The sequence below is a fragment of the Mesorhizobium sp. IMUNJ 23232 genome (genome assembly GCF_044326205.1).
Classification (GTDB): domain Bacteria; phylum Pseudomonadota; class Alphaproteobacteria; order Rhizobiales; family Rhizobiaceae; genus Kumtagia.
Genome location: NZ_JBIRCY010000022.1, coordinates 1 through 57,671 on the forward strand (window position 1 = coordinate 1; position 57,671 = coordinate 57,671).

The window sequence follows — 57,671 nt, forward strand, 5'->3', positions numbered from 1 at the left end:
TCCTCCGGACAAGGTCGGCATTCAATATGGAACATATAGGGAACATATGCAATGGTCCTAAGAAAATAATCCTTGGCGATGACGGAAAAGCGAGGTTGTTGTCACGCTGTCAGCACAACACATTGAAAAGGCTTTGATTTTTCGGGAGGGCGGCAGCCTGCCTCAGGGCCTTCCCGGCCTGGGCGTAAGGCCGGCCGGAAACAAAGTCATGCTTGCAAAACCAAGCAGGAACAGATGGTTAGCTGCAACCCGCGTGGATTTTCGCGAAACAAGCATGACCAAGCGGGCTGACAAAAGCCGCGATCGGGACAACCCGTGGCGCCGGGCATCGTATGACAAGCGGCGGCTTCCGTCGCCTCTTACCATCCCTGCCCTTGCCCCGGTCATGTTCACGCATCCTGGATTTTGGCTGCGGCTCGCCGGTCAGTAGATTCCGCACCGGTTTTGTAGCTTCGAGTGCGAGGCATGGATTCCCGACACTCTCCGCTCGCTTCGCTCGCTCACGAGGTCGGGAATGACGACAGTCATGGTCTGCCTCAGCTAATCTCCAACGTTGGCGATTATCCGAAACCAGAGATCATTGTCGTCATTCCCGACCTCGTGAGCGAGCGCAGCGAGCGGAGAGTGTCGGGAATCCATGCCTCGACGGTGGTGATATCAAAGTGCCAGCAGAATTTATCGCGGGCAGGCGTTGAGTCTTGCTTCGATCACCATGCGCAGATGTGTGAATAGGACAGCCGTAGAAGTCGACGGCCGCGACGACTTCGCCAATCGCCACCGCTGAAGATTTTCTGCATCGGCTTTGGCTTCGCGACCGTCGTGGCATGGATTCCCGACACTCTCCCCTCGCTTCGCTCGCTCACGAGGTCGGGAATGACGACAGTTATGGGCCGTTTTCGCTAGTCGCCGACGTGGGCGATTGGCTGTGGCTTTGACGATGTCGTCATTCCCGACCTCGTGAGCGAGCGAAGCGAGGGGAGAGTGTCGGGAATCCATGCCTCAACAGCGGTGAAGTCAAAGTCGGTGCAGGAAATCTCCCACAAGCAAGCTAGGGGGAAGCCCCATGCAACGATATGTGAATCCGATAGGTCCTTCACGGGGAGAAGGTGCCCGAAGGGCGCATGAGGGGCGGCAGCCGCTGGTATAATAGAACTCACCTCGGTTTCCACGCGGCTTTGGCCGCTCACCCCGAGCGAGCCGGCCCAATCTGTTCTTGTTTCGGTCCTGCCCAAAGCGTGATGTTGCCTGATGGGTGGATTTCCACCCATGGCGATGGCGTGATGTTTCGATTTCCACCCGGAATTTTGATTGCCGGCGGATGGCGGTTGCGAAAATTCCTTCGCGACATTGCATTTCGGTCATATTGCGTCATTTGCAATAGGACATAGCCGCCGGCGTGGGTGAGGAGTGCTTCGCGATCCGGGCCGGTGCATGCTTGAAGACAGGGAGGACTTTTTCATGAAAAAACTGCTCGCGACTCTTGCCGTCGCCGCTTCGTTCACGCTGGCCGCTTATTCGGCCGATGCCCAGACCTATCCGGAACGGACGATCACCGTGGTTGTCCCCTTCGCGGCGGGCGGCCCGACCGATACGGTCACGCGCCTAGTCGCGGAGGCGATGTCGAAGGATCTCGGCCAGCAGATCGTGGTGGAAAATGTCGGCGGCGCCGGCGGCACGCTGGGTGCCGGCCGCGTCGCCAGCGCCGACCCGGACGGCTACACGCTGCTCCTCCACCATATCGGCATGTCGACTTCGGCGACACTCTACCGCAAACTCGCCTACGACACGCTGAATGCGTTCGAATATGTCGGCCTGGTCACCGAAGTGCCGATGACCATCGTGGCGCGCAAGGATCTCGAGCCGGCCGACCTGAAAAGCTTGGTCGAATACGCCAAGGCCAATAAGGACACGGTGACGGTCGCCAATGCCGGCATCGGCGCCGCCTCGCATCTGTGCGGCATGCTGTTCATGTCGGCGATCGACACGCCGCTGGTCACCGTGCCCTACAAGGGCACCGGCCCGGCGATGACCGACCTGCTCGGCGGCCAGGTCGACATCATGTGCGACCAGACCACCAACACCACCAAGCAGATCCTCGGCGGCACCATCAAGGCCTACGCCGTCACCACGCCGAAGCGCCTCGACGTGCTGCCCGACGTGCCGACCACCGACGAGGGCGGGCTTCCCGGCATGCAGGTCGCCATCTGGCACGGCCTCTACGCGCCGAAGGGCACGCCGACTGAAATCACCGAGCGGCTGTCGAAGTCGCTGCAAGTGGCGCTGAAGGACCCCAACGTCGTCGCCCGCTTCGCCGAGCTCGGCACCACGCCCTCGCCCGAAGCCGATGCGACGCCGGCGGCGCTGAAGGCCAAGCTGGAGAGCGAGATCACCCGCTGGCAGCCGATCATCGAGGCCGCCGGCCAGTACGCCGACTGAGTTTTTCCTGCTGTCTCCCCGTTCGCGGGGAGACACCGCCCGGCCATCCTTCGGCTCGGCCGAACCGGCAGGCCGGTGGCGGAGCCAGATACCGGCGGGGACATCGCGCACGTTCCGAACCGTGCTCCGCCCTCGATCCTCCGCCGACACCTTCTCCCGGCAACAAGGGAGAAGCTTGCTTGCCGCTCCAATCGACCGCAGCAGCTTGGCTTGCGGGGATGACGGCACAAACGCCATCGGGCACGATCGTCAAGCGCCCGGTTCGCAGCATCGACATGACAGGGGGAGAAACGATGAATTCGCTGACTTTCGACCGGCCCAACGCGCTGTGCGGCGGGTTCTTCATTCTCTCCGGGCTCCTCTTCGGCTACCAGTCGCTGACGGTCGACCTGGGATCATGGCTGCGCATCGGCCCCGGCGGACTGCCGCTGGCGCTTTCGGGCCTGCTGGTGCTGCTCGGCGCCATCATCCTCGTCCAGGCGGCACGCACGGAAGGTGAGCCGGCCGGCCGCATCGCCTGGCGGGGCATGCTGTTCATCCTGCTGTCGCCGTTGATCTTCGGCCTCACCGTGCGCGGCCTGGGCTTTATCGGCTCGGTGTTCGTCACCTCGCTGTTCGCTTCCTTCGCATCCTACCGCATGAAGCTTTGGATGGCATTCGCGCTGGCCGTCGCGCTCACCATCTTCTCGACGGCGGTGTTCAGCTACGGGCTTGGGCTGCCGTTCGAGCGCATCGGCCCCTGGCTGCGCTGGTAGGAGGCGGATCATGGACCTGTTCTCGAACCTCGCGCTTGGCTTCGCCACCGCCTCGACGATCGCCAATATCGGCTTCTGCCTGATCGGCGTGCTGCTCGGCACCCTGATCGGCGTGCTACCCGGTATCGGCGCCACCGCCACCATCGCCATGCTGTTGCCGATCACCTTCCAGATCGGCGATCCCGTCTCCTCGCTGATCATGCTCGCCGGCATCTACTACGGCGCGCAATATGGCGGCTCGACCACCGCGATCCTGATCAACATGCCGGGCGAATCCTCCTCCGCCGTCACCGCGATCGACGGCTACCAGATGGCGCGCAACGGCCGCGCCGGCGTGGCGCTCGCCACCGCCGCGATCGGCTCGTTCGTCGCCGGCACCATCGCCACGGTGCTGATCGCGCTGTTCGCCCCGCCGCTCACCGCGATGGCGCTGAAATTCGGCGCCGCCGAATACACTTCGCTGATGGTCGTCGGCCTGGTCATGTCGGTGGCGCTGGCGCACGGATCGGTGATCAAGGCAATCGCCATGGTCGTGCTCGGCCTGCTGCTCGGCCTGGTCGGTCAGGACGTGATCTCCGGCGTGCCGCGCCTGAACTTCGGCCTCACGCAACTCGGCGACCAGTTGAATTTCGTCGCCATCGCCGTCGGCCTGTTCGGCATCGCCGAGATTCTCCGCAATCTCGAGGAAGAACGCACCCGCGAGGTGCTGATGGCAAAAGTCACCGGCCTGATGCCGACGCGCGAGGATTTCAGGCGCATGACCGCCCCGATCCTGCGCGGCACCGCGCTCGGCTCCCTGCTCGGCATCCTGCCCGGCAACGGCGCGGTGCTCGCCGCCTTCGCCTCCTATACGATCGAGAAGCGCGCCTCGGACCGGCCGGAAGAATTCGGCAAGGGGGCGCTGGCCGGCGTCGCCGGGCCGGAATCGGCCAACAATGCCGGCGCCCAGACCTCGTTCATCCCGATGCTGACGCTGGGCATTCCCGCCAATCCGGTGATGGCGCTGATGATCGGCGCGATGATCATCCAGGGCATCGTGCCCGGACCCAACGTCGCTGTCGAAAACCCCGACCTGTTCTGGGGGCTGATCGCCTCGATGTGGATCGGCAACCTGCTGCTCATCATCCTCAACCTGCCGCTCATCGGGTTATGGGTAAAGCTGCTGAAAGTCCCCTACTACGTGCTGTTCCCGACGATCATGGCGTTCTGCTCCATCGGCGTCTATTCGGTGAACTCCAACGTCTGGGACCTCTATGTCGTCGCCTTCTTCGGCCTGCTCGGCTATTTCCTGCTGAAACTGCGCTGCGAGCCGGCGCCGCTGCTGTTGGGCTTCGTGCTCGGGCCGCTGCTGGAGGAGAATCTGCGCCGCGCCATGATTCTTTCGCGCGGCGACCCGTCGACCTTCGTCACCCGTCCGATCAGTGCGTTGCTGCTGGCAGCCGCGGTTGCGGTGCTGGTGATCGTGCTCTTGCCTTCGGTGCGCAAGAAGCGCGACGAGGTGTTCGTTGAGGAAGAGGGCTGACGCGGCTCCTTGCGCCGCAAACTTCGGAATTCCCATCGCAGAAAACCCGGTCGCGACACCGCGATCGGGTTTTTTTTGCCCTCAACGGCCAGTCCTACATTAACGCGGCTTCGCAGATGTCGGAATATTTGCGGTCGTAGGTGCCCTGGCAGGCCGTCTTCAGCTTGGCCTGGTTCTCCGGCGACATCTTTGCGAAAGCTGCCTGGGCTTCCGCCGAGGCTTTTACCGTGGTCATGCTCTCATCGGTGAAGAAGTCGCGCATCCACTCTCCGGTCCAGAATCCGGAACCCGAATCGGTGGTTGCGGCCTCGTTCGCCGTTCCGGTCGAGGATTGGGCGAAGGCCAGGGAGGGAACAGCCAGCGAGGCCGCCAATACGGCAATGACGATATGTCTCATGTTGAGGGCTCCTTTGGAGGATGCCCCCCGCTGGGTCTCAACCAATAGCGCCGGAAGATGTTCCCTGGTGCAGCCGTCGGTGGATCAGGCAGCCTGGCGATGCATGACCGAGCCCTCGGCCGCATGCGCGAGCCAGCGGTCGACGGCGCCATCGAAGCTGCGGTCCATGGAGGCGATCTCCCGATCGGCGAATTCACCGTAGGCCATCCAGACGTTGCCGTCGCGCTGTGACACGGTCACTTCGAACTGAAGTCCGGCAATCGCTACGGTAACCACGCGTCTCATTGGACACCTGCCAAAAGTCTGGACGGACAGACTGGATAAAACCCGCCCCAACGTTCCCTAGGGTCATTTATGTGGGGTTTTGCAACGGAATGCAAGACGAAAATTCTTTGCGGGCGGCAAATTCGGTCATTTTTTTGATTATAACGGGCAAAATGCAACATTGTGTGTAAAATGCCAACATGGTGCGGACGACGGGAATCGAACCCGTACGGGCAAGCCCGAGGGATTTTAAGTCAATTTCTTCCCGTCCACTCTTGGGTCCGCATTGCGATCGGTGGCAGCATGCGGGCGCCAGTGGATGGCGAGGAGGAAAGGTCAGTCCTGCATTAAGTGATCCGCCACGATCCCGCCGCGTGCAGGCAGGGGCCGCAGGCCTTGGGCGTTTGGGGCGGGGTAGAGGCCAGCGGCCGGAACGGCCGGTTCCTCCCAGACGTTCGCGCCGGACAAGTTACACAAAATATGTAGGCGCGAAACAAACCCAAGCCGCGTCCGGGCCGCCCCGATCGAAGGCTATGGAGCGGCGCACGACCGGGCGGCGCTGGCCAAGGCACAGAAGGCGTTCGCCGAGGCCGCGAAAGAGGCTGACATCCTGATTGAGTGAAACGCCGACAAATGCCGCATCGTTAATGCGAGAGCAGCACCGAAAGCCTAGGATTGCTGATAACGCCTTCCGTGGCTCCTCCCAGCACGAAGTCGCGCATGCGGGAGTGGCCATAGCCACCCATGACAAGTAAACTGCAACCCTTCTGCAACGCTGTTTGCTGGAGCGTCTCGGCGATCGGGCAATCTTCGGCGGTGACTCGCACGGCTTCGGCTGCGAGGCCGCAATCGCGCAGTCTGGTCGCGAGCCGCTCTCCGGCGTCGTTTTGCTTCAGCGGCTTTTCATCCAGAACGGTGATGACCGATATACGCGATGCCCGTTCCAGAAAGAACTTTGCGTCGGCAACGGCGCGCGCGGCGACCCGGCTGCCATCCCAGGCGACGGCAACGTGTTCGATCAAGGGGATATCTGGCATCGCCGGCAGCAGGATTGTTGGGCGACCCGAGCCGAAAATGACAGCTTCTGCCATCATGCGAACTGACGCGTTGCCGGCCTCCCACGCGATCAGGCTGAGATCGAAATAGCGGGCATGCATCGCCGCAGCGTCTCCAAGCGAGACAAGAGGTGCGGCAATCGTATCTGTGGTTGCATCAATGGCAGCGGATGTGGCCTTTTCCTTGACGATGTCGAGCAAGTGCTCGCCGCTCTTTCGGCTCGCGGTCTCGGCCTTTCGGATCATTCCGGGCGTGTCAAGCAACAGGCGTGACAAGGTATTGGAGACATCCGGAATGTCTACAGCAAGCGCGAGAGCGTGAAGGCTGGCGCCGATCCCGGCGGCGAACTCGACGGCAGTCGAGGCGGCGGCGTCCGTATTCGGCTCTGGATAGGTGGCGAGGGGAAGGAATGCCTCGATCTTCATCGTAATTGTCCTCTGTACCCGGAAGCGTGACCCTCGCTTTTGCCTAATCCAATTGCGTCTATTGATAATACAACTATCGCCCGGGCCACGAAAGAAGCGGAAATCCTGATTGAGTGAGCCCCTACCCTCCCCGAAATCCTGCTCCGCGTACCCTCATGCGTACCCTAGGGCAAAAACGCCAGGGTACGTGCTAAACATCGACACATCAAATAACGCGGTGAAATCAATCTGGTGCGGACGACGGGAATCGAACCCGTACGGGCAAGCCCGAGGGATTTTAAGTCCCTTGCGTCTACCGGTTCCGCCACGTCCGCTTGGCATGCAGCCTTAGCGGAGCGGCGGCGGATTGCAAGGGGCGGCGGGCTGCCCGGATCAGGCTTACTTCGCAGGGGTGTCGGCCTGGCCGTTCATGAGCACCGGCAGCGACGCACCGAGACGAAAACTTTGGCCGGATGCAAAAGCCCGCGCATGGCTCTCGATCTCGAAGTGCCGCTCGTCGACCGCGCCCTTTTCCGTCAGGCGGACGATCCAGGCCGGACCTTGGGTGAGCAGTTCGACTCTGTTCGCCTTGCTGCCCGCTTCTGCGGCTTCCAGGCAGTCAAACAGCATTGGTACCCCGAACTCCGTCGCAGCCTGCAACACCTCGCTTTCGAAGTCCTCGAGCGCCAGATTGCAGTGCTCGTTGCGCGATCGGATACACTCGGCAACACGCGAGACATCGACGATACCGTCGCGTACGAAGGACCGCTGCACCTCAAGTCTCAGGTCTGCAAGCAGCCATTTCGGGAAGTCGACCACGGCATTTTCCTCCTGGGAACTGCCCATGCCGAACATTGCGCCATACATCCTCGCAACGCAAGCGGAAAATAAAAAATATATAGTTTTTTCAATTAGTTAGCAAACTTAGTCGATGTTGTGAAGCCCGCCTCTCAATCACTTTGCACTACATTGGAAAAGTATGTCTTTGTGTTCATGCAATCCCTTGACGCCACATCCGCCTGCTACCTATATAACGGCAATTACTCATTCTACTTATTTGCCGCAGAGAGCATAATGGCAGACTTGGAAAGGGCCGAACGCCTGCAGATCATGCTCAGCGCCGAGGAGTTGGGGGCGCTGGAGAATTTCCGGTTCAAGAACCGCATGCCGAGCCGTGCGGCGGCCGTGCGCGAACTGCTGCGGCGAGGCCTCGCCGGAGAGGGTTTCCTGCAAGCCGAGAGCGGCCGAAAATCGCAGGATTTCGGCGTGCTTGACCAGCCTGAATAGAAGGCGGCAAGATCAAACAGACGTGGAACAGCAGCCTTCGCCGGCAGCAATCCTCGATTTTCCAGACTGACCGAGGCGGACAGTCAGCCCGTAAAACTCCTCATGTCGCCCTTGGCCGAGGAAGGATCGAAGCAACGCGCCGCCTCTTCCGCCGACGCCAGGCCGCTCGACATCTGTCCCTCGCGAATGCCGGAGGCGAGCAGCATCGAATTGCCGGTCGACTGCGGAATGCCGTCGGCATTGACCGCCAGCCCCAGCCCGTGGCCGAGGCCGGCCAGCGCCCGCACCACCTTGGCGGCGTCCTCCTCCTCCATCTTCTCGACGAAACGCCGGTCGATCTTGACCTTGTCGAAGCCGAACTCCTGGATGTGATAAAGGTTGGAGTAGCCCGTGCCGAAATTGTCGAGGGCGATTCGCACGCCGGCGGCGCGCAGCGGCCCAAGCACCGTCTTGGCCGCGTCGAAATCCTGGACGATCAGGCTTTCGGCCACGTCCATCTCGAGCCTAGACGGCGCAAAGCCCGAGGCGTCCAGCACCTGAAGAATGCCTGCGGCAAGCTCACGGTCGCGCAGTTGCGAGGAAAGCAGGTCTATGGACAGCGTGATGTCCTTCGGCCACTGCCGGGCGGCAGCACAAGACAGTTCGAGCATGCGCCGCGCCACGGTGTGTATCAGCCCGGTCTCCTCGGCGATCGGCACGAAACGTTCCGGCGGGATTTCGGTGCCGTCCGCCGCCCTCCAGCTCGGCACCGCCTCGAAACCCAGCACACGGCCGGAAATCAGATCGACAGACGGCCGGAAGCGCGGCCGGATCAAATCCTTCTCGACCGCCACGCGCAAATCCCTCTCCATCCGGTCGCGCTCACGTACGTAGCGGTCCATCTCCTCCTCAAAGAAGCGGAAGCTGGAGCGCCGTTCGGCCTTGGCCCTGTAGAGCGCGAGGTCGGCTTTGCGCAGTGCCTCGTCGCCGGTGTGGCCGTCAGCGGGGAGGAGCGCGATGCCGATGGCGGTGCCGACCTGATGCAGGACGCCGCCTGTCATGATGGTCTCGTCAAAGCTCTGGATGGCGCGTATCGCGATGTTGGCGGCGGCCTCCGGCCCGATCAGATGCTGGGCCAGCACCACGAACTCGTCGCCACCAAGCCGGGCGACGAGGTCGCCGTCACGCACCGCCCGCAACAGGCGATGCGCGACGATGGTCAGCACTTCGTCGCCGATGTTGTGGCCGTAATTGTCGTTGATCTTCTTGAAGCCGTTGAGGTCGAGAAGCAGCACCGCATGCGAAGAGCCGGCTGCCGGCGGCGAGGCCGCCGCCATTTTCAGCGCTTCGTCGAACTGGCGGCGGTTGGCCAGCCCCGTCAGCGGATCCTGATAGGCGAGTTCGCGCGCCTGGCGCTCCGCCGCGATACGGCGACCGATCTCGCGCTTCTGGTCGTAGTAACGGCGGATGGCAAAGATCAGCAGCCCGACGGCCAGCACCGTGCCCAGCAGCAGCATCTCGTTGAGATCGATCGTCGCCTCCTGAGGTGACACACCGCTCTCATTGGCGAAGATATCGACTTCCAGAGCGACATAGCCGAGCACAAGCAGGACCGCGGCGATGACGCCAAGATCCTGAATGCTGACCCGATGCCTCACGATGAAACTCCAAACCCGCGATCCAGAAAGCCGGAACCTGTTTCCGGAGGGTAAAGCATCGGCCGCCATCTCCAGCTCTGGAAGCAGCGGGACATCGTCGCCGGGCCTCGCGTCCTTGCCTGCCAGGCGCGCTTGCGTCGCATCTTCGGTCCGGTGTTGTTTCAACGGCGCCTTCCCCGCGAGCGCAAGGGCCTATACGAACGCCTTTTCGGCCATGCGGCGGATAAATGCCTCAACACGATCGGGCAAGGCGAATTGCGGCATATGGCCCACGCCTTCCAGCAATTCCAGTTCGAAATGCTTGATCCGCCCGGCAAGCGGCAGCGCATGATCCTCGTGGCGAATGACCTGATCCGCTGTTCCGAACAGCACGCCGACGGGCATATCAAGTTCCTCCAGCCGCGCCTCATAGCGCGCGACTTCATGTTCCAGCGCGACGAAATCCATCACCGTCGCCTCGAAATGGCTGGGCCTCAGCCCAAGGATGCCGCCGCCTTCGATGATGTAGTCCTGCGGCGCAGCCTGCGGGCCGAAGACGAAGGCCAGCGTCTGCGGCGCATGTTTCATCGCCATCGGGATTGCCGTGGTGTGGGCGAGCAGCCGGCGCTTCAGCGGCGAACGGATGGAGAGCGCCGCAAACTGCGGCGGCGCTGCGCTCTCCTGATGGGTCACCGGCGACAGCAGGGCGAGCCCGCCAACCTTGTCCGGATGATCGAGCGCCAGGGCCAGCGCAACAGCGCCACCAAGCGAATGCCCGACCACCAGCGGCCGCTCCAGTCCGATTTCGTCGATGAAGGCGGCGACGATCGCAGCCTGCTCGCCGATCCGGCCGGTGGCGCCGCCGGCGCGCACCGAATAGCCCGAGCCGGGCCGGTCGAGGGCGAACAGGTGGAAATCGCCGGCCAGCCGCGAAAACAGCGTGTGGCGGAAATGGTGCAACTGCCCGCCCAGCCCATGCAGGAACAGGATCGGCCGCCCCTGCCCCGCCTCGACATAATGCAGGCGGTTGCCGGCTACCGTGACGAACCGGCCCCTGGCTGGCACGCGCTTCTCGGCTTCCCGCGCCAGCCGGCGGGTGGCCAGTATGAAGAATCCGAGCACGAGGCAGGCCGTCAGGAACAATAGAGCCAGAAGCCAGCCGAGATATTGAGCCATGCGCTCTCCGCCTTGCCGTCATGGATCGAAGCCGCTCAGGCGATAGCACGAGCCGCCGCCCGAACCAAACGCGCGGCAGCCGGCACGCTCCGTCGCCGGATCGTACTGCGATAAGTTTCGGCCGATGAAAGCTACTTTGGCTAATCCAAAAAGAATGACGTTGATACCCAGGGTTGAAAGTGTATACTTTGTTCTTCAATAAAACCGGCGGGAGGAAAGAATGGCGACATTCGGCGTTTCGACGCTCGACACGACGTTTTCGATCGATATGCGCGATCTGGTCTACAGTCAGTTATTGCCTTCGAAGGTCGACCAATACGGTTACGGCAGCGATTATCTCGGTGTGGGGCCTCTCGGTTTCCCCTACGGTGAACCGCCACCCTTGTCTGGGCACTTCTATGTCGAAGATTCCCTGGATTTCGGCGGTTCATTCACCTTCGACGAAGACGGGTCCGGAAACCTCGTCGAAATCCATGGCACCGTCGCGAACTACTTCTATGAAATCCTGTCCGTCAGCGGCGCTTTGACGGGATTCCCGATCGTAGCCGTCTCCATCGACGATTTCGCGGTCGACGTTTCGCAATTCCGCACACTTACGAACGAGCAACTGTCGGATCTGATCTTCGCCGGGAACGACAGCATCTCCGGCGACAAGGGAGCGGATACGCTTCTCGGCTTCGCCGGCGACGACGTCATCACCGGCGAAGGCGGCGCCGATGTCCTCTATGGCGGCGACGGATCGGACACCGCCGACTACAGCACGAGCACGGCGGTGTCCGGCCTCTATGCCAGCCTCGCCAACCCCTCCATCAACACGGGTGACGCCGCCGGCGACGAGTACCACGACATCGAAAACCTCAGCGGCAGCGACTTCGCCGACGCGCTGAACGGCAACAATGGGGCAAACGTCATCAGCGGCGATGACGGCAACGATACGCTGAAAGGTTACGGCGGCGGCGACGAGCTTCGCGGCGGGACCGGCAACGACGTGCTGATCGGCGGCGCCGGCGGTGACAAGCTGTCCGGTGGACTGGGCAGCGACACCGCCTCCTATGCCGGCGCGACCGCGGGCGTTTATGCCAGCCTCGCCAATGCCGCGATCAACACCAAGGACGCCGCGGGCGACAGCTATCAATCGGTCGAAAACCTCACGGGATCGAGCTACGCCGACCGGCTGAACGGCAACGCGCTCGACAATTTCATCGATGGCGGCGCCGGTGACGACATTATAAAAGGTTACGCCGGCAACGACACGCTGATCGGTGGCGCGGGCAGCGATGCCTTCATCTTCAACACAGCTTTGGACGACGCCGGCAATGTCGACACCATCGCCGATTTCGACTTCACCGATGACACGATCCAGCTCGACGATGCCATTTTCACCCTGGTCGGCCCGGCCGGGACCCTGCAGTTCGGAACATTCCGCGCAAACACGAGCGGCGCGGCGCAATTGACAACCGACCGCATCATCTACGAGAGCGACACCGGAAAACTCGTCTACGACGCGGACGGGACAGGCAGCGGCGCGGCGGTCCACTTCGCTACGCTTGACCCGTATCTGTTCCTGCAGAACGTGGATTTCGTGGTGATCTGAACTTGCCGCGACGCAAGCCGAAGAGCGCGTCGACACGGAAAGCAGACAGGGCCGCGAGCGATTGTCGCTCGCGGCCCTCGTTTGTCGAACAAAGTACCCCGTTGCAAAAAAACGCCGCCCCCACCACCAGCAGCGCGACGATCCAAGTCGGCACGATCGACAAAGTTTCCCTCGACCACTCTCGGCGAGCCCTAACTTAGTGCCGCCGCACCAACTCGCAAGCACCATGGGCGGAGCGGAAAGAGCTCCCTGCCATCCGCCTCCGGCGTGCATTTTCGCAATCGTCGATCGCACCGGCAAAGACACTGGCACCGAGTTGTGAGAGAATTTCCGCGTGCGATTGGTCGACGGATCTGGAAAGGCACCAAATGGCAAACAACGACAATGAGTGGCTACCCTCCGGACGATACAGCCTGTCCGGCCACATGCTGCCTCTTGCCGGCATCGGGGTCATACTTCTTGTGGCGGTCGCCGGCTACGCATGGGCAGGCGGCTGGTTTATGCCGGGCCGTCTTGACCAGAACGCGGTGGTGGACACGTTTCAGCAAGTCAACGGCGTCTATCCGGGTTTCCGCCGCAACCACGCGAAAGGTGTCTGCGCAACAGGCTGGTTCGATGGCAATGGCAATGCAGCACGGCTTTCAAGGTCGCCGGTTTTCGAAGCGGGAAGATTGCCGGTCTTCGGCCGCGTGGCGCTGGCCGGCGGCATGCCCAGCATAGCCGACGGGCCAGGCGCGGTACGCAGCATCGCGATCAACTTCTCGCTGCCGGACGGCGAGGCCTGGCGCATCGGCACGATCAACATCCCCGTCTTCCCGATGAAGGACCCGCAAGCCTTCCACGAACAGCTGCTGGCCACCGCACCGGACCCGGCCACCGGCAAGCCTGATCCGGCGAAGGTCAAGGCATTCTTCGATGCGAATCCCGAGTCAGCCAAGGCGCTCGAGATCATAAAGGCCTACACGTTCTCTTCCGGCTTCGCGGACTCCACCTATTTCGGGCTCAATGCCTTCCGCCTGGTCGACAGTGCTGGTGTCTCGACCCCCGTGCGCTGGTCGCTGGTGCCGGTCGATGCGGTCGCGCCGGAAGCACAACCAACTCCCACCGACCCAAACTATCTGTTCGACGGCCTCAATGCCCGCATTGCCCAGGCACCGGTCGAATGGCATCTGGTGCTCACTGTCGGCCAGCCCGGCGACCCGACCAACGATGCGACCCTTCCCTGGCCGGCGGATCGCGAGCAGATCGATGTCGGAACGCTGACGCTGAATGCGATCGAACCCGAGGCGCCCGGCAACTGCCGTGATATAAATTTCGATCCGCTCGTGCTTCCAGACGGGATAGAGCCTTCCGACGATCCCCTGCTTTCGGCGCGCTCGGCTACCTATTCGGTATCTTTCACCCGCCGGGCGCGTGAACCGCACACGCCAAGCGCCGTCGAAAGCGGCGCGGCGTCACCAGCCGGGAAAGGATCCTGATCATGCCGACCAAATTCCCGCTGCTTTTGCGCCTTCTGCATTGGCTGATGGCGATCATGATCCTGGCCATGCTGGCGATCGGTATCGCCATGGTGTCTTCGCTGGCTTATTACCACGACCTTGTCTCGATACACCGGCCCCTCGGCATCCTCATCCTGGCCCTGGTCGCGATACGCCTGGTCGTAAGGTTGAGCCGGCCGGCTCCACCGCTTCCGCGGGACATGCCGCGCCTGATGCGCTTTGCTGCCCATGCGTCGCACTGGGTGCTCTATGGCTTGCTGTTCGCCCTGCCGCTGGCCGGATGGGCGATGCTGTCGGCCGCCGGCTACCCGATTGTGCTCTACGGATCGCTCCATCTGCCCGCGATCATGCCGCACAGCGATGGTCTCTACGCAATTTTGCGTCCGCTTCACACGCTGCTTGCCTTTGCGCTGTTCGCCGCTTTCCTGGCGCATTTCGGCGCGGCGCTCGCGCATGGGCTGATTTTCCGCGACGGCGTACTTCAGGCAATGACGTTCGGAAGGGCGCGCGCTCCATCCGCCGATCCCACACGCCAGATATAGCCTCTCCAGGAAGACCCGCTTGGACGGCGTCAAGACAGGGCGGCCACGGCCGCCCTGTCTCCTTCCGCCAAACTTCAGCCGTGCAGCTTGGCGGCGATCTCGGCGACGCGCTTGCCCTGGAATTTTGCGCCCTCCAGTTCCTGGGCGGAAGGCTGGCGCGAGCCGTCGCTGTCGCTGGTGGTGGTCATGCCGTAGGGCGCGCCGCCGCGCACCACGTCGTTGCCCATCTGACCCTGATAGGCGTAGGACAGCGGCACAATGATCATGCCTTGGTGCTGCATGAAGACCTGGGCGTTGATCAGCGCAAGCTCGGCGCCGCCATGCTGCGTGGCGGTCGAGACCATCACCGATCCGACCTTGTTGACCAGTGCGCCTTTCATCCACAGCGGCCCGGTCTGGTCGATGAAGTTCTTGAGCTGCGCGGCCATCGAGCCATAGCGGGTTGACGCGCCGAGGATGATGGCATCGTAGTCGCCGAGTTCCAGCGGGTCGGCAATCGGCGCTTCCTGGTCCAGCTTGTAATAGGCGGCCTTCGCCACCGCCTCCGGAACCAGTTCAGGAACCCGCTTGATCGTCACGTCGGCTCCGGCCTCGCGCGCGCCTTCCGCGGCAGACTTCGCCATCTGTTCCATGTGTCCCCAGCTCGAATAATAAAGCACCAGCACCTTGGTCATTGCTCTCTCCATCAAAAATTCGTTTTGCGACTGTTCGCCGGGACGAAGAATGGCGGTTCGACGCGTTCATTGAAAGCGGGCTGCCAGCCGACACATCGTTCACCGTTTTCGCACCATTGCTGCTTTCGCTGCGCCGCGCTATCTCCAGCAAGCAACATTTGGGGGCCTCCATGGCAGAAACCGTCAGCGCAGCGATGCTGGCCATCGGCGACGAGATTCTGTCCGGGCGCACCAAGGACCGCAACATCGGCCACCTCGCCGACATCCTGACGGCGGTCGGCATCGACCTCAAGGAAGTCCGCATCGTCGCCGACGACGAGGACGACATCGCCGACGCGGTGAATGCGCTACGCGGCCGCTACGACTATGTCTTCACCTCCGGGGGCATCGGCCCGACCCATGACGACATCACCGCCGATTCGATCGCCAAGGCGTTCGGCGTTCCCTGCGAGCATGACGCCAGGGCGATGAAATTGCTCGGCGAGCATTATGCCAAGCGTGAGATGGAATTCACGGAAGCGCGCCAGCGCATGGCGCGCATGCCGCGCGGCGCCGAGCACATCGACAATCCGGTATCGATGGCGCCCGGCTTCCGCATCGGCAACGTGCATGTCATGGCCGGCGTGCCTGCGATCTTCCAGGCCATGCTCGACAATGTCGTGCCGACGCTGCGTACAGGCCAGAAACTCATTTCCGCCACCGTCCACTGCCCGGTCGGCGAAGGGGTGATCGGCGGGCCGCTTGGCGATATCCAGAAGGCGCATCCCGACACGATCATCGGCTCCTATCCGAAATATCGCGACGGCTCGTTCTGGACCGAACTCGTGATACGATCACGTTCGGCCGACGCACTGGAATCAGCCCGCGCAGAGGTTGAGGCCATGGTCAGAAGGCTGGCCCCGGCGGGGTGACGCGGCCCGGACCGGAACCATGACGGCAGGCGCGAAGTTTCTTTTCAGGACCCGCGATGCGGGCCAAGCAGATCGAGGGAGCGTCTCATGAGCTACAAAACGATCGCCGTCATCCTCCAGAGCAAGGAAGACGCCCAGCGCGTGCTCGATTGCGCCGTTCCGCTGGCGCAGGCCTGGGGCGCGCATCTTGTCGGCATCCATGCCGAGCCGATACCCGTTGCCTACAGCGCCGCGGTCGGCTTTCCCGATGTCGGCGTCATCGAGACGGCGACGGAAGCCGCGGCCGAGCGCACCAAGGAAGTCGAGGCTCTTTTCACCGGCCGCACGAAGGCATCGGGCCAGAGTTTCGACTGGCACAGCGTGACGAGCTTTTCCGGCGACAGCGCCTATACCGGGGCGACTCTTGCCCGTGCCGCCGATCTGGTGATTGTCGCGCAACGCAATCCGGAGTGGGCGAGCGACGACGCCCCCAGCATCGAGGGCGTTCTCTATGAATCGGGGCGCCCGGTGCTGGTGGTTCCCTATGCCGGCCCCTTGACCCAATCCTTCAACCGCATCCTCGTCTCCTGGAACGGCAGCCGGGAAGCGGCCCGCGCCGTCTTCGACGCACTCCCCTTGATTGCGGAAGCAGGTTGGACCGAGATTTTCGTCGTCGATCCTCCCGAGGATGCGGACGAAGTGGGCGCCAGCGCATCGGCGCTGGCCGCAGCGCTTTCCCGTCATGGAGCAGAAGTCACCGTGGCGACTGAACAGTCCCGCGGGCGCGGCGTCGAGGAGGTGATCCGCGACCGCGTGGCCGCGACGGGCGCCGATCTTCTGGTGCTCGGTGCCTACAGCCACTCGTGGCTGCGGCAGTTGCTGTTCGGCGGCGTGACCCGGTCCGTCCTGCACACCATGCAGGTCCCCAGCTTCATGTCGCATTGACCGCGACTAAGGCTTGCCAAGGCGGGCGACTCACCGCTAATTCAAAACGCATTCCTCTTTCGTTTGGCGCGCGAACCGCGCGCACAGGAGTGCGTTTTCGATGTCTCTTCCGGAAAAAGCCTTTCCCGTCTCGTGGGACCAGTTTCACCGCGACGCGCGGGCGCTCGCCTGGCGGCTGGCCGGTGCCAACACGCAGTGGAAGGCGATTGTCTGCATCACGCGCGGCGGCCTTGTCCCGGCAGCGATCATTTCGCGCGAGCTTGGAATACGCGTCATCGAGACCGTCTCCGTCGCCTCCTACCACGACTATACCTCGCAGGGAGAACTGGCGATCCTCAAGGAGGTCACGCCGACCCTGCTGGAGAACGAGGGCCAGGGCGTGCTCATCGTCGACGATCTCACCGACACCGGAAAAACCGCGGCAATCGTCCGCGCGATGATGCCAAAGGCGCATTTCGCCACTATATACGCAAAGCCCAAGGGTCGGCCGCTGGTCGACACCTTCGTGACCGAGGTGTCGCAGGATACCTGGATCTATTTTCCGTGGGACATGGGTTTCACCTACCAGAAACCTATCGCGGACGATCACGCGGGCTGAAGCCGTGGAAATTGGCATGCCTTGTTTGCAACCGTTTGCCAGTTTCCACATTTTTTACTTTTCTTACGGATAATTAACCGTAATATTCGTGAGACGGCAAACGAATCCCGGGCGGGGTGGGCACTAGAAATGGACATCGGGCACAGTAGGCGGACTCGTTTCGCCGACAGGGTGAGGCGCCTTCTCGGCGGCGCGCCTTGTCGTGTGCAGGTGGCTGCCTTGCCGTGGCGCAAGGGACCCGACGGCGTCGAGATCATGCTGATCACCAGCCGCGATACCGGCCGCTGGGTGCTGCCCAAGGGCTGGCCCGAGGGCAACGAGGCGCTCTGGGACGCAGCGGCGCGCGAAGCCTCGGAGGAAGCCGGCATCGATGGCGCGATCGCCCGCTCCGAACTCGGACGCTACTATTATGCGAAGCTGCAGCCGTCCGGCGCTGAAAAGCGCTGCGAGGTGCATGTCTTCCCCATGGAGATCGACCAGGTGAAGGACAAATGGCCCGAGCGCAAGGAGCGCCGTCGCCAATGGTTTTCGCCGCTGGAAGCCGCCAGGAGTGTGCGCGAGCAGGACCTTGCAGATCTGATCTCCCGATTTTCCTTGAATCCGAGACGTTCCGCCGCCTGACCAGTCCGGAAACATTCTCCCGACATGGTTGTTCTCCCATTCTGATCGCCGACGCCGCCGCGGGCGGTTGATTCGACCATCGTGCAAGAACAGGCCGCAATGGCACGGACCGGCGCATCTCCGCGCAAAACAACGCTGGACAAGGATCTCGCCCGCCTCGGCGAGGTCGAGGAGGCGACCAACGTCGTCGCCAGGGGTCTCATCGCCCCTGGCCTGGCTTTGCTGTTCCTGGTCCTCGCCGCATTCCTCACGTCGGTAATGACCGGCGGCGAACCGCTGACAGTGGTCATCGTCGCTGCGGCCGCGATCGCGGCCTACATGGCGCTCAACATCGGCGCCAACGACGTCGCCAACAATGTCGGGCCGGCGGTCGGCGCCAAGGTTTTGACCATGGGCGGGGCGCTGGCAATGGCGGCGGTGTGCGAGACCGCCGGCGCGCTGATCGCCGGCAGCGACGTGGTCGACAGGATCTCCGGCGGCCTTGTCGTGCCGGCTTCGGTCGATGCCCCGGCGCTGATCCGGGTCATGCTCGCCGCCCTGCTGTCCGCGGCACTGTGGATCAACCTCGCGACCTGGATCGGGGCGCCGATCTCCACCACGCACTCGATCGTCGGCGCCGTCATCGGCGGCGGCGTGGCCGCCGCCGGTTTCGGCTCGATCAACTGGGCGACGATGGGCGCAATCGCCTTGAGCTGGATAGCGTCGCCGATCCTCGGCGGCATTATCGCCGCCGCCTTCCTGGCTTTTATCGAGTCGGCGATCATCTACCGCGAAGACAAGATCGCGGCGGCGCGCCTCTGGGTGCCGCTGTTGATCGCGCTGATGGCAGGATCGTTCTCAACCTATCTGGCGCTGAAGGGGCTGCAGAATTTCGTCACCTTTTCCGGCTTGACGCTGGCGATGATCGGCCTGGCCGGCTTTGTTTCCATCTGGGCCCTGGCTCACCTTCAGGTACGAAATGCCTCGCGGTGGATGGAAAACCGCAACCAGTCGCTGAAAAAACTGTTCCGGACGCCGCTGATCATTTCCGCCGCGCTGCTCTCCTTCGCTCACGGCGCCAACGACGTAGCCAACGCAGTCGGCCCGCTGGCGGCAATCGTGCGTGCCGCGGCGCCCGCAGATGCAGCGGCAGGCGCGGTCCCACAGTGGGTGATGGTGATCGGAGCACTCGGCATATCGGTCGGCCTGCTGCTCTACGGGCCGCGTCTCGTACGCATGGTCGGCGCGGAGATCACCAAACTCAATCCGATGCGCGCCTTTTGCGTGGCGCTGTCGACGGCGCTGACGGTGATCGTCGCCTCATGGTTCGGTCTGCCGGTTAGTTCCACCCACATCGCGGTCGGCTCGGTGTTCGGCATCGGCTTCTTCCGCGAGTGGTACATCGCCAATTCCACGCAGCGCCGCCGCTATCTCGAACGCCGCAGCGCGGAACGCCTTGTCCAGAAGGTCGCGTCCGGCAACGCCGAAACCGCGGACGATGACGAGGACGACGCCGCGACTGTATCGCGGGAGGAAATCGTCCACCGGCGGCTGGTCAGGCGCTCGCATGTCATCCGCATCGTCGCTGCATGGGTCACCACGGTGCCAATCTCCGCAATTCTGTCGGCAGTCCTGTTCCTGTTGCTGGATGCCTTCGCCTGACTATCCCGCCCGGGTTCCTGCGTTCACACCGCCGCTAGGATCGGCCTCCGATATCCTCTATCGTGACCGCCGTTCCGAACGGTCCATCGCATGCAGAAGCTGTTCCTCACCTCCGACGCGCTGCCCCCCGGTGCCGACAACCGCGCGAGGATCGCTTCGTGGCAGGACGCCTATGGCGATCGTTTCGGCTCGGTCGGCATGTCCTACCGCAAGGATGCGCCGTTTTCGGCGAACTGCCTGCTCGCGGCCTTCGGCGCTCTCGGTTTCATGAGTTTCAGCGGGACTCTCGAACGCGTCTCGCGCACCTCGCTGAATGTTGCTGCCGATCCGCGTGGAGACTTTCTGCTCGGCTTTCCCGCCGGCGGCGCCGATGCCATCGTGATCCAGCGCGGCAGGGAGATGCCTTGCGGCGCAGGTCAGGTGGTCATGACATCGAATGCCGAACCGATGGAAACCCGAGTAGGACCGGGAACCGCCATCTCCTGGCTCGGGTTGAGCGTGCCGCGCGCAAAGCTGCTCGACGTGATCGCCGGCGCTGACGATCTGGTGTCGAGGCCGCTCGATTCCGCCGCGCCGGCCATGCGCCACCTCATGCGTTACCTCACCATGCTTGCGGCGCCGGAGACGGCCGACGGCGATCCCGCCCTGGGGCTTCACGTCGAACGGACCTTGCTCGATCTCGCCGCCCTGGCGCTGGGCGTACGCGGCGACAACGCTCACAACGCGCGTGAGCGTGGTCTTGCCGCCGCCCGGCTTCAGGATATCCTGGTCCTGATCCGGGAAGGATTTGACGACCCGGGTTTCGCAGCGGCCGATGTCGCCCGCCAACTGCGGCTGACACCTCGCTACGTGAACGCGCTGGTATACGAAACCGGCCACAGCTTTGCCGAGCGCGTCATGGAACTGAGGCTGCACAAGGCACGGCGGATGCTGGCGGAGGCGCGTCACGACCGGCTGAAAGTCATCGACATCGCCTTCGCCTGCGGCTTCAACGAGGTATCCTATTTCAACCGCTGTTTCCGCCGCCGGTTCGGGGCCACGCCGTCCAGTTTTCGCGGCATGGACACCAGCAACGGTCCCGACGGTTCGGGAGCGACAGAGGCCACGTCCTGGCAAGGCTGAACATCGCCTGCCGGAAGCGAAGCGCCGAACCATCCATACCTCTAAACGACGTTGAAATCGGCCGCCGTCAACGCAGGCTGTCCGGTCAGCGTCGCGAAATGGACAGCGGCAACACCGCCTGCTCCGTCGGCGTCGTAGAACAGTTTTCCGGTATCGCTCTCATAGATGATGCGGTCGCTGGCGTCGTTGGCGATACCGCTCGTATTGATGCGGAACGCAGCACCGGCAAGCACGCCGCTCGGCAGAGCCGTGAACACCGCATCCGACAGCAGGATGCGGTCGTCGGCTGAATTGAAATCGGCGATCGTGTCGACGTTGCCGGCGCCGAGCGCGGTTGAGAAGGCGAACGAATCCTCGCCGCCGAGCCCGAACAGCGTGTCGGAGCCGGCCTTGCCGTCGATGCGGTTGTCACCGGCATTGCCGGTGACCTGCTGGCCGAGCGCATTGCCGGTGAGGTCCAACGATGCCGTGCCGGCGCTGTTCGTCGTCGCCAGATGCTCGATATGCGCCTTGGAATCGAGCACGTAGTCGACATTGGCGAGCACACGGTCGGCGGTGCCTTGGCCCGAGACCTCCACGACGGTGGTCGCGGCGCTGTAGACGAGATAGGTATCGTTGCCGCCGAGGCCCCGCAGCACGTCGCCAGCCCCGCCGCCGTCCTTCAGCACGTTGACGCCGGCATTGCCGACGATCTCCTGCGCCAGCGCGTTGCCCGTCAGGTTGATCGCGGTCGTGGCCGAGGCGCCGGTGGTGGTCAGAAGCTCGATGTCGTCATCTGCGGCGAGCGTGTAGCTCACGCGTGCCATCACCCGGTCGGCGGCGCCGTTCTCCACGATCTCGACCACCACGTCGCTCTGCGTGTCAACGATGTAGACGTCGTTGCCGAAACCGCCTTCCAGCCGGTCCGCGCCGCTGCCGCCGTCGAGCACGTCGTTGCCGTCGGCTGCCGAGATCGTGTCGTCGCCGGCGCCGCCATTCACCTTGATGGCGATCAACGCGCCGAGCACGCCGGTCATGGTGACCACGTCGTCGCCGTCGCCAGTGTTGAGCACGAGGGCTTCGCTGGTGCCGATATCGATTGTGAACAGTTCGGGATTGGTGCCCTGCACAAGCACCCGGCCGTCGCTGCCGGAGATCAGGAAGACCTCCGAGCCGCCATTGCCATTGACTTCGACCGTATCGGTCCCGTCGCCACCTTCGACCAGGTCGGTGCCGTCGCCAAAATTCCAGATGAAGCGGTCGTCGCCGTTTTCGCCGAACATCTGGTCGTTGCCGACGCCGCCGGCGATCACGTCGGCATCGTCGCCGCCGGCGAGGAAGTCGGCGCTGGCGCTGCCCTTCAGCGTGTCGTTGCCGGTGCCGCCATTGACGACCACCGCGTGCAAGGCGGCCGAAGTATCGACGCTGTCATTGCCGCCAAGTGCATTGATGGTAACACCGTCGGTCACTTCCAGCGCCGTGACCAGCACCTTCGCGGCAAGGCCCGAAACCGTGATGTTCGACGAGCCGCCTGTGACCTTGACGGAATCCCCGCCGTTGGTACCGTTGATGTTGACTTGGTCGATCGCGGCATCGCCGGCGGTTCCGCCCAGCGTGCCTGAGAGATCGACCACAACCTGCTTCACGTCGGTCCCCGATAGGTCGTTGACATTGATCGTGTCGGCACCGCCCAGCGCATGGTGATCGATCCGCTCGACATCGTCCAAATCCATGGCGATGTTGGCGATGTTGCGCGTGAACAGCACCCGCCCGCCATTGGCGGAAATGCCGATGATCTCGTTGATGTTCGAGCCGTTGAAGGTCATCGTGTCCAGGCCGTCCTGGCCTTCGACTATGTCGTTGCCGTCACCCGGATCCCACTGGAACCGGTCGTCGCCGGCGCCGAGCACCGCCAGATCGTTGCCCTGCTGGCCGTCGATGAAATCCTCGCCATCGCCGCCGATCAGGAGATCGATGCCATTGCTGCCAAGGATCGTGTCGTTGCCCTCGCCGCCATCGGCGGTGACGGTGATCAAGGCGGCGAGATTGCCGGTCATCGATATGGTGTCGTCACCGTCGCCCATGTTGACGATGAGGTGTTCCGTCGTTCCGATGTCGAGCGCGGAGGGCGTCGGATTGAGCCGATCGAGGCGCACGCGCGTGCCGTTGGCGGTGACCGTAAACTGTTCAGAGCCGCTGCTGCCATTCACTTCGGCCGTATCGGTGCCATCGCCGCCCTCCATCAGGTCGGTGCCGTCACCGGAATTCCAGATCATGCCGTCATTGCCGGCCTCGCCCAGCATCTGGTCGCCGCCGATGCCGCCGATCAGGATATCGTTGTCGTCGCCGCCCTGGAGGATGTCATTGCCGTTGCCGCCCTTCAGCGTGTCGTCGCCGGCCCCGCCATTCAACACGACCGCGTGCAGGGCCGCACCGGCATCGACGAGATCTTTACCGCCGAGCGCATTGATGCGGACGATGTCGTTGGCTTCCAGCGTGGTGATCTTCACAGCGGCCGCGACGCCGGCGACATTGATGTTGGAAGCGCCGCCAGTGACCTTGATCGTTTCGGCACCATTGGTGCCGGCCACCGAGACATCATCCACCGCGGCATCGCCGGTGGTGCCGCCGATGGCGCCGGAAAGGTTGACCTCGACTTGGCTGACGTCGGTGCCGCTGAGATCGTTGACATTGATCACGTCGGCGCCTCCGAGCGCCTGGTGCTTGATGCTCTCGACGTCGTCCAGGTCCATGACGATGTTGGCGATGTTGCGCGTGAACAGCGCCCGCCCGCCATTGGCCGATATGCCGATGATCTCGTTGATGTTGGAACCGTTGAAGGAGAGCGTGTCGAAACCGCCCTGCCCTTCGACAATGTCGTTGCCGTCGCCGGGATCCCACTGGAAAACATCGTCGCCTTCGCCCAGCAAAGCCACGTCGTTGCCCTGCTGACCGTCGACGAAGTCGTTGCCGACGCCGCCCAGCAATTGGTCGGCTCCATTGCTGCCCAGGATCGTGTCGTTGCCGGCGCCGCCGTCAACGGTGATGCTGATCAGCGCGGCAAGGTTGCCGGTCATGGAGATCTTGTCGTTGCCGCCGCCCATGTTGACGACGAGCGATTCCGTCGTGCCGATGTCGAGGAACGACGGATCGGGATCGATGCGGTCGAAGCGCACGCGCGTGCCGTTGGCGGTCACGGCAAACGTTTCGTCGCCGCTGCCGCCATTGGCTTCGGCGGTGTCGATGTCGTCGCCGCCCTCCATCAGGTCGGTGCCGTCGCCGGAATTCCAGATCATGCGGTCGTTGCCGGCGCCGCCTAACATCTGGTCGCTGCCGCCACCGCCCGCCAGCGTGTCGTTGCCGCCATTGCCGTTCAGAACGTCATCACCGGCACCGGGGCGCGCGCCGCCGTCAGCGGCGACAGTCGGGGAAACGAAATCGGGAGTGATGGTCTCGTTGGCGTCGCCGCCGGTGAAGATAGCCATGGGTTCAGTCCTCGATCAGCGGCGCAACATATGGCGCCGGATGCGAACCGCCGATCGGCTTGCGGGCTCGTCCCACGCGCGCCGGGTATCGGTTCAGGAATGGTCAGACGGATAGGAGTCCGCCCGCTCTGCAACGGCTATATGTCGCGACGCGGCTGTTAACGATACTGGGTTGTTACTACTGGCACATATTTTCGTGACAGTTGCAACAAAGTGTCCGGGAATAAAGGGCAGAAGCCCGATTTCTCCGGGCCTGAAATCTCAGCAAATTCATAGTTGGAACGGAGCACGGCCTGCGCCCCGGCGCCTTACACGGTTCTAAAAACAGCCGTCGCTTTCGATTGCCCGGGTCGATTTTTGCGTGTCTCTAGGCCACCGAAAAATCCGTATTGGTCAGCGCCAGCCCAACGGTCACCGTGGCAAAATGGATGCCGCCGCCGGACCCGGTCCCATTCGCATCATAGAACAATTTGCCGGTATCGCTCTGATAGATGATGCGGTCGTCGGCGTCTTCCGTCAGGCCGGTGGTGTTGGCGCGAAACGCGTCGGCCGAAAGCACGCCGGCCGAAAGCGCCTTGAAGACCGCGTCCGACAGCAGGAAGCGGTCGTCGGCGACGTTGAAGTCGGCGACCGTGTCGACATTTGCCGCGCCGATCGTCGAGGCGAAGACGAATGTGTCCGCGCCGCCGAAACCCTGCAGCGTGTCGTGCCCGCCCTTGCCTTCCAGCCGGTTGTTGCCGGCGTTGCCGGAAATCTCCTGGGCGAACTCGTTGCCGGTGAGATCGATGTTGGATGTGCCCGTCGAGCCGTTGGTGGTCATGATCTCGACATGCACGCCGGCGCCGAGCTTGTAGTCGACCGCCGCCATGACCCTGTCGGCAGCGCCCTGCGCACTGCTTTCCACGATCGTGTCGCCAGCATTGAAGATGCGATAGATGTCGTTGCCGCCCAGCCCGCGCAGCACATCGGCGCCGCCCTTGCCGCCATCATGCAGGATATTGGCGCCGGCATTGCCAATGACTTCCTGCGCCAGCGCGTTGCCGGTCAGGTTGATCGCCGTGCTTCCGGCGGCCTTGGTCGTGGTGAGCAACTCGATGTCGGCATTGCCGGTCAATATGTAGCTGGCCCGGGCCATCACCCGGTCGGCGCTGCCGTTGCCCACGGCCTCGACGACCACATCCGCCTGCGTATCGACGATGTAGATGTCGTTGCCGGCACCGCCTTCCAGCCGGTCGGCGCCCTTACCGCCGTCGAGCAAATCGTTGCCGTCGGCCGCGAAGATCGCATCGTCGCCTCCGCCGCCATCGACCCTGATGGCAATCAGCGCCCCGAGCCCATTGGACATGATGACGGTGTCGTTGCCGCCCCCCGTATTGAGTTCCAGGACTTCCGCCGTGTCGATGATCAGCGAAAAAAGCTGCTGGTTGGTTCCCTGGAGGCGTATCTGGTCGAAACCGGCCGAAATCAGGAAGATTTCCGAAGAATCGCCGCCATTGACCTCCACCGTGTCGGTCCCGTCGTCGCCTCCGATCACATCGGATCCGTCGCCGACATTCCAGACGATGCGGTCGTCGCCGGCATTGCCGAAGACGTAGTCGTTGCCGGCCCCGCCCGCCAACAGGTCGGCGTCGCCGCCGCCGAAGATGCGATCGTTTCCGCTTGTGCCTTGCAGGTCGTCGATGCCCGTCGTGCCGAAGAACTGGCGGAACGGCGCGCCCAGCAGCACGACGCTGTCGAGCAGGCCGCCGACGCTGTCGTTGTCGCCGGCGATTGCCCGGAACGACAGCGTGTCGTTGCCGCCGGTGCCAGTTACGGCGAATTCGTAGGTCTCGGACAGCACCGTCGTCGGCGTGATGGTGGCGATCACCGTGCCGTTCCACAGCACTTCCATGCCGGACGAGGCGATGGAGCCGGCGCGGCCGGCATAGTCGAAGCTCAGCGTGTAGACCCTTCCCGCATCCGTGTGGACCGACTGCGAGACGGTGCCGCGCCCGGCGTCGACCTCCATGAAGGTGCGGCCGCCGGTCGCCTTCACGCCATTGGCGTTGTCGGCCCACATCTCGAAATTATTGGCCGAGGACGTCCAGCCGTTCAGCGTGGCCGACACGGTGGTGCCGCCGGTAAGGCCGGCGATCTCGAGGCCGCCATTAACCAGCAGATTGTCGACCGCGCCATCGAACTGCATGCGTGTGCGGTTGAAACCCGGTCCCTGCCAGTCCAGGCCGAGTTCGGCAAAGCCGGTACTGTCGAAATAGCGCACTTCGAGGGTATGCGCGCCGGCCGAGAGGTAGACCGTCGTCGACAGGTCCACCCTTCCATGCACGCCGTCATTGTCGATGGCGAGCCGGCCGTCGATATAGAGCCGCGCGCCGTCGTCGCTGCCGAGATAGAAACTGTGCTGCCCGCCTTCCTGCACGTCGAACGCGCTCTTGTAGCGAACCGCGAAATTGTCGGTCGGCCCCGTCGGATAAAACGTGTTGGCCGAGGTCTTGTAGATTTCCGATGCACGCTCGATATGCACGGGCGTGGCGTTGAAATTGATGTCGTCCAGGCTGTCCGTCCCCGCCGCTAGGGTGAAGTGCTGCACGGTGAGGTCGCCGATGCCGTCATAGGGAGCCAGCGTCGGCTGCACCTGGATCATCGGCGCCACGGAAGGCACGCCCTGGTCGTTCCAGGCAAACAGCATCCAGTTCCCGGCCGACACGATGTTGGCGTTCGCGGGAAGCGTGACGGTGATGGTGTTGTTCGGGCCGGCGATGAAGTCGAGATCTATCAGCCGCGTGTCCATATTGGCGCTGTGGGTCACCGCGCCGCCCTTGACGAAGGTCACCTTGTCGATCGCCGAGGCGTCGTCAACAGTGAAGGTGAAGGTCTGGCCGGGGAGCACCGAGGCCGGGGTGCCGCTGACCACCGGGCGATCCGCCAGATCGCCGTTCGCGTCGTAGAGATAGGCGGGACGGTAGATCTGGCCGTCGAGGAAATTCTGGTCGCCGGGCGCGCCGCCGCCGGCCGAGAGGATGGTTCCGTCCGGCAGCAGCAGGCCGACGGAATGATAGAGGCGGCCATGCGCCTCATCGACCATCGGGGTCAGGCTCTCCGTCTCCGGGTCCCATACCAGCGCGGTCATATCGGCGCCGGCCAGCGAGTTGCCCTGGTCGCCACCCCCGGTGATCACGACCTGGCCGTTGGCCATCACCGACATGCTGGACCAGTCGTGCTGGTCGGGCGCGGAAACCCCGGTATTGTGGAAGACCGGCGCCGGCCCCGTCAGGTCCATGGTCCAGAGCTGGCCGCTGGACGCCATGATCAGGACTTTTCCAGCCTCGTACATGATCGAGGGCGCTTCCCAGTCCGTCCAGAAGGGCAGCGTGGCGACCTGGCTCAGCACGCCGTTGCCGGAAGGGTCCAGCGCGCGCACCTCCATCGCCCCCGTATTGCCACTCCCCGTGGCGAAATAATAGATCAGGCCGTTGTCGCCGAGGAAGGCGCGCGGATAGAGCGAGGACGAGGCGAGGTCGCCGTCGGCCGCACCCGGCAGCATGCGCCAGCCCTCGCCAGGCGTATAGATCTCCGGCGTGCCGACGCCTGCCCCGTAGACATCGGTGCCGCCGAGCACCACGACCTGCCCGGTGGGCAGCGAAAGCACCGACGGATACCAGCGGGCAAAATTCATCTCGCCGTCGGTGGCCGGCGTGATGTGCATATGGCCGTCGACGTTGGAATAGACATTGACGTCGTTGACGCCGCGGTTGACCGCCCCGTCCGGACGCGCGTCGCCGCCGGCGATCAGCACGGTCGTGGTGCCCGGAATGACGATAGCCGCCGAGCAGAAAATATCGGTCGCCGTCTCGGAATGATGGTTGATGAGCTGGTTTACGCCGGTGACCGGGTCCCACACCGAATGGATGAAGGCGCCCTGCACGCCGGTCTCGCTGGTGCCGAAGGCCAGCACCTTGCCGTCCGGCAGGAGGATTGCGTGGATGGGGATAAGCGGCCAGCCGATGAGCGGGCTCCAGGTTCCGGTCGTGTTGTTTGGCATGGGTCGCTCTTGTCCTCCGCTGGCACATGAGCGGCTGCCCGCTCATGGTTGACGGTCCGGAGCCGGTCCATTTGGAGACAAAATCGAGTTCCCGCGGCCGGCAACCGCTCCGTGCAAGCTGAACGGAGCAGAGGGCGTGCCAAGGGTTTTGGGGGCGGAGGATCGGAAAGAAGAAAAGGGGCGGCGCGCTGACGCACCACCCGTTCCTGGAACATCCCTTCGATCGTTCGGCCGCTTCGACTGCCCGGCGCGACGCAGTCTCGCCGCCGCTATGCCACCGAAAAATCCGCATTGGTCAGCGCCAGCCCGGTGGTCACGGTGGCAAAATGGATGCCGGCCGTCGCCCCGGTGCCGTCCGCATCGTAGAACAGCTTTCCGCTGTCGCTCTCGTAGATGATGCGGTCGCTCGCATCGCCAGCTGCTCCGGTCGTATTGACCCGGAATGCGGCGGCCGCAAGCACGCCTGTCGACAGCGCCGTGAACACCGCGTCCGACAGCAGGAAGCGGTCGTCGGCAGCGTTGAAGTCGACGATGGTGTCTACATTCGCCGCGCCGAGCGTGGAAGCGAAGACGAACGTGTCCCCGCCGCCGAAGCCGCGCAGAATATCGTTGCCGCCCTTGCCTTCCAGCCGGTTGTCGCCGGCATTGCCGAGAATCTCCTGCGCGAACTCGTTGCCGGTCAGCCTCAGGTCGACTGTCCCCGTCGAACCGTTCGTGGTCAGGCTTTCGACATGCACCCCCTGCCCGAGAGTATAGTCGACCGCCGCCGACACCCGGTCGGCCGTCCCCGCCGCCGCCCCGGTAGCCTCGACGATGACGTCTCCCGAATTGAACACCCGGTAGGTGTCGTTGCCGCCAAGCCCGATCATTGTATCGGCCTTGCCGGCACCACCATCGCTGAGCACGTTGTTGCCGGCATTGCCGACAATGGTCTGCTGCAGCGTGTTGCCGGTCAGGTCGATCGCCGTGGTGCCGCCGTTCGCCGTCGTTCTCAACGTCTCGACCTCGGTCAAAACGCCCAGCACGTAGCTGACGGTGGTCGCGACCAGATCGGCCGTACCGTGGCCGCTGACTTCGACGACCACATCATCGGCGCTGTCCACAAAATAGGTGTCGTCGCCGCCCTTGCCCGACAGCGTGTCGAGGCCGCCGCCGCCCTTCAGCGTGTTAACGCCGGCGTTGCCGATGATCGTCTGTGCCAGCTCATTGCCGGTCAGATCGATGGCGCCGACCCCGGCCGCGTTGGTGGTGAACAGTCCTTCAACCTGGGATCCCGCTGTCAGGATATAGCTGAGCGAGGCCTGCACCCGATCGAAACCGGCATTGGCGCTTTCGGTAATCCTATCGGCCATATTGTCGACAAAATAAATGTCGTCACCGGCGCCGCCCCGCAGGACATCGACGCCAGCGCCACCGTCGAGGCGGTCCGCGCCAAAGCCCCCCTCCAGCTTGTCATTGCCAAGACCGCCGTGGATGTCGTTGTCAAAGCCGTCGCCGATCAGCTCATCATCGAAGGCGGAACCGATGATGTTTTCGATGAAGCTTAAGAGGTCAGAGCGACTGCCGCCGAAGCCGAAGGCTTGCTCCAGCAAGACAAAGACACCCGACGACGCGGAGGAATAATCAACGGTGTCCACGCCGATGCCGCCCGCGAGCATGTTGTTGCCGTCGCCGCCGTCGAGCCTGTCGTTACCGGCGCCGCCGTCGAGCCTGTCGTCGCCGACGCCGCCGTCGAGCCTGTCGTTGCCGGCTCCGCCGAACAGTTGGTCGTCACCGCCATTGCCGGCAAGAAAGTTGTCAAGGCCATCGGCTATCAGCCTGTCGTTGAAGTTGGAGCCGAGCAGGTTTTCGATGTCGAAGTATCGGTCGCCGTCGGCTTCGCCGGTGTTCTCCGATCGATCGAGAAGGCTGGCAACGATGCCCGTTGGCGCAAACATATAGCTAGCGCTGTCGACGCCGGTTCCGCCAAAGAGCCTGTCACCGTCACCGCCACCGTCAAGGATGTCGTCGCCGTTGCCGCCGAAAAGGCCGTTGTCACGCGAGTTGCCATGCAAAACGTCGTCGAAGCCGGAGCCCTCCAGCTCTTGGATATTTATGTATGTGTCGCCGGCGGCGTCGCCGGTATTCTCCGACGGATTGCGAAGGGTGGCGTGGACGCCGGCTCTGGCGGAACGATATGTAGCGAGGTCGTCGACGTTGAAGAGGCCACCGTCGCCGCCGCCGTCAAGCAGGTCCGCGCCCGGGCCACCGTCGAGAATGTCGCCGCCATCTCCGCCGAACAGCCTGTCGTTTCCGTCGAGGCCACGGATAAAGTCGAAGTCACCGGTGCCTGTCAGAATGTCGTTGCCATCAGTGCCTTGAATAACCGCCATTGGATTTCTCCTGTTGTTTCAACCGTTCACGCGGCCGCATCGCCCACTTGACAGCCTGTCTTTCCCGCCGTTCGCCGAGGCGGCCCTCCGTCTTGCATCACCGGCTGGAAGGTATGCGGCGACGCCGTAAAGAACTGCGATGACGCTTCTGCCATGGCTCAGCCTCCTCGCCCTGTATTGCCGGCGCTGACGCAGCCGAGGAATGCGTCGACAACCGGCCCGATCGTCTCGACATCGAGAAAAGCCGTCACATGGTTCTTGCCCACAAGCGGCAGGAATTCGCCTCCGGCCAGTTCTGCGAACTTTCGGGCGGCATCGTATCGGGGATCAAGCGTGCCGCTGATCGCCAGCACTGGTATGCCAAGTCCAGCAAAGGCTGCCGAGAAATCAGGTCTATCCCTGGCAAGGCTTGCCTGAACGGCGGCGAGATCGTTACCGCGGATACGTCGGCAGCTGTCCGGCGAAAGGTCAGGGGCCAATTGCTTCAGGAAAGCGAGCCATGCCTCGAAGTTATCCTCGAGTGTGGCTCGCAAGGGGGTCAGGTCTTCCGCGAAGGGATGCGCGCCGTTGACGATCAGTGCAGTGACGCGGTCCGGGTGGTACGAGGCGGTGGCCAGCGCGATGACGCCGCCCATCGAATGTCCCACGAGCGCGGCGCGGCGAATGCCGGCATGGTCGAGGACGGCAACGATATCCGCCGCCCGCCTGCGGCCCGAATAGGCGGCTGGATCGTGCGGCTTGCCGCTGCGGCCATGGCCGCGGCAATCGACGAGGATCAGCCGCCGTTCGCGCTGCAGGAATTGCTCGACATAACCGGCCTCATGCCAGGACTCATGGCTTTCGGTTAGGCCATGCAGCAGCACAAGCGGCTCGCCGTAGCCGAGGTCTTCATAAGCTATCGAGATGCCGTCCTCGGCAACTGCCTCGGAAAGGCAGTGAGAGGTGAAGGCATTGACCAGTGACATTTCTCGCTCCAGAAAACTCTGCAGGCGTGATCGGCCCGGAGTTGAACCAATAGGCGGCCGGCGTCCCCTCAACGTCCCCTGCCTGCATTTGTCGTGTGCGGATCGATGGAGCGATTGACGTTTCGGCTTTTGGGCTTTCCGGAGTTCCGCATGAACGGGCGGCGGGTGGAGCTTGCCCTGCGCAGGGCAGGCGCGCTCCTCATCTTTCTTGCCGAGGCCGGTAGACCCGTTGCGCGCGAGACTGCGGCCACGCTGCTATGGCCCGAAGCCGACGAAGAGACTGCTCGGGCGCGCCTTCGGCGCACCCTTTACAAGATCCGAGTCGCCTTTCGCAGCGAACTCGTCGCCGCGAGCGGAACCTCCCTCAGCCTGCACCCGGCGCTTTCCGTCGAGATTGACTCCAAGGCTTTCGAGTACGCCTGCGACCGCGGCCCTCTTGAAACGGCGACCAACACTTACACGAACGATTTTCTTGCGGGCTTCTCCCTACCGGATTGTCAGGAATTCGAGGAATGGGCGTTCTTCAGGCGCGAGGCCTTGCGCAGCCGCCTGACACAGGCGTTGGAGCGTCTGATCGAAACTCGGATCGCAGCCGGAGAGGCTCGCACTGCGGTTGTGCATGCGACGCGTCTGGTAGGACTGGATCCGTTAAGCGAAAGCGCACACCGCCATCTGATCCGCGCAAACCTGGCGGCCGGCGATAGGGCGGCAGCCGAGCGCCAGCTCGAAGCATGCGCCCGGCACTTGCGAGATGAGCTTGGCGTTCCCCTTGACCCTGCTACCGTTGCCTTGTTGCAAGAGCCAAGCAAGGCCACTGAAACGCCGCGAACGCGCTATGTCGAAGTGGAAGGTATCCACCTCGCGTACCAGACCGTCGGCAATGGTCCGCCGGATATCGTGCTCGTTCCGGGCTTCGTTTCGCATGTGGAGCGTATCTGGGAAGACAGCCGCTGCCGTTCGTGGATCGCGGCGGTTTCGCGTGTCGGTCGCCTGATCCTGTTCGACCGGCGCGGCGTCGGCCTTTCCGACCGCGTCGGAGCGCGTCCAACCGTCGACGCGACCGCAAAGGACATATTGGCGGTGATGGACGCAGCCGGGAGCCGCCGCGCTCTGCTCGTCGGATATTCAGAGGGCGGACCCGGCTGCATCCGCTTTGCGGTCGACCATCCCGATCGCCTGGCCGGGCTCGTTCTCTGGGGCTCTCTGGCCAAAGGCAGCCATACGCCCGACTACCCCTTCGCCTTGACAGCCGAGCAATACGACCTCTGGAAGCGACGCCTGATCGCCAACTGGGGTGGACCGGCCGAGATCGAGACCTTTGCCCCGAGCCTCGTCGGAGACCGCAAGGGGGAAGCCTGGTGGGCCGGATTGCTGAGGGCGGCCTCCAGCCCAGGCGCTGTGACGGGCGTGCTCGAAGCGCTGCGCGACACCGACGTCCGCCATCTGCTTGCAAGTGTCTCGGTCCCAACGCTGGTGCTGCATCGCTCGGGCGACCGCGCGGTCCGCTCGGAGGCGGGTCGTTTCCTTGCTGCGAAGATATCCGGAGCGCGGTTCGTGGAGGTCGCCGGTGACGACCACTGGTTCTGGGTCGGTGACCAGAACCCGCTTCTCCGCAGCATAAAGGAGCTTGCGAGACACTACCGTTGATTGCTCGGCTTGGCGTTGTGGATTGCGTGTGCCGAATTGATGTGAGGGCGCGCTCTTCAAGGGTCATTCGTACACCGATCAACTCTTCCGCAGTCTCAGATCGGCGCCGCCGCCGATGAGAGTGTCATTGCCGGCCAGAACGTCGTCGCCGCCCTCACCGAAGATGTCGTCGTCCCCGCTTGTGCCGTTGAGTTTGTTGTCGCTTTCGTTGCCGAAGATAAGCGCCATGGTGTTCTCCCCCATTGCCGATACGTTCGTCGGCAGCGGCCCCGCCTGGTATCGTGATGGTGATCACGGATCGCCTCGGATTGACCCCAAGCGGCACTGTCGCCCGACGATTTTCCATCCCCGTTATCCACACCCTCGCCCACAACATGTTGGGGTCACAAAAGCTGCACAAACGAATCGTTGACGCCAAAGAACGAGTCGTCTCATATGGATCATGTGCCCTTGTTGAGGGCGCGGCTGGCGGCTCTCCTGCTGGCCTGATTAGCGGATCTCCAAGCGTTTCCAGGCATTTGGCCGCCATTCCGGCGGGCGGGTTCCTGTGGGCGCTTTTACCTCCGTTTTTTTCGCGTCCAGCGTCGGAAAAAAGTGGCGGGAAAAGTGTGGTTAACCTATATTTAGTGTTTACGGACGACGATAGACGCCAGATGAAGTGGTTAGCCGACTGGTCGGAGAATCGCGAAGGGTTTGGGAAAGAGGCCGGGACGGGCCAGATTTCCAGACCGAAAAAGCGCTCCAGGGGGCTGCTTTCCGGGGTTGAACGGAAGGTTTCGGAGCGAGGTGCCGCGGCCATGAAGGCTGTGGCGAATGGTGGATTGCGCCCGGCCCATGAGGGCTGGTGGAAGACCGGCGGACGGGCGCTATATATAGATTGATGAAGGACTGATACCCATGCTGATCGAGCGGCGTTTCACCAGGTCCGGCCAGTCGCCCTACGCGGAGATCGAATTCCGCAAGGCGGTGAGCGAAATCAAGAATCCCGACGGCTCCATCGTCTTTCGCCTGGCCGACATCGACGTGCCGGCGCAGTTCTCCCAGGTTGCCGCCGACATTCTGGCGCAAAAGTATTTCCGCAAGGCCGGCGTGCCCGCGCGGCTGAAGAAGGTGGAAGAAACCTCCGTCCCGTCCTTCCTGTGGCGCTCCGTGCCCGATGAGGCCGCCCTTGCCCTCCTGCCGGAAAACGAACGCTATGGCTCCGAGACCGACGCCCGTCAGGTCTTCGACCGTCTCGCCGGCACCTGGACCTATTGGGGTTTCAAGGGCGGCTATTTCGCCTCCGAGGAGGACGCCAGAACTTTCCGTGACGAGCTCGCCTACATGCTCGCCACCCAGCGCGTCGCGCCGAACTCGCCGCAATGGTTCAACACCGGCCTGCACTGGGCTTACGGCATTGACGGCCCCGGCCAGGGCCATTTTTATGTCGACCCCTTCACCGGCAAGCTGACCAAGTCGAAGTCGGCCTATGAGCATCCGCAGCCGCATGCCTGCTTCATCCAGGGCGTGCAGGACGACCTCGTCAACGAGGGCGGCATCATGGATCTGTGGGTGCGCGAGGCCCGCCTGTTCAAATACGGCTCCGGCACCGGCTCGAATTTTTCCATGCTGCGCGGCGAAGGCGAAAAGCTCTCCGGCGGCGGAAAGTCGTCCGGCCTGATGAGTTTTCTGAAAATCGGCGACCGCGCTGCCGGCGCCATCAAGTCGGGCGGCACGACGCGCCGCGCCGCCAAGATGGTGATCGTCGACGCCGACCACCCCGACATCGAGGCCTTCATCAACTGGAAGGTGAAGGAGGAGGAAAAAGTCGCCTCGCTGGTCACTGGCTCGAAGATCGTCAAGAAGCATCTCGCGGCGATCATGAAGGCCTGCGTCAATTGCGAGGGTCATGACGACGACTGCTTCGACCCGTCGGTCAACACCGCGCTGAAGCGCGAGATCAGGGCCGCCAAGAAGAACGCCGTCCCGGAAAACTATGTCAAGCGCGTCATCCAGTTCGCGAAGCAGGGCTACACGTCGATCGATTTCCAGACCTACGACACCGACTGGGATTCCGACGCGTACCTCACCGTCTCCGGCCAGAACTCCAACAACTCGATCTCGCTCAAGGACAATTTTCTGCGCGCGGTGGAGCAGGACAGCGACTGGAACCTCACCGGCCGCATCAGCGGCAAGGTGATGAAGACGCTGAAGGCGCGCGATCTGTGGGAAAAGATCGGCTACGCCGCCTGGGCCTCCGCCGACCCCGGCCTGCACTTCAACACGACGATGAACGACTGGCACACCTGCGTGTCCGCCGGCGCCATCCGTGCGTCGAACCCCTGCTCGGAATACATGTTTTTGGACGACACGGCCTGTAACCTCGCCTCCATCAATCTCCTGCCCTACCGCAACGCCGACGGCACGATCGACATCGCCGCCTACGAGCATTCGGTGCGGCTGTGGACCATCGTGCTCGAAATCTCCGTCATGATGGCGCAGTTCCCGTCGAAGGAGATCGCAAAACAGTCCTACGAATATCGCACGCTGGGCCTCGGCTACGCCAACATCGGCGGCCTGCTGATGACCTCCGGCATCCCCTATGATTCGGCCGAGGGCCGCGCCATCTGCGGCGCGCTTACTGCCATCATGACCGGCGTCGCCTATGCGACCTCGGCCGAAATGGCGGGCGAGCTCGGCGCCTTCCGCGACTACGACAGCAACGCCGACCACATGCTGCGTGTCATGCGCAACCACCGCCGCGCCGCTTATGGCGAGCGCGACGGCTATGAGAAGCTCGCCGTCAATCCCGTGCCGCTCGTCCATTCCGACCTGAAGCAGGCCGCGCTGGGCGAGCATGCCAAGGCCGCATGGGACCGCGCCATCGAGCTCGGCGAGGAGCATGGCTATCGCAATGCTCAGGCCACCGTCATCGCGCCCACCGGCACGATCGGCCTGGTCATGGATTGCGACACCACCGGCATCGAGCCCGACTTCGCGCTGGTGAAATTCAAGAAGCTGGCCGGCGGCGGCTATTTCAAGATCATCAACGCCGCCGTTCCCGAGGCTTTGCGCACGCTGGGCTACTCCGAATCCCAGATTGCCGAGATCGACGCCTATGCGGTCGGCCACGGCAATTTGAACCAGGCGCCCGCCGTCAATCCCGGCTCGCTGCGCTCGAAGGGTTTTTCCGACGAGAAGATCGCCGCGCTGAACACTGCGCTGAAATCGGCCTTCGACATCAAATTCGCCTTCAATCAGTGGACGCTCGGCGCCGACTGGGTGAAGACCGCGCTGGGTTTCACCGACGAGCAGTTGAACGATTTCTCCTTCGACATGCTGGCGTCGCTGGGCTTCACGCGGAAAGAAATCGAGGCCGCCAACATCCATGTCTGCGGGGCGATGACGCTGGAAGGCGCGCCCTTCCTGAAAGCCGAGCACCTGCCGGTGTTCGACTGCGCCAATCCCTGCGGCAAGATCGGCAAGCGCTACCTCTCGGTCGAGAGCCACATCCGCATGATGGCGGCGGCGCAGCCCTTCATCTCGGGCGCGATCTCGAAAACCATCAACATGCCGAACGACGCCACCGTCGAGGACTGCAAAAGCGCCTACATGCTCTCGTGGAAGCTGGCGCTGAAGGCCAACGCGCTCTACCGCGACGGCTCGAAGCTGTCGCAGCCGCTGAATGCCTCGCTGATTGCCGACGACGAGGATGACGAGGACGACGCCGTCGAGGCGCTTGTCGCCGCCCCCGCCGCCCAAAAAGCCGTGCAGGTCACCGAGAAGATCGTCGAGCGCGTCGTCGAGCGCCTCTACCGCGACCGCGAAAAGCTGCCGAACCGCCGCCAGGGTTACACCCAGAAGGCGATCGTCGGCGGCCACAAGGTCTATCTCAGAACCGGCGAGTTCGGTGACGGCCGCCTCGGCGAAATCTTTATCGACATGCACAAGGAGGGCGCGGCCTTCCGGGCGATGATGAACAGCTACGCCATCGCGATTTCGATCGGCCTGCAATATGGCGTGCCGCTGGAGGAATATGTGGAGGCCTTCACCTTCACAAAATTCGAGCCCGCGGGCGTGGTCATCGGCAACGACGCGATCAAGAACGCCACCTCGATCCTCGACTACGTGTTCCGCGAGCTCGCCGTCAGCTACCTCGGCCGCAACGACCTCGCCCATGTCGACACCTCCGACTTCGGCAATACCGCGCTCGGCCGCGGCATCGAGGAAGGCAAGACCAACCTCGTCTCGACCGGCTGGACGCGCGGCCACAAGCCGACGCTGGTGGCGAGATCCGCCGAGCCGAAAGGCTTTGCCGGCGGCAGCACCGGGGCCTCCTCCCCCGCCGCGACGCCCGCCCGCGCCGCGCCGACCGCCTCAACCGCCTCCAACGTGCGCGCCTTCACCGGCAGCACGGTGACTGCGCTGAAACCGCTCGCCTCGGAGCGGACGGAGGAAATCACCGCCTTCAAGCGCGACTATGAGGAGCGCGCGGCGGAATTCGCGGAAGACATCGAGGCCGACAGCCCGCCCGACCTCTTCGACGCACCCTCGCCCGCCACCGCCCTGTTCTCCGACAAGGCGCAAGCCGACGCCTCCGCTGCAAAAGCGCTCGCCGCCGAACGCCGGCAGCAGGCGCTGATGCAGGGTTACACCGGCAACATGTGCTCGGAGTGCCAGAATTTTACGATGGTGCGCAATGGCACCTGCGAGAAGTGCGATACTTGCGGGGCGACGAGCGGGTGTTCGTGATAGTGACGTCAAATCAATAGCTTAGTTTTCGGCCCGGTCGCAAGATCGGGCCGAAACTGTAACCAGGAACAAATCGTGATCAACTTATAAGGATGTCTTTATGTGGCGCATTTAGAAACACCAAAGCCGATCCAATAGGACCGGCTTTGGCTACCGCAAGGGTGAACCGCTGCGGGGCGAGAGTTCGAAACTCCTCCTGTGACAAGGTGATTATATGGAGAGTCGGATGTCGGAGTCGAGGCGGATCGTCAATGCAAAGGAGCCAATAATGGCAAAGCAGCCTTTCATTACCATCTCCAATCTCGTTGAATATGCGACGACCTCCTCGGCAGCACGGAGACGTGGAATAATCGAGCAGTACCACCATCCTCAGATCTACCCGTTCAATTGGCATGGTGCGTCCGAAGCCATATTCAGCGGGCGAGCCTGCGGGAGTCCTGGGATCGAAGAGTTTATCGATTCGGAGAAATCTCGGTTAAAGTCCCTTCGCACAGGAGACGTCGACAAGGACAAGCGCCTTCAACACGTGCTGGAATTGGTGGAGCTTCTCCAAGTCTCCGATATCAGCAAGGTTGTAGCAGGAGCGATCCCTCAATCTACCGCCGACCTTCCTCAAGATTTGGTGTTGGAAGGCCTGGTGGTACGGATTCGCCCGAACCTTAAGTTAAGCCGCGCGAAGGAAGGAAAAAGGTTTCGAGAGATCGGAATCGTCAAATGCCATCAGCTTACAAGTCAAAATCTCGATGAGAACTCGGCAAAGGTTTATGCCGTCGCACTGCATATGTATGCCGAGACAGTTCTAAAAGACTCGGACATACAGCCCGATCTATGTAGAGTGTACGATTTGTATGCGGACAAACTGTACAAGGCTCCATCAAGTCAGAAACGCTTGCGCACCAGATTGTCAGATACTGCGCAGGAAATTTGCGATCGATGGGATATCATTGGCGAGCGGATGGGTGAGAGGAAAAGCCGGCCTCGCAAAGCCTCATAAACGGCACCGTTGAACTTGCCGTCCCGTGCAACGAAAACTGAGGCGCGTTGCAATTCATTTCACCTTGCAAATCTCCAAAGCTGGCGATTAGCGGCAAGGCCGGCGCGAAACTTCCCCTTCTCCCCTTGTGGGAGAAGGTGTCGCCCTCGGACTTGCAAAGCAAGGACGAGATCAGGCGACGGATGAGGGGTGTTGGACGGAGCGCAACGCTACCGGACTTTGTCACACTGTAACTGGTTGCTGCCCGCCTCATAGCGCCGACGATTTCCGAACCGCATGTCCTTGTGCCGGACGCAGCAGCCATTCGCCTTGTGCGGCTTGCACAACAGACACCCTGCCCGCCTGCTCTTCGGGCGCTTGCGTTTGAAGTTCATCAAAACCTCCGATCACCGGTGCGCCCCTATGGCGCACGCGCATGTCGAAGGCCGCTAGTCCATGCTGAACGGCAGCAGAGCAGCTTCGAGCGACCCAGCCGCGGAAGCGCGGAATTGTTGCATCACTCAATGGCACGGAACCTTTCGCGAGAACGCGGGCGAAGGGTTTTCCCCTCGCCCGCCCGAAATCGTGATGCCTTCGCGATGCTTTACTTCGCGATGCAGGTGTCGGCTGTTTCAGGGGTGCATACGTCGAGGCCGGTATAGGTCGGATCGGCCGGGGCTGCCTTGCCGTCCTTGACGTCTTTCAGCGCCAGCATGGTCTTGTAGCCCATCTCGAACGGTCGCTGTCCGACCTGACCGAGCGACAGGCCTTCCTTCATCTGTTCCATCTGGACAGGCAGCGTATCGGCGACGACCAGCGCAAGCTTCTTGGAAGCGATCTGCTCCTTGAATGGCGTCACGGCAGCGCGGTTGGCGTCAGGGACGAACTGCGGGAAGCCGCCTGTCGGCACGAAGGCGTCGAGGTTCGGCATCTTCGCCATGAAGTCCTGGAACTGCTGCACCGAGACCGGGAAGTCGTCGTTGGTATAGAGCGGGCAACCCTCTGCTTCCGTCCAGCCGTTCTGGCCGGTCAGTGCATCGCCCGGTGAAGCCGCCGACTCCTTGCCGGCCAGCGTGTCACGGATGCCCTTCATGCGCTCATTGTGGTTGGCCGCCGCCGCGCCGCCCGACTGGATGCAGATCGTGCCGCCGTTCGGCTTGATGGTCTGCACGATCTTGGCGAGGTTCACGCCGATCTCGTAATTATGCGTACCGATATAGGCGAGACGCAAATCCTTGTTCTCCGGCAGCACGTCCGAGTCCCAGGTAAGCACGGGGATGCCGGCTTCCTTGGCGGCCTGCAACGCGACGGCCATCGCCGCGGCGTTCGACGGGGCGACGGCGATGCCGTCCACCTTCTTGACGACCAGATCCTGCACGATCTGCACCTGTTCCTCGCCGCCGCCATGCTCGCCGGGGCCGATATACATGCATTCAATCGCGCCGTTGGATTCGGCTTCGGCCTTCTTGCAGCCGTCGCGCGCCTGGTCGAAGAAAGGATTGTTCATGTTCTTCGGCACAAGCGCGAAGACATATTTGTCCTGGGCATAGGCCTGCCCTGCCATCAGCGCGGAAAACGCCACGGCGGCCGTCAGAATGTATCTTTTCACGAGTTCCTCCACTTTGTTTTTGACGTCCACTATCCCCGGCGGCTTGCGGCCGCCGGATTCTATTTGCGCTTCCAGGTGAACATCCCCTCCAGCATCGCCCGCAGCGACTTGCCCGAGGTCTGCATGCCGAGAAGCACGGCAAGAATGATGAAGGCCCCGACGAAGGCGCCCTGCCAGTTCGAATCGATCCCGGCCATCAGCAGCGCGTTGCGGATGACCTCGAGGAAGGCCGAACCGATCACGGCGCCAAACGCCGTGCCGTAGCCGCCCATCAGGCTGGCCCCACCGATGACGGTGCCGGCGATGACGCGCAACTCGTAGCCGGTTCCCATCGCGTTGATGGCCGAGCCGCTGTAGCCGAGCAGCAGCAGCGAGGCGATCGACGCGCAGAAAGCCGAGAAGACGTAGGCCTGGAACTTGATCCAGTCGACCGGCACGCCGGTCATCCGCGCGGCGCTCTCATTGCCGCCGATCGCAAACAGATGCCGCGCCCAGGCAGTGAAGTTGAACCAGAAGCCGACGATCAGCGCCAGCACCACCATCACCCAGAAATGCGAGGAGAGTTCGGGCACCCAGTTCGGCGCCCAACCCGCCGGTGCGTGCAGCGGCCATTTCGCCTGGCCGATCGCCTTGACGATCGGAGCATCGGGGCCGAACTGGTAGAGCATCTGGTTGCCCGACAGCACCACGGCGAGCGAGCGCGCGATCGACAGCATGCCGAGCGTGACGACGAAGGACGGCATGCCGACGTAGGCGACAAAGAAGCCGTTGAAAACGCCGCACGCCAGGCCCGCGAGCAGCCCCGCGCCGAAGGCGACATACCAGGGCTGGTGCCAGGTGAGGAGAAGGCCGGCGACGATCGCCACCAGGCCCATGACCGATCCGACGGAGAGGTCGATCCCGCCGGTGATCAGCACCACGGTCATGCCCAGTCCCATGATGGCGATCGGCGCGAAGTTGCGGCTGATGTTGGTGACGTTGCTGGACGTACCGAAGCTCGGCTCCAGCCACGTCATGAAAATCACAAGCACGAAGAGCGCGACCGTGACCCAGAAGGCCTGGCTGGAAACGAAACGCTGGAAAAGCGTCTGTTCCTTGATCCCGACGACATCGGCGATCGAAGCATGGCCTTCCCCGATGGTTTCGGTTTGGCTATGCATCACGGATCGCTCCCGTAATCAGGCCGGTGATCTCTTCAGGCGACGTGGACTCGGTTTTCTTGTCCGCCACCTTCGAGCCGCGCCGCAGCACCATGATCCGGTCGCAGACGGCGAAGACATCCGGCATACGGTGGCTGATCAGCATCACGCAGACGCCGCGCGATTTCAGCCGGCGGATAAGTTCCAGGACCTCGGCCACCTGCCGCACCGAAATCGCCGCGGTGGGCTCGTCCATCAGCACGAGCTTCGCATTGGAAAGTCGCGTACGGGCGATCGCCACGGCCTGCCGCTGCCCGCCCGACATTTTCTTGACCAGATCGCGCGGCCGCGTTTCAGACTTGAGCTCCGCGAAAAGCTGACCCGCGCGGTCGATCATCGCCTTCTTGTCGAGGATACGAAAGGGCCAGAAGCCCTTCTTGATCTCGCGTCCCAAAAACACGTTCTGCGCCGCCGTCAGATTGTCGGCCAGCGCCAGATCCTGGTAGACGACCTCGATGCCTTCGGAGCGGGCCTCGATCGGCTTGTGGAAGTGGCAGGGCTTGCCGCCGACGACGATCTCGCCTTCGCTGGGCGGGAAATTGCCGGCGATCAGCTTGACCATGGTGGATTTCCCGGCGCCGTTGTCGCCCATCAGGCCGACAACCTCGCCGCTTTCCACCGAAAAACTCACATCCGACAGGGCGCGAATAGCGCCGAAATTTTTGCCCACGCCGCGAATTTCGAGCAGCGACATATGCGTTCCCTCTGCTTTGGCCCTCCAGTTGTTCACCACTGGTCGGACCAGATCAACAGCTAGCAGAGAAATATCGCTCCGTCACTCTTTCTCTGGCTCCAGCGCAGAGATTGCATCACCGCCATGCGTGGGAGGAGCCACTTGTGGTTGGGCCTCCTCACCTTTGCAGATACGGGACGATCTTCAGTCCGTGATAAGCTGGGTTTGCGGCAAGATAGTCTTTGGCCGCGAACAGCAAGTCGCCCAGCGCGTCGCTGTCGTAGGCGGGGTCATCCTTCGACAGAGCAAGGTCCGTCTCGATGACATAGATCGGCTTCGCAGCCCCCGGAGTTGCCCTGTACGCCGGACGGATGGCCCGGACGTGGATATGCTCAAGCATCGTTTTCCTCCACGATTACCGGAAAGATGTTCATGGTGGATGGACGGCGATCAAAGCTCTGGGCGGCTACGGACATGACGGTTCTCTCCTCGTCTGGCATGTCCTTATAGCAAGGGGCTCCTGACAGCCTCTTGTCAGGAGCCGGCAGCAGTCCGACCAAAAGAAAAGGGCGCCAAAACCGACGCCCTTCCCAAGCACGAGAGATGGGGCCTGAAGCCTATTGCGGCAGCTTGTCGTCGACGCCCTTGACGTAAAAATTCAGGCCGAGAAGCGTGCCGTCATCGGCGCTTTCGCCGGCCTTCAGCCATTCCGTGCCGTCCTGCTTGGTGATCGGGCCGGTGAACGGCTTCAGCTCGCCCGAGACGATCTTGGCCTGGGTCTCCTCGGCCATCTTCTTCACGTCGTCCGGCATGTTGGTATAGGGCGCCATTGTCAGGATGCCGTCCTTCAAGCCGTCCCAGCTCGATTCGCCGCCCTTCCAGGTGCCGTCGAGCACCATCTTGATGCGCTTCACATAATACGGACCCCAGGTGTCGGTGATCGCCGACAGTTGCGCCTTGGGGCCGGCCTGGATCTGGTCGAAGGCCTGGCCGAAGGCATGGATGCCGCGTTCTTCCGCGACCTGCATCGGGCCGGTCGAGTCGGTGTGCTGGGTGATGATGTCGACACCCTGGTCGATCAGCGCCTTGGCGGCGTCGGCTTCCTTGCCGGCGTCGAACCAACTGTTCACCCACACCACCTTCAGCTTGAAGTCCGGATTGACCGACTGCGCGCCGAGGATGAAGGAGTTGATGCCCTGCACGACCTCCGGGATCGGGAAGGAGGCGATGTAGCCGGCGACGCCGGTCTTCGAGACCTTCGCGGCGATCTGGCCGATGATGTAGCGCCCCTCATAGAAGCGCGAATTGTAGGTGGTGAGGTTCGGCGCGGTCTTGTAGCCGGTGGCGTGCTCGAACTTCACGTCCGGGAATTTTGCCGCCACCGCCACCGTCTGGTCCATGAAACCGAAGGAGGTGGTGAAGATGATGGAGCAGCCGGAACGTGCGAAACGCTCGATGGCGCGCTCGGCGTCGGGGCCTTCCGGCACGTTTTCGAGGAAGGCGGTCTCGACCTTGTCGCCGAGTTCCTTCTCGACCAGTTGGCGGCCCTGCTCATGCGCCTGCGTCCAGCCGCCATCGGTCTTGGAGCCGACATACAGGAAGCAGGCCTTGATCTTGTCCTGCGCCATGGCCGGCATGGCGACGCTGAGCGCCAGCGCCGCGGCCAGTCCGAATACGATCTTTTTCATTTCCGTCCGATCCTCTGTGGTTTGGAGCAATAGCGGGCTTTTGCCCTTATGGTTCTTCTACAATTCCCTACCCTATCTGTCAGGCACGAAGGCGCGTCCAAGCGAAGCCGGCGTATTCATCATCGTCAGCCGTCGATTGCGCGAAATTAGTACGAGAACGATGACCGTTGCCAGATAGGGCAGCGCAGAAAGCAGTTGAGAAGGTATGCCGAGGCCAAGCGCCTGCGCATGCAACTGCCCGATCGTCACCGCGCCGAACAGATAGGCGCCGGCCAGCACCCGCAACGGACGCCAGGAGGCAAACACCACCAGCGCCAGCGCGATCCAGCCGCGGCCGGCGGTCATGTTCTCCACCCATTGCGGCGTATAGACCAGCGACAGATGCGCACCGGCGAGCCCCGCACAGGCACCACCAAAGATCACCGCCAGATAGCGGTAGCGGATGACTGGAATGCCCAGCGCGTGCGCCGAACCGTGATTGTCGCCAATCGAGCGCAGCGTCAGGCCGGTGCGGGTTCGGAACAGGAACCAGATCACGCCGACCGTCAGCGCGATCGACATGTAGAAGATCGGGTCCTGCCCGAATATCAGCCTCCCGATCAGCGGGATGTCGGACAGAAAGGGAATGTAAAGGCTGGGCAGCCGCTCGCCCGCCGAACCGACGAAATTCTCGCCGATCATGCCGGACAGGCCGAGGCCGAGCAGCGTCAGCGACAGGCCGGTCGCCACCTGATTGGTGGCGATGGAAAGCGTCAGGAAGGCGAACAGCAGCGAGAACACCGCGCCGGCCACTATGCCGCCGAACACGCCGATCCACGGCGAGCCGGTCAGCGCGGCGGCCACGAAACCGCAGGCCGCGCCCATCACCATCATGCCCTCGACGCCGAGATTGAGCACGCCGGAGCGCTCGACCACCAGCTCACCGAGTGCGGCGATCAGCAGCGGTGTCGCGGCCGTGGCGATGGTCAGCAGGATGCTTTCAGCGATGCCCATGGTCAGGCTCCCTCGACTGCCTTGAGCGCAGGCGTCTCGACCGGCTTAGGCGCTGCGAAGCCGACAAAACGCACGCGATAATGGATGAGCGTGTCGCAGCCGAGGACGAAGAACAGCAGCATGCCCTGGAAGACGCGCACGACCTTGTCGGAGAGGCCGAGCGAAATCTGCGCCGCCTCGCCCCCGAGATAGGTGAGGCCGAGGATCAGGCCCGAAGCGATGATGCCAAGCGGGTTCAGCCGGCCGAGAAAGGCGACGATGATCGCGGTGAAACCGTAGCCGGGCGATATCGTCGGCTGCAGATAACCGATCGCTCCGGACACTTCGGATATGCCGGCCAGTCCCGCGAGCGCGCCGGAAACCATGAAAGCGAAAAACACCATCTTCGAGGAACTGAAGCCCGCGAAGCGCCCTGCCCTCGGGCTGCCGCCGAGCACGCGGATCTCAAACCCCTTCAGCGTGCGGGTGACCAGGATCCAGGCCAGCACCGCCGCGACCAGCGCGAAGACGATGCCATAGTTGGCCGAGTCGCCGTTCGGCAGCAGTTTTGGCAGCACCGCGTCCTCGCTGAAGGTGATGGAGCGCGGAAAATTGTTGCCCTTGGGATCGCGCCACCAGCCGCGCACCAGCCAGTCGAGGAAAAGCTGGGCGATATAGACCAGCATGAGGCTGGTCAGGATTTCGTTGGTGTTGAAACGCGTCTTCAGCAGAGCCGGGATCGCCGCGTACAGCGCCCCGCCGATCATGCCCATGATCAGCATCAACGGCAGAAGCAGCGGCCCCTGGAATTCCGGCACCAGGACCGGCAGGATCGAGCCAAAGATGCCGCCGATGACGAGTTGGCCTTCGGCGCCGATGTTCCAGTTGTTGGAGAGGTAACAGATCGACAGGCCGACAGCGATAAGGATCAGCGGCGCGGCCTTCACGGTCAGCGCCTCCAGCGACCACATTTCGCGCAGCGGGTCGATGAAATAGAAATACAGCGCCTCGATCGGGTTCTTGCCAAGCAGCGAGAACAGGATCGCGCCGAAGATCAGTGTCAGCACCAGCGCGATGAAGGGCGACAGCGCCGAAAACAGCGCGGATTGCTGAGGCCTTTTGACGAGTTCGACACGCATCAGGCTGTCTCCATCCCAACGGCGGCATGGCCGGGTTCGGCCCCGCCCATCAGCAGGCCGATCTTCTCGAACGTCGCCTCGGCGATCGGCAGCGGCTTCGACAATTCGCCGTTGTGCATCACCGCAATGGCGTCGGAGATTTCAAACAGCTCGTCGAGGTCCTGGCTGATCACCAGCACCGCCGAGCCGGAGCGGGCCAGTTCGATCAGCGCCTGGCGGATCTTTGCCGCGGCACCCGCGTCGACGCCCCAGGTCGGCTGGTTGACGACCATCACCGATGGCCTGCGGTCCAACTCGCGGCCAATGATGAATTTCTGCAGATTGCCACCCGATAGCGCCGCAGCCTCGGGGTCGCGGGCGCTCTTGCGCACGTCCATCACCTCTATTATGCGCTGCGCGGCCGCATCGACCGCGCCGGTCTTCACCATGCCGCCTGCTCCAACGAAGGCCTTGTGATCAGTTGCGTAGCGCGACAGCAGCAGGTTTTCCGAGAGCTTCATGCGCGGCGCCGCGCCATGTCCCAGCCGTTCCTCCGGCACGAAGGCCGCACCCAACAACCGGCGCCCGGTGATCGACAGGCGCCCGGCATCCTTGCCGCGAATGCGGATCGTTCCGGCATCCGCCTGCATCGCCTCGCCGGAGACCGCCTCGAAAAACTCACCCTGCCCGTTGCCGGCAACACCGGCGATGCCGATCACCTCGCCGGCGCGCACATTCAGGCTGATGCCGCGCAGCGGGATCGAGAATGGCGTCGCCGGGTTCCGCGACAGGCTCCTGATCTCCAGCAGCGCCGCGGCCTTGTCCATGCCGGCAACAGGCTGGCGCACGACCGCCTGCACCTCGTTGCCGACCATCATGCGGGCCAGCGACGAAGCGGTCTCCTTGCGCGGGTCGCAATGGCCGACCACCTTACCGTGGCGCAGCACGGTTGCCGCATCGCACATACGCTTCACCTCTTCCAGGCGGTGCGAAATGTAGAGGATCGACTTGCCCTCGGCGCGCAACCGGTCGAGTGTCTCGAACAGCTTGTCGGCCTCCTGCGGCGTCAGCACCGAGGTCGGCTCGTCGAGGATGATCAGCCTCGGCGTCTGCAGCAGGCAGCGGATGATCTCGATGCGCTGGCGTTCGCCAACCGAAAGGTCGCCAACCAGCGAATAAGGATCGAGCGGCAGGCCATAGGCGTGCGACAGCGCCTGTGCCTTGGCGGCGATGGTGGAGATCGGCGTGTTGTCGTCCAGCGAGAGCGCGATGTTCTCGGCGGCTGTCAGCGCGTCGAACAGCGAAAAATGCTGGAAAACCATGCCGATGCCAAGTTTTCTTGCGGCACTCGGGCTGGCGATGCGTACCGGCTGGCCCTGCCAGCGGATCTCGCCGGCATTGGGTTCCAGCGAGCCGAACAGCATTTTCACAAGGGTCGATTTTCCCGCGCCGTTCTCGCCGAGCAGCGAATGGATCTCGCCCTTGCCGACCGTCAGGTCGACATGGTCGCACGCTTTCAGCGCGCCGAATATTTTTGTGAGGCCACGCACCTCAAGCAAAGGCGCGGCTTGCCCGCCGTTCTGTGCACTCACGGTGCCCCCAGTCTGTTTGCCAGCTGTGTTTTATGTTCCCGAGACCATCGTAGGACGGACGCGGCGCGAACGCAAAGCGTACGGCTCTTGAAAGTGCTTCAAGAAAATCAGGGGATCAGCACGGTCATGCCGGTGGTCTTGCGGGCTTCCAGATCGGCATGGGCGCGGGCGGCATCCGCCAGCTTGTGGCGCTGGTTGACGACGATCTCTACCGTGCCGTCGGCGATGACACCGAACAGCGCAGCGGCCGCCGCTTCCAGTTCTTGCCGCTTGGCAATGTAGGTGAACAGCGTCGGCCGTGTCGCGTAGAGCGAGCCTTTTTGCGACAGGATGCTCATGGCGAAAGGTGGAATCGGTCCCGACGACTGGCCAAAACTGACAAACATGCCGCGCGGCTTCAGGCAGTCGAGCGAGCCGGGAAACGTGTCCTTGCCGACCGAATCGTAGACGACATCGCAGAGTTTTCCGCCAGTGATGTCCTTCACCGCAGCGACAAAGTCGCTGTCGCGGTAGTCGATCACGTGGTCGTAGCCGTGCTTTTTGGCCAAGGCCACCTTGTCGGCGGATCCGGCCGTGCCGATGACGGTGGCGCCGAGATGTTTCGCCCATTGCCCGGCGATCAGGCCGACGCCGCCGGCCGCCGCATGGAACAGGATCGTGTCGCCCGGCTTCACCGCGAAAGTGCGACGCAAAAGGTATTCCGCCGTCAGCCCCTTCAGCATCGCGGCCGCCGCCTGCTCGTCAGTCACACCATCCGGAACCTTCACCAGCCGATCCGCGGCGATGACGCGTTCTTCCGCGTAGGCGCCGAGCGGCGTTGTGTAGGCAACGCGGTCGCCGACCTTCAATCCTTGGACACCCTCACCGATCTCCTTGACTACACCCGCCGCCTCGCCACCGGGCGTCAGCGGAAGACCATTGGGCGGCGGATAGAGGCCGGTGCGGTAGTAGACGTCGATGAAATTCAGTCCGATTGCCTTATGGGCGACAAGCACCTGCCCCGGACCGGGCTTGCCGGGATCGGCGTCCTCATAGGTCAGGACTTCGGGACCGCCATGGGCGTGGATGCGGACTGCTTTGGACATGGGAACTCCGGAGGTAAGTGCCGGGGACAGTTTACTTTTTGCCCCCCAAGGACATCGCCGTCCAAGGTAGTCGGAAGGGGCAAAAAGTAAACCGTCCCCTACACTATCCCTTCTTCGCCCCGAGGGCGGGGAAGAATTGCATGACGATGCCGATCGAGAACAGATAGATGCCGGTCACCGAGATGCCGACCTTGGTGAAGAAGCTGACATTCTCCGTCAGCAGCCCGATCTTGTTGTACCAGGCGGCAAGGGCTGCCTCCAGAAGCGCCAGCGCACCGAAGGCGCACCACAGCAGCGTCATGCCGAGATTGATCGGCCGCAACCGCACGACCCGCACCGGATGGATGAAATAGACCGGTACGAAGGTCATGATGCCGGCGATCACCACGACGGCGAAGGACGTCCACGGGCCGGGCTCGATGACAAACAGCGTGAACACGATCATGTTCCAGACGACCGGGAACCCCTTGAAGAAGTTCTCCTTCGTCTTCATGCCCGTGTCGGCGTAGTAGATGGCGCTCGACACCACGATGATGGCCGCCGACAGGAACGACAGCCCCTCGCCCATAAGCCCGCGCTGGTAAAGGGCGAAGGCCGGGATCAGCACATAGGTCACGTAGTCGATGATGTTGTCGAGGAGTTCGCCGGACCAGGTCGGCAGGATCTCCTTGACCTCCAGCTTGCGGGCGATTGGCCCGTCTATGCCGTCGACGAACAGCGCCAGCCCCAGCCACCAGAACATCGCCGTCCAGCGCTCCTCGCTGGCCGCGACCAGCGACAGGAACGCCAGAAACGAGCCGGACGCCGTCAGCAGGTGAACGGAAAACGCCCGCGCCTGCGGCCACGTCACCTTTTTCTTCGGTTTCGGAATGCGCTGGGAAAGCGGCTTGCCGGTCACGGTCCGTGCCAATCCAGCTTGCATATCTCGGCCGAGCGCCCGGCGAAATTCCAGTTGCGGCCGAAGGCGCGCATGCGGCTCTTATCGGCCTTGGCGACGATGATCTCCGGCGCGATCCAGTATTCGGAATTGGTGATCACCGTGTCCTTGCCACGCTCCTTGCCGGGGATCGGCGTCACCGCGCCGTCGATGATCTTCGGTATCTGGAAGATGCGGGTACGGTCCTGCGTCTCATAGGTGATCGGCGCCTGCTCGACGCCGAGGAACTTTCCGACGAGGATCGACAGCAGCGAGGTCGTGCCGCCCGCCTTGCCGGAAAAAATCTTGGCGAACGCCTTCTGCGCGTAGATCGAGGCGCGCTTGTCGACGAACAGGCCGGCGGTCCAGTTGCCGCGGCTCATATAACCGGGGATTTCCATGATCAGGCCGAGGTTCAGGCCGGACAAATCGACCTCGCCGAAATGGCCGGCGTCGATGCGAAAACCCGCCCAGGTTTGGCAATAACCTTCCGTCGGCGGATGCGACCCGAGCGACAGCACGCAAGGGCAGAAGACGGTGCAATTGCAGGAGAGTACCAGCTCTCCCTTCATTGCCCAGCTCGGCTCGGCCATCTCGCTCCCCTGGATTCTCACGCGCCAGTAAACAGCAGCGCGCCGGCCCATACAAGCAGGATCGTTCCGGCCAGCCTGCCGACCAGCCGGCTCGGCGCCTGCTTTTCCACAACGGCGAAAAGCGCCAGCAGCACCATCCAGAACAGGTTCATGGTGCCCACGGCAAACATCACCAGCATCAGCGCCCAGCAGCAGCCGAGGCACCAGACGCCCTCATCGAGGCCGAGCCGGAAGATCGCGGCGGGCCTCGTGCTCCAGCGCGCGAACAGGATCGGAAACGGCATCCGGCATTTCTTCAGGCAGGCTTCTTTCAACGCGCTGAATTGGTAGAAGCCAGCAATGGCCAGCAGTGCGGCGGCGATCCCCGGCGATGCCGAGGCGAGCGGCGCGGCGGAAAACACCGAGCGAAACATCAGGTCGAGCGTGGCCAAACCGACCGCCGCCGCCAGCCAGACGGAGAGATAGCCGGCGACCAGCACCAGCGGGTGGACCGCTTGTTCACCTTTCGCGGCCGCCGTGTCGGCTATTTCGCAATAGGTCTTCACCATCGGCGCCGCCGATGGCAGCATCATCGCCACCGCCATGAGGAACCACATCGCCGTGGTGAGCAGGAACAGCCCGGGCGTGGATCCTGCCGCTACAACCGGGTTGAGGCAGAGCGCCAAGAGCGAGTCCAGGAACGCCGGCATCGGCAAGGACACAACGCCATCCAGCAACCCGTCGCCAGCAAGACTTTCGCCCGGCGACCGCGTCTCGACGGCGCGCAGCGCGAGCGTCGCCAGCCCGACCCAAGCAAGCGCGATCGCAGCGGCCAGCACGATCCAGACGGCAGGCGCCGGGCGCGCCGACAGACGTCCCGTAGCACGTCCGGTGCGGCTCAGCGCCTGAAAATCGAAATTGTCACTGCTCATAAGCTGCCGGCGGCCAAACCGCCGCGTTGATCGGAACCGCACCGGACCATATACCGGTAGGCAGTTGCAACCGGATAACGGACGCATGACCGAACGCAGCGATGTCATCGTGGCGGGAACCGGGCCGGCAGGCATGCTCGCCGCCCTCGCCTTTTCACGTGCCGGGTTTTCGGTGGGATTGGCCGGACCCACTTCCAACAGGGCCGACGGGCGGACGACGGCGCTGATGGCGCCGGCGCTGGCCGTCCTCGACAGCGTCGGGGTGCTCTCCGAGATCGAGCCCGAGGCGGCACCGCTGCGCATCATGCGGATCGTCGATGGAACGCACAGGCTGGTGCGCAGTCCCGTGGTTACCTTCCATGCCGGCGAGATCGGCGAGCCGCATTTCGGGCTGAACATCCCGAACCAGGTGCTGAACAGCGCGCTGGAGTCGGCCGTCCGACAATCTTCCGATATTCGCTGGCACGAATCGCTGGTGAACGGATGGGATATTGGCGAAGCGCAGGTCGCCGCGCGGCTCGCCGACGGTTCGGCGGTTGCCGCGAAGCTCGCGGTTGCCGCGGACGGCCGCAACTCACCGGCCCGCACGGCGGTGGGCATACGCGTCTCGACAAAAACCTATCCGCAATCGGCGCTGGTGCTGAGTTTCGCCCACACACGCGGCCACGCCTTTGCATCCACTGAATTCCACACCGAGAGCGGCCCATTCACGCAGGTGCCGCTTCCGTGCGACCGCTCCAGCCTGGTCTGGGTCATGCCGCCAAAGGAGGCCGAGCGGCTGGCCGGCCTGCCGGAGGAGGAGCTTTCGCGCATTGTCGAGGCGCGCATGCAATCGATGCTCGGCAAGGTGACGGTCGATTCGGCCTGCCAGATCTATCCGCTGTCGGCCAGCCTGCCGGCGGCATTCGCCAAAAACCGCGTCGCGCTGGTCGGCGAGGCGGCGCATATGTTTCCGCCGATCGGCGCCCAAGGGCTAAACTTAGGTGTCAGGGATATTCAGCAACTTGTTGAAATCGCGTCGAACAACCGCGACGATCCCGGTGCTGCAAAGGCACTGGCAACCTATGATGCGAAGCGCCGCCCGGACATTCTGGCCCGCACCGGCGCGGTGAGCCTGCTCAACCGCTCGCTGCTGTCCGATCTGCTGCCGGCGCAGCTTGCGCGGAGCGCGGGACTCGGCGCGCTTGGCGCATTCGCACCGCTGCGCGCTCTGTTCATGCGCGAAGGGCTGAGGCCGGGCAGCGGTTTTTCGGCATTCTTCTCAACGGTTCGGGAACAGGTCCGCAGGTAGGGCGCCGGTGGTGATGAGGTAGAGAAGCCCGGTCACCGTCAGCACTGAAAGGCAGGTGGTTATCAGCACGCTCGCCGAGGCGCGCTCGACCCAGACGCCATATTGCTGGGCGATGACGAAGACGTTGGTGGCCGTCGGCAGCGAGGCCAGCAGCACGGCGGTATAGAGCCAGCCATGCGGGTAGTCGCCGATCCAGCTCAGCACCACGTAGCAGAGCGCCGGATGCACAATGAGCTTCAGGATGGCGATCGGCGCGAGTTCGACCGGCATGCGCCGCAGCGGCCTGAGCGCCAGCGTCACGCCCATGGCGAACAAGGCACAGGGCGCCGCGGCACGCGCCAGGTAATCCAGCAGGCGCTCTATCGGCATGGGCGGGCGGAATTCGAATGCCGCGGCGGTAACGCCGATGGCCGTGGCGATAATAAAGGGATGCAGCACGATCTTGCGGACCACGCCGAGCGCAAGCCGCATAGGCGGCTCGCCCCTGCCCCCAGCCAGCGCCATCATCATCGGCGCCACGGCGAAATGCATGATGTTTTCGAAGCAGAAAATCAGCGCCACCGGCACCGCCGCCTCCTCGCCGAGCGCCAGCAAGGCGATGCCTGGCCCCATATAGCCGATATTGCCGTAGGCGGCCGCGAGGCCACGCAGCATCGACTGGGCGATGTCGCCGCGCGAGGCGATCATCGAGCCGATGAACATCAGCGAGAAAATGGCATAAGTCGAAAGGACCGCGCCGAATATGAACCCCCAGGCGGTCAGTTGCTCGATTGGCGTCTTGGCCAGAAGCTGGAAGAAAAGCGCCGGCAGCGCGACATAGATGATGAAGGTGTTCATCCAGCCGAGTGCTTCCAGCGGCTGCCGGGTCAGCCGCGCGACGAAGAAGCCGACGAAGATGAGTCCGAAGAACGGGATGACGAGACCGATGACGTCGTACATGACGCCGCGCTAACCCGTTGATCGACAAGGCGTCAACCCGACGGATTGAAATTGCCGGCCGCTTGCGCCAAATATGGATACAGGGTGCGTAAGATGATCAATATGAAGGCGGCAAAATTCGGAATCGGCCAGGTGGTGCGCCACCGGCACTTTCCGTTCCGGGGCGTCATCTTCGACATCGACCCGGAATTCAACAACAGCGAGGAATGGTACCAGGCTATTCCCGCACAGGTCCGGCCACGCAAGGACCAGCCCTTCTATCATCTGCTCGCCGAGAATTCGGAGACCGAATACATTGCCTACGTCTCCGAACAGAACCTGCTGGAGGACGAATCAGGCGAACCCGTCCGCCATCCTCAGGTGCGGGAAATGTTCAGGAAAATGCCGGACGGGCGCTACCGTCCGAAGGATACGATGAAACATTAAGCCGCGAGCCGCGCATGAAGATACGCGGCTTCGGTAAAGCAAGCAGCCAGCAACGGAACATCAAAAAAGGCCGCCCTTTCGAGCGGCCTTTTCCTTGAATTTTGAATATCTTACAGCGACGACGTAATCTGCAGCTCGTCGACGCCGTCGCGCGCATAGATGTCGTCGCGCAGGTGGACGACGCCCTCGCCCGTCGACCAGGCGGAGATGTAGGTGAAATAGACCGGGACAGGGTTGACCACCTGGATCGGCGTATTTTCGCCGCCCTTGATCGTCGCCTCGAGGTGCTGCCGGTTCCAGCCAGGCGTGTCGCGCAGGATCCAGACGACCAGGTCGCGAACGTTCTGGACGCGCACGCAGCCCGACGAATCGAATCGCATCAGCTTGTTGAACAGGCCCTGCGAGGGCGTGTCGTGCATGTAGACGTTTTCCGGGCTCGGGAAGTTGATCTTCACCGAGGCCATGGCGTTGATCGCACCAGGATCCTGACGGAAGCGGAACTTTGCCGCGTCCTCGGTCGACCAGTCGATGGTCGTCGGGTCGATCTCGCCGTCCGGCCCGAACATGCGGATATGGTTCTCGACCAGATATTTCGGATTCTTGCGCATCAGCGGGATGATGTCCTTGCGGACGATCGATTCCGGCGCGTTCCAGTAGGGATTGACGATAATCTCGTTGATCTTGGAGTTGAGGATCGGCGTCTGGCGGTCGATCTTGCCGACGATTGCCGTGTGCCGCGACACGACGCGGTCGCCTTCGACTGCCTCGATCTGCGCGGCCGGAACGTTGACCATCACATAACGTTCGCCGAGGAACCCGGACATCGAGCGCAGGCGCACAAGATTGGTCTCGAGCTGGCCGAGGCGAACCTGCGCCGAAACATTCATCGCCTTGAAGCTGTACTGGCCCATCACGCCGTCGGCCGGCAGGCCGTGCCGTGCCTGGAAGCGCTTGACGGCCGCATCGACATAGGTGTCGAAGGACGGCGAGATGCCGGCGTTGGGCGAAAGGTCGCCCGAAACCATAAGGCGCTTGCGCAACACCTCGACATCGGGATCGGAGACACCCAGCTTGAGCTTCTTGTCGGCCGGGACCACCGGCCAGCCGCCGGCGGCGACGATGCCCTGGTACTGGCCGATCGCCGCCTCGATATAAGAAACCGTCTGCTGGCTGAAGATCGGAGTGCGCGACGAGACCTTGGCGCCGCCGGTTGCCTTTGCGTCGAACTCGTCGTCCCAGTTGCCGCGGCGCGTCGATTTCAGAACGTCGCCGACCGCGTCCACGTCTTCGGCGAAAGCGCTGCCGGCGACGAGCGAGGCCGCGACGGCCGCAGTGCCGGTGAGAAACGAGCGACGGCTTGTGGTAATGGACATTCCCAGCTTTTTCCTACTTTCGACCACGGACTTAACGCGTCCGGAGATTAGATCGGTCAACGTTAACAATTGACCAACCATGACGAAGCGTCACCTCAATTCCGGCAACCCCGACACAATTCCGCGTGATGACCGCCTCTCTCGGCAGTCCCCCGAAGCTTTGGGATTTCATCGGAATATGGCGGCAGCGTGGCCGAGGGCCGGAGCAACCGGCGACACCTGCCCCGTGTTGCAGCGGAAACACGGGCCGGCCCTTTGCGGGACCGATCCGAGCCGGAGGCTGAAATTTCGATCTACGCAAGATCAGGATCGTCGGACTCGTCCGATATGTGAAACGGGCTCTCATTCATCACCGTTGTCGCGTCCGCCAACGTCTGGCGCAATCTGTTCAACTGCGCTTGTGTGGGCCGGCCTGCCTCAACCACGGCGCCTGCGGTGATGATGAAATCGTTGACCAGATTGGTGAGGATGGCGATTTGCTCGTCTGTGTTCAAAGGTCACTCCGGCACAGGAAAAGACCACGGCTTCGGATTGCTGGACGGATACCAATAACAGGTCGGGTCGTCCTGTCGATTCCCTGTCAGTATCGTGACGTTATGCAGCATGGTCGCCGGAAGAGAAATCGCCGCGCTGGAGAGGCTCCTGGGGGAGGCCATTCCGCCAGACGCTCTGCGCGTTCCGAACGGCATGGGCGCACGCGGTGGACACGCAACCCCGTGCCCCCGCGTGCATCTTGCCGCACCGCTGCGCCCGGGGCCTCTGTGCGCCCACCATGCCGCATTAAAAACAATCACATGCGGTAGGCGATCGTGTCGTTCCAGAAGCGGTCGAGCCGCTGCAGCGCGCGGTTCATCTGCTTGAATTCCTCGGTATTGATGCCGCCGACCTGCTCGATCGAGCCGACATGGCGCTCGTAAAGCCCGGCCACCACTTCGGCAATCGCCGCACCCTTCGGCGTCAGGCTGACCCGCACCGAGCGGCGGTCGATGCGCGAGCGCTGGTGGTTGATGAAGCCGAGGTCGACCAGCTTCTTCAGATTGTACGAGACGTTCGAGCCGAGATAGTAGCCACGCGAACGCAACTCGCCGGCGGTCAGCTCGGAATTGCCGATGTTGAACAGCAGCAGCGCCTGGATGGCGTTGATGTCGCTGCGGCCGTTGCGGTCGAACTCGTCCTTGATCACGTCAAGCAGACGGCGGTGCAGCCGCTCGACGAGCTGAAGTGATTCCATGTATAGGGAGCGGATTGCCTCACGGCGATCGTCGGATACAGTAGCGGCTTTGGCCGCTGAACGCGGGTTGATCATTGTATTCGCCTCTCGTTTGTCGCCGGGTGATGTTTTGTTTTTCTCACCTTGGTCGCGACCCTATCGAATACACATAAAATTCGACTTAAACGCCAGCCTTAACAAGGCGTTACCGGCAATAGGTTTCAGCAGAGGGTTAACAAATATCCAGCCGCAACCAGAAAATTAACCTAAAGGCTTATCGATCCGGCGCGGAAAGAGCTGGAAAACCCGGATTCAAGCCGAAAACACCGGCTATTGAGGGACGGAGCGCTTCTGGAAATAGATGACCAGCCGGAAGGTCACGTAGAGGCACGCGGCGAAGGCGTGCGAGGCGACGACCGCGTAGTGCCTGCCAAACAGATCGGGGAAACCGGCATACATGACGATCTCGGTGGCCGCGCAGAGGAACCAGATCACCGGCCCCCAGGACGCCAGCATCCACAGGCCGGCCGCGGCGAAGGGAAAAAACACCGCCAGCGTCACCGTGACGACCTGCCAGTGCACCGGCATCAGGTCCAGGCGCCATAGCGGGGAGTCGTAATAGCCGAGCAGCCGAACCCAATAGAGCACGCCGAACATCAGGCAATAGACGGCAATGATGCGCTGGAACCAGGCGAACAGGGTTTCGACCGCCGTCGGGCCGAAAGCCTGAGGCCGGCTCGAAACGTCGCTCACAGGGCGAGATCTCCACCCGGCAATGGCGCGAAATACGCTTCCACGGCGGCGTCGCTGACAGCGGCAAGCGCCGGCGGGTTCCATTTCGGCGCG

48 protein-coding genes and 1 tRNA gene (1 of these 49 running past the window's edge) are annotated in these 57,671 nt (G+C 63.0%); 18 read left to right on the forward strand and 31 right to left on the reverse strand.

Features of this window, described 5'->3' with window-relative positions; genetic code table 11:
* Positions 1–1,458: 1,458 nt before the first annotated feature.
* The 3 genes from ACH196_RS17030 to ACH196_RS17040 all read left to right on the forward strand — a co-directional run bounded on the left by ACH196_RS17030 (position 1,459) and on the right by ACH196_RS17040 (position 4,713).
* Positions 1,459–2,436, forward strand: a complete 978-nt coding sequence (locus ACH196_RS17030) for a tripartite tricarboxylate transporter substrate-binding protein (RefSeq protein WP_396648103.1) — start codon at positions 1,459–1,461, stop codon at positions 2,434–2,436.
* A 293-nt stretch (positions 2,437–2,729) separates the two neighbouring features.
* On the forward strand, positions 2,730–3,191 hold the full coding sequence (locus ACH196_RS17035; RefSeq protein WP_396648104.1) for a tripartite tricarboxylate transporter TctB family protein: 462 nt from the start codon (positions 2,730–2,732) through the stop codon (positions 3,189–3,191).
* Between the two features lie 10 nt (positions 3,192–3,201).
* Positions 3,202–4,713, forward strand: coding sequence for a tripartite tricarboxylate transporter permease (locus tag ACH196_RS17040; protein WP_396648105.1), 1,512 nt, complete (start codon positions 3,202–3,204; stop codon positions 4,711–4,713).
* Positions 4,714–4,807: 94 nt separating this feature from the next.
* Here the strand turns inward: ACH196_RS17040 and ACH196_RS17045 are convergent, their stop codons facing one another.
* The 5 genes from ACH196_RS17045 to ACH196_RS17065 form a co-directional block, all read right to left on the reverse strand.
* Entirely contained in the window at positions 4,808–5,110 is a 303-nt protein-coding gene (locus tag ACH196_RS17045) for a hypothetical protein (protein WP_396648106.1), read from the reverse strand.
* Between the two features lie 84 nt (positions 5,111–5,194).
* Positions 5,195–5,395, reverse strand: a complete 201-nt coding sequence (locus ACH196_RS17050; RefSeq protein WP_396648107.1) for a hypothetical protein — start codon at positions 5,393–5,395, stop codon at positions 5,195–5,197.
* 623 nt (positions 5,396–6,018) lie between these two features.
* Positions 6,019–6,855 (reverse strand): universal stress protein, encoded by an 837-nt coding sequence (locus ACH196_RS17055; protein WP_396648108.1) that lies wholly within the window; start codon positions 6,853–6,855, stop codon positions 6,019–6,021.
* A gap of 229 nt (positions 6,856–7,084) precedes the next feature.
* A tRNA-Leu gene (locus ACH196_RS17060) sits at positions 7,085–7,169 on the reverse strand.
* A gap of 64 nt (positions 7,170–7,233) precedes the next feature.
* On the reverse strand, positions 7,234–7,689 hold the full coding sequence (locus ACH196_RS17065) for a hypothetical protein (protein ID WP_396648109.1): 456 nt from the start codon (positions 7,687–7,689) through the stop codon (positions 7,234–7,236).
* Positions 7,690–7,908: 219 nt separating this feature from the next.
* Between ACH196_RS17065 and ACH196_RS17070 the strand changes: the two genes are divergently transcribed.
* Positions 7,909–8,121, forward strand: coding sequence for a hypothetical protein (locus ACH196_RS17070; protein WP_396648110.1), 213 nt, complete (start codon positions 7,909–7,911; stop codon positions 8,119–8,121).
* An 83-nt stretch (positions 8,122–8,204) separates the two neighbouring features.
* Here the strand turns inward: ACH196_RS17070 and ACH196_RS17075 are convergent, their stop codons facing one another.
* Positions 8,205–9,758: a putative bifunctional diguanylate cyclase/phosphodiesterase gene (locus ACH196_RS17075; protein WP_396648111.1), complete on the reverse strand. Its 1,554-nt coding sequence runs from the start codon at positions 9,756–9,758 to the stop codon at positions 8,205–8,207.
* A gap of 192 nt (positions 9,759–9,950) precedes the next feature.
* Positions 9,951–10,913, reverse strand: a complete 963-nt coding sequence (locus ACH196_RS17080) for an alpha/beta fold hydrolase (protein ID WP_396648112.1) — start codon at positions 10,911–10,913, stop codon at positions 9,951–9,953.
* Between the two features lie 220 nt (positions 10,914–11,133).
* On the opposite strand from ACH196_RS17080, the gene ACH196_RS17085 reads away from it, so the two are divergent.
* From ACH196_RS17085 to ACH196_RS17095, 3 genes are all read left to right on the forward strand, one after another.
* Complete coding sequence (locus ACH196_RS17085) at positions 11,134–12,507, forward strand: calcium-binding protein (RefSeq protein WP_396648113.1); 1,374 nt, start codon at positions 11,134–11,136, stop codon at positions 12,505–12,507.
* 368 nt (positions 12,508–12,875) lie between these two features.
* Positions 12,876–13,985 (forward strand): catalase family peroxidase, encoded by a 1,110-nt coding sequence (locus ACH196_RS17090; protein WP_396648114.1) that lies wholly within the window; start codon positions 12,876–12,878, stop codon positions 13,983–13,985.
* Positions 13,986–13,987: 2 nt separating this feature from the next.
* Positions 13,988–14,548 carry a cytochrome b gene (locus ACH196_RS17095; protein WP_396648115.1) on the forward strand — a complete coding sequence of 187 codons (561 nt, stop codon included), beginning with the start codon at positions 13,988–13,990 and terminating at the stop codon, positions 14,546–14,548.
* Between the two features lie 74 nt (positions 14,549–14,622).
* On the opposite strand, the gene wrbA is transcribed toward ACH196_RS17095, so the two are convergent.
* A complete protein-coding gene (gene wrbA / locus ACH196_RS17100) occupies positions 14,623–15,222 on the reverse strand; it encodes an NAD(P)H:quinone oxidoreductase type IV (RefSeq protein WP_396648116.1) in 600 nt (199 codons plus the stop codon).
* 170 nt (positions 15,223–15,392) lie between these two features.
* Here wrbA and ACH196_RS17105 point away from each other — a divergent pair, with 170 nt between their 5' ends.
* The 6 genes from ACH196_RS17105 to ACH196_RS17130 all read left to right on the forward strand — a co-directional run bounded on the left by ACH196_RS17105 (position 15,393) and on the right by ACH196_RS17130 (position 21,039).
* Positions 15,393–16,133: a competence/damage-inducible protein A gene (locus ACH196_RS17105; RefSeq protein WP_396648117.1), complete on the forward strand. Its 741-nt coding sequence runs from the start codon at positions 15,393–15,395 to the stop codon at positions 16,131–16,133.
* A gap of 87 nt (positions 16,134–16,220) precedes the next feature.
* Entirely contained in the window at positions 16,221–17,057 is an 837-nt protein-coding gene (locus ACH196_RS17110) for a universal stress protein (RefSeq protein WP_396648118.1), read from the forward strand.
* A 100-nt stretch (positions 17,058–17,157) separates the two neighbouring features.
* A complete protein-coding gene (gpt, locus tag ACH196_RS17115; RefSeq protein ID WP_396648119.1) occupies positions 17,158–17,655 on the forward strand; it encodes a xanthine phosphoribosyltransferase in 498 nt (165 codons plus the stop codon).
* 129 nt (positions 17,656–17,784) lie between these two features.
* On the forward strand, positions 17,785–18,276 hold the full coding sequence (locus tag ACH196_RS17120) for an NUDIX hydrolase (RefSeq protein WP_396648120.1): 492 nt from the start codon (positions 17,785–17,787) through the stop codon (positions 18,274–18,276).
* A 99-nt stretch (positions 18,277–18,375) separates the two neighbouring features.
* Entirely contained in the window at positions 18,376–19,917 is a 1,542-nt protein-coding gene (locus tag ACH196_RS17125; protein WP_396648121.1) for an inorganic phosphate transporter, read from the forward strand.
* A gap of 90 nt (positions 19,918–20,007) precedes the next feature.
* Positions 20,008–21,039 (forward strand): AraC family transcriptional regulator, encoded by a 1,032-nt coding sequence (locus ACH196_RS17130; protein ID WP_396648122.1) that lies wholly within the window; start codon positions 20,008–20,010, stop codon positions 21,037–21,039.
* Between the two features lie 41 nt (positions 21,040–21,080).
* On the opposite strand, the gene ACH196_RS17135 is transcribed toward ACH196_RS17130, so the two are convergent.
* The 4 genes from ACH196_RS17135 to ACH196_RS17150 form a co-directional block, all read right to left on the reverse strand.
* Positions 21,081–24,503, reverse strand: a complete 3,423-nt coding sequence (locus ACH196_RS17135; protein ID WP_396648123.1) for a beta strand repeat-containing protein — start codon at positions 24,501–24,503, stop codon at positions 21,081–21,083.
* A gap of 367 nt (positions 24,504–24,870) precedes the next feature.
* Entirely contained in the window at positions 24,871–28,542 is a 3,672-nt protein-coding gene (locus tag ACH196_RS17140; RefSeq protein WP_396648124.1) for a galactose oxidase-like domain-containing protein, read from the reverse strand.
* Positions 28,543–28,811: 269 nt separating this feature from the next.
* Complete coding sequence (locus tag ACH196_RS17145) at positions 28,812–30,914, reverse strand: calcium-binding protein (RefSeq protein ID WP_396648125.1); 2,103 nt, start codon at positions 30,912–30,914, stop codon at positions 28,812–28,814.
* A gap of 158 nt (positions 30,915–31,072) precedes the next feature.
* On the reverse strand, positions 31,073–31,879 hold the full coding sequence (locus ACH196_RS17150; protein ID WP_396648126.1) for an alpha/beta fold hydrolase: 807 nt from the start codon (positions 31,877–31,879) through the stop codon (positions 31,073–31,075).
* A gap of 105 nt (positions 31,880–31,984) precedes the next feature.
* On the opposite strand from ACH196_RS17150, the gene ACH196_RS17155 reads away from it, so the two are divergent.
* Positions 31,985–33,526 carry an alpha/beta fold hydrolase gene (locus ACH196_RS17155; protein WP_396648127.1) on the forward strand — a complete coding sequence of 514 codons (1,542 nt, stop codon included), beginning with the start codon at positions 31,985–31,987 and terminating at the stop codon, positions 33,524–33,526.
* 78 nt (positions 33,527–33,604) lie between these two features.
* On the opposite strand, the gene ACH196_RS17160 is transcribed toward ACH196_RS17155, so the two are convergent.
* Positions 33,605–33,754: a hypothetical protein gene (locus ACH196_RS17160; protein WP_396648128.1), complete on the reverse strand. Its 150-nt coding sequence runs from the start codon at positions 33,752–33,754 to the stop codon at positions 33,605–33,607.
* 669 nt (positions 33,755–34,423) lie between these two features.
* On the opposite strand from ACH196_RS17160, the gene ACH196_RS17165 reads away from it, so the two are divergent.
* Complete coding sequence (locus ACH196_RS17165; protein ID WP_396648129.1) at positions 34,424–38,257, forward strand: vitamin B12-dependent ribonucleotide reductase; 3,834 nt, start codon at positions 34,424–34,426, stop codon at positions 38,255–38,257.
* A 268-nt stretch (positions 38,258–38,525) separates the two neighbouring features.
* Positions 38,526–39,251 carry a hypothetical protein gene (locus ACH196_RS17170; RefSeq protein WP_396648130.1) on the forward strand — a complete coding sequence of 242 codons (726 nt, stop codon included), beginning with the start codon at positions 38,526–38,528 and terminating at the stop codon, positions 39,249–39,251.
* Positions 39,252–39,834: 583 nt separating this feature from the next.
* Here the strand turns inward: ACH196_RS17170 and ACH196_RS17175 are convergent.
* The 12 genes from ACH196_RS17175 to ACH196_RS17230 form a co-directional block, all read right to left on the reverse strand.
* Positions 39,835–40,839, reverse strand: a complete 1,005-nt coding sequence (locus ACH196_RS17175; RefSeq protein ID WP_396648131.1) for a substrate-binding domain-containing protein — start codon at positions 40,837–40,839, stop codon at positions 39,835–39,837.
* Positions 40,840–40,898: 59 nt separating this feature from the next.
* Entirely contained in the window at positions 40,899–41,999 is a 1,101-nt protein-coding gene (locus tag ACH196_RS17180) for an ABC transporter permease (RefSeq protein WP_396648195.1), read from the reverse strand.
* Positions 41,992–42,732 carry an ATP-binding cassette domain-containing protein gene (locus ACH196_RS17185; RefSeq protein WP_396648132.1) on the reverse strand — a complete coding sequence of 247 codons (741 nt, stop codon included), beginning with the start codon at positions 42,730–42,732 and terminating at the stop codon, positions 41,992–41,994. Before ACH196_RS17185 ends, ACH196_RS17180 begins: the two co-directional genes overlap by 8 nt.
* Before the next feature lie 157 nt (positions 42,733–42,889).
* On the reverse strand, positions 42,890–43,111 hold the full coding sequence (locus ACH196_RS17190; protein WP_396648133.1) for a hypothetical protein: 222 nt from the start codon (positions 43,109–43,111) through the stop codon (positions 42,890–42,892).
* Between the two features lie 217 nt (positions 43,112–43,328).
* Positions 43,329–44,399, reverse strand: coding sequence for a BMP family ABC transporter substrate-binding protein (locus ACH196_RS17195; RefSeq protein WP_396648134.1), 1,071 nt, complete (start codon positions 44,397–44,399; stop codon positions 43,329–43,331).
* 72 nt (positions 44,400–44,471) lie between these two features.
* Positions 44,472–45,392, reverse strand: a complete 921-nt coding sequence (locus ACH196_RS17200; protein WP_396648135.1) for an ABC transporter permease — start codon at positions 45,390–45,392, stop codon at positions 44,472–44,474.
* Between the two features lie 2 nt (positions 45,393–45,394).
* Positions 45,395–46,510 carry an ABC transporter permease gene (locus ACH196_RS17205; protein ID WP_396648136.1) on the reverse strand — a complete coding sequence of 372 codons (1,116 nt, stop codon included), beginning with the start codon at positions 46,508–46,510 and terminating at the stop codon, positions 45,395–45,397.
* Positions 46,510–48,081 carry an ABC transporter ATP-binding protein gene (locus ACH196_RS17210; RefSeq protein ID WP_396648137.1) on the reverse strand — a complete coding sequence of 524 codons (1,572 nt, stop codon included), beginning with the start codon at positions 48,079–48,081 and terminating at the stop codon, positions 46,510–46,512. The genes ACH196_RS17205 and ACH196_RS17210 overlap by 1 nt, the downstream gene beginning before the upstream one ends.
* A 107-nt stretch (positions 48,082–48,188) precedes the next feature.
* Entirely contained in the window at positions 48,189–49,166 is a 978-nt protein-coding gene (locus tag ACH196_RS17215) for a quinone oxidoreductase family protein (RefSeq protein ID WP_396648138.1), read from the reverse strand.
* A gap of 103 nt (positions 49,167–49,269) precedes the next feature.
* Positions 49,270–50,088, reverse strand: a complete 819-nt coding sequence (gene pcsA, locus ACH196_RS17220) for a phosphatidylcholine synthase (protein ID WP_396648139.1) — start codon at positions 50,086–50,088, stop codon at positions 49,270–49,272.
* The gene (locus tag ACH196_RS17225; RefSeq protein WP_396648140.1) at positions 50,061–50,675 is read right to left on the reverse strand and encodes a DUF1326 domain-containing protein; all 615 of its coding nucleotides are present in this window, start codon (positions 50,673–50,675) and stop codon (positions 50,061–50,063) included. The genes pcsA and ACH196_RS17225 overlap by 28 nt, the downstream gene beginning before the upstream one ends.
* A gap of 17 nt (positions 50,676–50,692) precedes the next feature.
* Complete coding sequence (locus ACH196_RS17230) at positions 50,693–51,586, reverse strand: DUF2182 domain-containing protein (RefSeq protein WP_396648141.1); 894 nt, start codon at positions 51,584–51,586, stop codon at positions 50,693–50,695.
* 85 nt (positions 51,587–51,671) lie between these two features.
* On the opposite strand from ACH196_RS17230, the gene ACH196_RS17235 reads away from it, so the two are divergent.
* The gene (locus ACH196_RS17235; RefSeq protein ID WP_396648142.1) at positions 51,672–52,877 is read left to right on the forward strand and encodes a UbiH/UbiF family hydroxylase; all 1,206 of its coding nucleotides are present in this window, start codon (positions 51,672–51,674) and stop codon (positions 52,875–52,877) included.
* Here the strand turns inward: ACH196_RS17235 and ACH196_RS17240 are convergent.
* Complete coding sequence (locus ACH196_RS17240) at positions 52,848–53,816, reverse strand: AEC family transporter (RefSeq protein WP_396648143.1); 969 nt, start codon at positions 53,814–53,816, stop codon at positions 52,848–52,850. The genes ACH196_RS17235 and ACH196_RS17240 overlap by 30 nt on opposite strands.
* A 102-nt stretch (positions 53,817–53,918) precedes the next feature.
* Here ACH196_RS17240 and hspQ point away from each other — a divergent pair, with 102 nt between their 5' ends.
* Positions 53,919–54,242: a heat shock protein HspQ gene (gene hspQ / locus ACH196_RS17245; RefSeq protein WP_396648196.1), complete on the forward strand. Its 324-nt coding sequence runs from the start codon at positions 53,919–53,921 to the stop codon at positions 54,240–54,242.
* Positions 54,243–54,352: 110 nt separating this feature from the next.
* On the opposite strand, the gene ACH196_RS17250 is transcribed toward hspQ, so the two are convergent.
* From ACH196_RS17250 to ACH196_RS17270, 5 genes are all read right to left on the reverse strand, one after another.
* The gene (locus tag ACH196_RS17250) at positions 54,353–55,609 is read right to left on the reverse strand and encodes a L,D-transpeptidase family protein (RefSeq protein ID WP_396648197.1); all 1,257 of its coding nucleotides are present in this window, start codon (positions 55,607–55,609) and stop codon (positions 54,353–54,355) included.
* A gap of 299 nt (positions 55,610–55,908) precedes the next feature.
* Positions 55,909–56,109 (reverse strand): hypothetical protein, encoded by a 201-nt coding sequence (locus ACH196_RS17255; protein ID WP_396648144.1) that lies wholly within the window; start codon positions 56,107–56,109, stop codon positions 55,909–55,911.
* Positions 56,110–56,405: 296 nt separating this feature from the next.
* Positions 56,406–56,921 carry a transcriptional regulator LdtR gene (gene ldtR, locus ACH196_RS17260; protein WP_396648145.1) on the reverse strand — a complete coding sequence of 172 codons (516 nt, stop codon included), beginning with the start codon at positions 56,919–56,921 and terminating at the stop codon, positions 56,406–56,408.
* A 234-nt stretch (positions 56,922–57,155) separates the two neighbouring features.
* The gene (locus ACH196_RS17265) at positions 57,156–57,578 is read right to left on the reverse strand and encodes a DUF6163 family protein (RefSeq protein ID WP_396648146.1); all 423 of its coding nucleotides are present in this window, start codon (positions 57,576–57,578) and stop codon (positions 57,156–57,158) included.
* A protein-coding gene (locus ACH196_RS17270; RefSeq protein WP_396648147.1) for an enoyl-CoA hydratase/isomerase family protein crosses the window boundary here: on the reverse strand, positions 57,575–57,671 show its 3' end. It continues 950 nt past the right edge of the window; the window shows 97 of its 1,047 coding nt (coding positions 951–1,047); the start codon falls outside the window, past its right edge; the stop codon is at positions 57,575–57,577. The genes ACH196_RS17265 and ACH196_RS17270 overlap by 4 nt, the downstream gene beginning before the upstream one ends.

Coding starts and splice junctions, on each gene's coding strand:
- ACH196_RS17215 (WP_396648138.1), bottom strand. CDS start 49,166: ATGTCCAAAGCAGTCCGCATCCACGCCCATGGCGGTCCCGAAGTCCTG.
- ACH196_RS17195 (WP_396648134.1), bottom strand. CDS start 44,399: ATGAAAAAGATCGTATTCGGACTGGCCGCGGCGCTGGCGCTCAGCGTC.
- ACH196_RS17030 (WP_396648103.1), top strand. CDS start 1,459: ATGAAAAAACTGCTCGCGACTCTTGCCGTCGCCGCTTCGTTCACGCTG.
- hspQ (WP_396648196.1), top strand. CDS start 53,919: ATGAAGGCGGCAAAATTCGGAATCGGCCAGGTGGTGCGCCACCGGCAC.
- ACH196_RS17185 (WP_396648132.1), bottom strand. CDS start 42,732: ATGTCGCTGCTCGAAATTCGCGGCGTGGGCAAAAATTTCGGCGCTATT.
- ACH196_RS17035 (WP_396648104.1), top strand. CDS start 2,730: ATGAATTCGCTGACTTTCGACCGGCCCAACGCGCTGTGCGGCGGGTTC.
- ACH196_RS17155 (WP_396648127.1), top strand. CDS start 31,985: ATGGAGCGATTGACGTTTCGGCTTTTGGGCTTTCCGGAGTTCCGCATG.
- ACH196_RS17050 (WP_396648107.1), bottom strand. CDS start 5,395: ATGAGACGCGTGGTTACCGTAGCGATTGCCGGACTTCAGTTCGAAGTG.
- ACH196_RS17140 (WP_396648124.1), bottom strand. CDS start 28,542: ATGCCAAACAACACGACCGGAACCTGGAGCCCGCTCATCGGCTGGCCG.
- ACH196_RS17145 (WP_396648125.1), bottom strand. CDS start 30,914: ATGGCGGTTATTCAAGGCACTGATGGCAACGACATTCTGACAGGCACC.
- ACH196_RS17160 (WP_396648128.1), bottom strand. CDS start 33,754: ATGGCGCTTATCTTCGGCAACGAAAGCGACAACAAACTCAACGGCACA.
- ACH196_RS17070 (WP_396648110.1), top strand. CDS start 7,909: ATGGCAGACTTGGAAAGGGCCGAACGCCTGCAGATCATGCTCAGCGCC.
- ACH196_RS17190 (WP_396648133.1), bottom strand. CDS start 43,111: ATGCTTGAGCATATCCACGTCCGGGCCATCCGTCCGGCGTACAGGGCA.
- ACH196_RS17105 (WP_396648117.1), top strand. CDS start 15,393: ATGGCAGAAACCGTCAGCGCAGCGATGCTGGCCATCGGCGACGAGATT.
- ACH196_RS17055 (WP_396648108.1), bottom strand. CDS start 6,855: ATGAAGATCGAGGCATTCCTTCCCCTCGCCACCTATCCAGAGCCGAAT.
- ACH196_RS17090 (WP_396648114.1), top strand. CDS start 12,876: ATGGCAAACAACGACAATGAGTGGCTACCCTCCGGACGATACAGCCTG.
- ACH196_RS17225 (WP_396648140.1), bottom strand. CDS start 50,675: ATGGCCGAGCCGAGCTGGGCAATGAAGGGAGAGCTGGTACTCTCCTGC.
- ACH196_RS17045 (WP_396648106.1), bottom strand. CDS start 5,110: ATGAGACATATCGTCATTGCCGTATTGGCGGCCTCGCTGGCTGTTCCC.
- ACH196_RS17180 (WP_396648195.1), bottom strand. CDS start 41,999: ATGCATAGCCAAACCGAAACCATCGGGGAAGGCCATGCTTCGATCGCC.
- ACH196_RS17095 (WP_396648115.1), top strand. CDS start 13,988: ATGCCGACCAAATTCCCGCTGCTTTTGCGCCTTCTGCATTGGCTGATG.
- ACH196_RS17065 (WP_396648109.1), bottom strand. CDS start 7,689: ATGTTCGGCATGGGCAGTTCCCAGGAGGAAAATGCCGTGGTCGACTTC.
- ACH196_RS17230 (WP_396648141.1), bottom strand. CDS start 51,586: ATGAGCAGTGACAATTTCGATTTTCAGGCGCTGAGCCGCACCGGACGT.
- ldtR (WP_396648145.1), bottom strand. CDS start 56,921: ATGATCAACCCGCGTTCAGCGGCCAAAGCCGCTACTGTATCCGACGAT.
- gpt (WP_396648119.1), top strand. CDS start 17,158: ATGTCTCTTCCGGAAAAAGCCTTTCCCGTCTCGTGGGACCAGTTTCAC.
- ACH196_RS17135 (WP_396648123.1), bottom strand. CDS start 24,503: ATGGCTATCTTCACCGGCGGCGACGCCAACGAGACCATCACTCCCGAT.
- pcsA (WP_396648139.1), bottom strand. CDS start 50,088: ATGCAAGCTGGATTGGCACGGACCGTGACCGGCAAGCCGCTTTCCCAG.
- ACH196_RS17165 (WP_396648129.1), top strand. CDS start 34,424: ATGCTGATCGAGCGGCGTTTCACCAGGTCCGGCCAGTCGCCCTACGCG.
- ACH196_RS17150 (WP_396648126.1), bottom strand. CDS start 31,879: ATGTCACTGGTCAATGCCTTCACCTCTCACTGCCTTTCCGAGGCAGTT.
- ACH196_RS17170 (WP_396648130.1), top strand. CDS start 38,526: ATGGCAAAGCAGCCTTTCATTACCATCTCCAATCTCGTTGAATATGCG.
- ACH196_RS17110 (WP_396648118.1), top strand. CDS start 16,221: ATGAGCTACAAAACGATCGCCGTCATCCTCCAGAGCAAGGAAGACGCC.
- ACH196_RS17200 (WP_396648135.1), bottom strand. CDS start 45,392: ATGGGCATCGCTGAAAGCATCCTGCTGACCATCGCCACGGCCGCGACA.
- ACH196_RS17240 (WP_396648143.1), bottom strand. CDS start 53,816: ATGTACGACGTCATCGGTCTCGTCATCCCGTTCTTCGGACTCATCTTC.
- ACH196_RS17080 (WP_396648112.1), bottom strand. CDS start 10,913: ATGGCTCAATATCTCGGCTGGCTTCTGGCTCTATTGTTCCTGACGGCC.
- ACH196_RS17040 (WP_396648105.1), top strand. CDS start 3,202: ATGGACCTGTTCTCGAACCTCGCGCTTGGCTTCGCCACCGCCTCGACG.
- ACH196_RS17235 (WP_396648142.1), top strand. CDS start 51,672: ATGACCGAACGCAGCGATGTCATCGTGGCGGGAACCGGGCCGGCAGGC.
- ACH196_RS17120 (WP_396648120.1), top strand. CDS start 17,785: ATGGACATCGGGCACAGTAGGCGGACTCGTTTCGCCGACAGGGTGAGG.
- wrbA (WP_396648116.1), bottom strand. CDS start 15,222: ATGACCAAGGTGCTGGTGCTTTATTATTCGAGCTGGGGACACATGGAA.
- ACH196_RS17205 (WP_396648136.1), bottom strand. CDS start 46,510: ATGCGTGTCGAACTCGTCAAAAGGCCTCAGCAATCCGCGCTGTTTTCG.
- ACH196_RS17085 (WP_396648113.1), top strand. CDS start 11,134: ATGGCGACATTCGGCGTTTCGACGCTCGACACGACGTTTTCGATCGAT.
- ACH196_RS17125 (WP_396648121.1), top strand. CDS start 18,376: ATGGCACGGACCGGCGCATCTCCGCGCAAAACAACGCTGGACAAGGAT.
- ACH196_RS17130 (WP_396648122.1), top strand. CDS start 20,008: ATGCAGAAGCTGTTCCTCACCTCCGACGCGCTGCCCCCCGGTGCCGAC.